49 protein-coding genes and 1 pseudogene (1 of these 50 running past the window's edge) are annotated in these 57,671 nt (G+C 60.7%); 22 read left to right on the forward strand and 28 right to left on the reverse strand.

Features of this window, described 5'->3' with window-relative positions:
- Positions 1 to 328 (forward strand): annotated as a pseudogene (locus EN874_RS34390) (hypothetical protein); the annotation flags it as partial.
- 109 nt (positions 329 to 437) lie between these two features.
- Here EN874_RS34390 and EN874_RS15130 read toward each other — a convergent pair.
- From EN874_RS15130 to EN874_RS15150, 5 genes are read right to left on the reverse strand one after another with little or no spacing between them, the layout of a single operon-like run.
- On the reverse strand, positions 438 to 1,337 hold the full coding sequence (locus EN874_RS15130; RefSeq protein WP_127425464.1) for a 5'-methylthioadenosine phosphorylase: 900 nt from the start codon (positions 1,335 to 1,337) through the stop codon (positions 438 to 440).
- 19 nt (positions 1,338 to 1,356) lie between these two features.
- Entirely contained in the window at positions 1,357 to 2,148 is a 792-nt protein-coding gene (locus EN874_RS15135; protein ID WP_127425465.1) for an ABC transporter permease, read from the reverse strand.
- 3 nt (positions 2,149 to 2,151) lie between these two features.
- Complete coding sequence (locus EN874_RS15140; RefSeq protein ID WP_127425466.1) at positions 2,152 to 3,042, reverse strand: ABC transporter permease; 891 nt, start codon at positions 3,040 to 3,042, stop codon at positions 2,152 to 2,154.
- The gene (locus EN874_RS15145; protein ID WP_127425467.1) at positions 3,039 to 4,079 is read right to left on the reverse strand and encodes an ABC transporter ATP-binding protein; all 1,041 of its coding nucleotides are present in this window, start codon (positions 4,077 to 4,079) and stop codon (positions 3,039 to 3,041) included. The genes EN874_RS15140 and EN874_RS15145 overlap by 4 nt, the downstream gene beginning before the upstream one ends.
- A 28-nt stretch (positions 4,080 to 4,107) precedes the next feature.
- The gene (locus tag EN874_RS15150; RefSeq protein WP_127425468.1) at positions 4,108 to 5,151 is read right to left on the reverse strand and encodes an ABC transporter substrate-binding protein; all 1,044 of its coding nucleotides are present in this window, start codon (positions 5,149 to 5,151) and stop codon (positions 4,108 to 4,110) included.
- 143 nt (positions 5,152 to 5,294) lie between these two features.
- Here EN874_RS15150 and EN874_RS15155 point away from each other — a divergent pair, with 143 nt between their 5' ends.
- Positions 5,295 to 6,446: a LacI family transcriptional regulator gene (locus EN874_RS15155; protein ID WP_245513574.1), complete on the forward strand. Its 1,152-nt coding sequence runs from the start codon at positions 5,295 to 5,297 to the stop codon at positions 6,444 to 6,446.
- A gap of 506 nt (positions 6,447 to 6,952) precedes the next feature.
- Here the strand turns inward: EN874_RS15155 and ggt are convergent.
- The 5 genes from ggt to EN874_RS15180 all read right to left on the reverse strand — a co-directional run bounded on the left by ggt (position 6,953) and on the right by EN874_RS15180 (position 11,643).
- The gene (gene ggt / locus EN874_RS15160; RefSeq protein WP_127425469.1) at positions 6,953 to 8,545 is read right to left on the reverse strand and encodes a gamma-glutamyltransferase; all 1,593 of its coding nucleotides are present in this window, start codon (positions 8,543 to 8,545) and stop codon (positions 6,953 to 6,955) included.
- Between the two features lie 38 nt (positions 8,546 to 8,583).
- Positions 8,584 to 9,276, reverse strand: coding sequence for an ABC transporter permease (locus tag EN874_RS15165; protein ID WP_127425470.1), 693 nt, complete (start codon positions 9,274 to 9,276; stop codon positions 8,584 to 8,586).
- Entirely contained in the window at positions 9,273 to 9,983 is a 711-nt protein-coding gene (locus tag EN874_RS15170) for an ABC transporter permease (protein ID WP_168247493.1), read from the reverse strand. The genes EN874_RS15165 and EN874_RS15170 overlap by 4 nt, the downstream gene beginning before the upstream one ends.
- A 75-nt stretch (positions 9,984 to 10,058) precedes the next feature.
- Positions 10,059 to 10,910, reverse strand: coding sequence for a transporter substrate-binding domain-containing protein (locus tag EN874_RS15175; protein ID WP_127425472.1), 852 nt, complete (start codon positions 10,908 to 10,910; stop codon positions 10,059 to 10,061).
- A 64-nt stretch (positions 10,911 to 10,974) separates the two neighbouring features.
- On the reverse strand, positions 10,975 to 11,643 hold the full coding sequence (locus EN874_RS15180; protein ID WP_127425473.1) for a GntR family transcriptional regulator: 669 nt from the start codon (positions 11,641 to 11,643) through the stop codon (positions 10,975 to 10,977).
- Positions 11,644 to 11,874: 231 nt separating this feature from the next.
- On the opposite strand from EN874_RS15180, the gene EN874_RS15185 reads away from it, so the two are divergent.
- The 4 genes from EN874_RS15185 (at position 11,875) to EN874_RS15200 (ending at position 17,739) form a co-directional block, all read left to right on the forward strand.
- The gene (locus EN874_RS15185) at positions 11,875 to 12,771 is read left to right on the forward strand and encodes a LysR family transcriptional regulator (RefSeq protein ID WP_189394119.1); all 897 of its coding nucleotides are present in this window, start codon (positions 11,875 to 11,877) and stop codon (positions 12,769 to 12,771) included.
- 173 nt (positions 12,772 to 12,944) lie between these two features.
- Positions 12,945 to 15,320, forward strand: coding sequence for an aminotransferase class III-fold pyridoxal phosphate-dependent enzyme (locus EN874_RS15190; protein WP_127425475.1), 2,376 nt, complete (start codon positions 12,945 to 12,947; stop codon positions 15,318 to 15,320).
- A 142-nt stretch (positions 15,321 to 15,462) separates the two neighbouring features.
- Positions 15,463 to 16,560, forward strand: coding sequence for a polyamine ABC transporter substrate-binding protein (locus EN874_RS15195; RefSeq protein WP_127425476.1), 1,098 nt, complete (start codon positions 15,463 to 15,465; stop codon positions 16,558 to 16,560).
- A gap of 207 nt (positions 16,561 to 16,767) precedes the next feature.
- Positions 16,768 to 17,739 carry an acetylxylan esterase gene (locus EN874_RS15200; protein ID WP_127425477.1) on the forward strand — a complete coding sequence of 324 codons (972 nt, stop codon included), beginning with the start codon at positions 16,768 to 16,770 and terminating at the stop codon, positions 17,737 to 17,739.
- A gap of 795 nt (positions 17,740 to 18,534) precedes the next feature.
- Here EN874_RS15200 and EN874_RS15210 read toward each other — a convergent pair.
- Positions 18,535 to 19,524: a LysR family transcriptional regulator gene (locus EN874_RS15210; protein ID WP_127425478.1), complete on the reverse strand. Its 990-nt coding sequence runs from the start codon at positions 19,522 to 19,524 to the stop codon at positions 18,535 to 18,537.
- Between the two features lie 220 nt (positions 19,525 to 19,744).
- Between EN874_RS15210 and EN874_RS15215 the strand changes: the two genes are divergently transcribed.
- From EN874_RS15215 to EN874_RS15245, 7 genes are all read left to right on the forward strand, one after another.
- Positions 19,745 to 20,587, forward strand: a complete 843-nt coding sequence (locus EN874_RS15215; protein WP_210235995.1) for a transporter substrate-binding domain-containing protein — start codon at positions 19,745 to 19,747, stop codon at positions 20,585 to 20,587.
- A gap of 116 nt (positions 20,588 to 20,703) precedes the next feature.
- Positions 20,704 to 21,453: an amino acid ABC transporter permease gene (locus EN874_RS15220; protein ID WP_127425479.1), complete on the forward strand. Its 750-nt coding sequence runs from the start codon at positions 20,704 to 20,706 to the stop codon at positions 21,451 to 21,453.
- A gap of 12 nt (positions 21,454 to 21,465) precedes the next feature.
- A complete protein-coding gene (locus EN874_RS15225; protein WP_127425480.1) occupies positions 21,466 to 22,152 on the forward strand; it encodes an amino acid ABC transporter permease in 687 nt (228 codons plus the stop codon).
- 10 nt (positions 22,153 to 22,162) lie between these two features.
- Complete coding sequence (locus EN874_RS15230; RefSeq protein WP_127425481.1) at positions 22,163 to 22,912, forward strand: amino acid ABC transporter ATP-binding protein; 750 nt, start codon at positions 22,163 to 22,165, stop codon at positions 22,910 to 22,912.
- 27 nt (positions 22,913 to 22,939) lie between these two features.
- A complete protein-coding gene (locus tag EN874_RS15235) occupies positions 22,940 to 24,430 on the forward strand; it encodes an aspartate ammonia-lyase (protein ID WP_245513575.1) in 1,491 nt (496 codons plus the stop codon).
- Between the two features lie 9 nt (positions 24,431 to 24,439).
- Complete coding sequence (locus EN874_RS15240) at positions 24,440 to 25,444, forward strand: asparaginase (RefSeq protein ID WP_127425482.1); 1,005 nt, start codon at positions 24,440 to 24,442, stop codon at positions 25,442 to 25,444.
- Between the two features lie 188 nt (positions 25,445 to 25,632).
- A complete protein-coding gene (locus EN874_RS15245) occupies positions 25,633 to 25,848 on the forward strand; it encodes a hypothetical protein (protein WP_127425483.1) in 216 nt (71 codons plus the stop codon).
- A gap of 315 nt (positions 25,849 to 26,163) precedes the next feature.
- Here EN874_RS15245 and EN874_RS15250 read toward each other — a convergent pair whose 3' ends face one another.
- On the reverse strand, positions 26,164 to 27,033 hold the full coding sequence (locus EN874_RS15250; protein WP_127425484.1) for a LysR family transcriptional regulator: 870 nt from the start codon (positions 27,031 to 27,033) through the stop codon (positions 26,164 to 26,166).
- Positions 27,034 to 27,264: 231 nt separating this feature from the next.
- Here EN874_RS15250 and EN874_RS15255 point away from each other — a divergent pair, with 231 nt between their 5' ends.
- The 3 genes from EN874_RS15255 to EN874_RS15265 all read left to right on the forward strand — a co-directional run bounded on the left by EN874_RS15255 (position 27,265) and on the right by EN874_RS15265 (position 28,782).
- Positions 27,265 to 27,420, forward strand: a complete 156-nt coding sequence (locus EN874_RS15255; protein ID WP_126088268.1) for a DUF1127 domain-containing protein — start codon at positions 27,265 to 27,267, stop codon at positions 27,418 to 27,420.
- Positions 27,421 to 27,436: 16 nt separating this feature from the next.
- Positions 27,437 to 28,417, forward strand: a complete 981-nt coding sequence (locus EN874_RS15260; protein ID WP_127425485.1) for an aldo/keto reductase — start codon at positions 27,437 to 27,439, stop codon at positions 28,415 to 28,417.
- Between the two features lie 152 nt (positions 28,418 to 28,569).
- Positions 28,570 to 28,782 (forward strand): type VI immunity family protein, encoded by a 213-nt coding sequence (locus EN874_RS15265; RefSeq protein ID WP_127425486.1) that lies wholly within the window; start codon positions 28,570 to 28,572, stop codon positions 28,780 to 28,782.
- Between the two features lie 81 nt (positions 28,783 to 28,863).
- Here EN874_RS15265 and EN874_RS15270 read toward each other — a convergent pair whose 3' ends face one another.
- The 9 genes from EN874_RS15270 to EN874_RS15310 form a co-directional block, all read right to left on the reverse strand.
- The gene (locus EN874_RS15270; RefSeq protein ID WP_127425487.1) at positions 28,864 to 29,529 is read right to left on the reverse strand and encodes a hypothetical protein; all 666 of its coding nucleotides are present in this window, start codon (positions 29,527 to 29,529) and stop codon (positions 28,864 to 28,866) included.
- A 29-nt stretch (positions 29,530 to 29,558) separates the two neighbouring features.
- Entirely contained in the window at positions 29,559 to 30,758 is a 1,200-nt protein-coding gene (locus EN874_RS15275; RefSeq protein WP_127425488.1) for a hypothetical protein, read from the reverse strand.
- A 66-nt stretch (positions 30,759 to 30,824) separates the two neighbouring features.
- Positions 30,825 to 31,553 (reverse strand): TfuA-like protein, encoded by a 729-nt coding sequence (locus tag EN874_RS15280; protein ID WP_168247495.1) that lies wholly within the window; start codon positions 31,551 to 31,553, stop codon positions 30,825 to 30,827.
- A 4-nt stretch (positions 31,554 to 31,557) separates the two neighbouring features.
- Positions 31,558 to 32,715 (reverse strand): YcaO-like family protein, encoded by a 1,158-nt coding sequence (locus EN874_RS15285; RefSeq protein ID WP_168247496.1) that lies wholly within the window; start codon positions 32,713 to 32,715, stop codon positions 31,558 to 31,560.
- Between the two features lie 29 nt (positions 32,716 to 32,744).
- Positions 32,745 to 35,906 carry an AAA family ATPase gene (locus tag EN874_RS15290; protein WP_127425491.1) on the reverse strand — a complete coding sequence of 1,054 codons (3,162 nt, stop codon included), beginning with the start codon at positions 35,904 to 35,906 and terminating at the stop codon, positions 32,745 to 32,747.
- A 194-nt stretch (positions 35,907 to 36,100) separates the two neighbouring features.
- A complete protein-coding gene (locus tag EN874_RS15295; protein ID WP_127425492.1) occupies positions 36,101 to 38,029 on the reverse strand; it encodes an adenylate/guanylate cyclase domain-containing protein in 1,929 nt (642 codons plus the stop codon).
- Positions 38,030 to 38,142: 113 nt separating this feature from the next.
- A complete protein-coding gene (locus tag EN874_RS15300) occupies positions 38,143 to 38,856 on the reverse strand; it encodes an alpha/beta hydrolase (protein WP_348631729.1) in 714 nt (237 codons plus the stop codon).
- Positions 38,857 to 38,966: 110 nt separating this feature from the next.
- Positions 38,967 to 40,415: an NAD-dependent succinate-semialdehyde dehydrogenase gene (locus tag EN874_RS15305; RefSeq protein ID WP_245513576.1), complete on the reverse strand. Its 1,449-nt coding sequence runs from the start codon at positions 40,413 to 40,415 to the stop codon at positions 38,967 to 38,969.
- A 58-nt stretch (positions 40,416 to 40,473) separates the two neighbouring features.
- Positions 40,474 to 41,700, reverse strand: coding sequence for an iron-containing alcohol dehydrogenase (locus EN874_RS15310; protein ID WP_127425495.1), 1,227 nt, complete (start codon positions 41,698 to 41,700; stop codon positions 40,474 to 40,476).
- A 236-nt stretch (positions 41,701 to 41,936) separates the two neighbouring features.
- On the opposite strand from EN874_RS15310, the gene EN874_RS15315 reads away from it, so the two are divergent.
- Positions 41,937 to 42,635, forward strand: coding sequence for a GntR family transcriptional regulator (locus EN874_RS15315; protein ID WP_127425496.1), 699 nt, complete (start codon positions 41,937 to 41,939; stop codon positions 42,633 to 42,635).
- A gap of 142 nt (positions 42,636 to 42,777) precedes the next feature.
- A complete protein-coding gene (locus tag EN874_RS15320; RefSeq protein ID WP_127425497.1) occupies positions 42,778 to 43,371 on the forward strand; it encodes a DJ-1/PfpI family protein in 594 nt (197 codons plus the stop codon).
- 81 nt (positions 43,372 to 43,452) lie between these two features.
- Here the strand turns inward: EN874_RS15320 and EN874_RS15325 are convergent, their stop codons facing one another.
- The 6 genes from EN874_RS15325 to EN874_RS15350 all read right to left on the reverse strand — a co-directional run bounded on the left by EN874_RS15325 (position 43,453) and on the right by EN874_RS15350 (position 50,512).
- Positions 43,453 to 43,635 (reverse strand): hypothetical protein, encoded by a 183-nt coding sequence (locus EN874_RS15325; RefSeq protein ID WP_127425498.1) that lies wholly within the window; start codon positions 43,633 to 43,635, stop codon positions 43,453 to 43,455.
- A 174-nt stretch (positions 43,636 to 43,809) separates the two neighbouring features.
- The gene (locus EN874_RS15330; RefSeq protein WP_127425805.1) at positions 43,810 to 45,114 is read right to left on the reverse strand and encodes an O-antigen ligase; all 1,305 of its coding nucleotides are present in this window, start codon (positions 45,112 to 45,114) and stop codon (positions 43,810 to 43,812) included.
- 186 nt (positions 45,115 to 45,300) lie between these two features.
- The gene (gene asnB, locus EN874_RS15335; RefSeq protein ID WP_127425499.1) at positions 45,301 to 47,271 is read right to left on the reverse strand and encodes an asparagine synthase (glutamine-hydrolyzing); all 1,971 of its coding nucleotides are present in this window, start codon (positions 47,269 to 47,271) and stop codon (positions 45,301 to 45,303) included.
- 78 nt (positions 47,272 to 47,349) lie between these two features.
- Positions 47,350 to 48,144 carry a class I SAM-dependent methyltransferase gene (locus EN874_RS15340; RefSeq protein ID WP_127425500.1) on the reverse strand — a complete coding sequence of 265 codons (795 nt, stop codon included), beginning with the start codon at positions 48,142 to 48,144 and terminating at the stop codon, positions 47,350 to 47,352.
- A 34-nt stretch (positions 48,145 to 48,178) separates the two neighbouring features.
- On the reverse strand, positions 48,179 to 49,198 hold the full coding sequence (locus EN874_RS15345) for an NAD-dependent epimerase (RefSeq protein ID WP_127425501.1): 1,020 nt from the start codon (positions 49,196 to 49,198) through the stop codon (positions 48,179 to 48,181).
- A gap of 33 nt (positions 49,199 to 49,231) precedes the next feature.
- A complete protein-coding gene (locus tag EN874_RS15350; protein WP_127425502.1) occupies positions 49,232 to 50,512 on the reverse strand; it encodes a nucleotide sugar dehydrogenase in 1,281 nt (426 codons plus the stop codon).
- Between the two features lie 245 nt (positions 50,513 to 50,757).
- On the opposite strand from EN874_RS15350, the gene EN874_RS15355 reads away from it, so the two are divergent.
- On the forward strand, positions 50,758 to 51,888 hold the full coding sequence (locus tag EN874_RS15355; protein WP_127425503.1) for a glycosyltransferase family 4 protein: 1,131 nt from the start codon (positions 50,758 to 50,760) through the stop codon (positions 51,886 to 51,888).
- 204 nt (positions 51,889 to 52,092) lie between these two features.
- On the opposite strand, the gene EN874_RS15360 is transcribed toward EN874_RS15355, so the two are convergent.
- A complete protein-coding gene (locus EN874_RS15360) occupies positions 52,093 to 53,874 on the reverse strand; it encodes an ABC transporter ATP-binding protein (protein ID WP_245513577.1) in 1,782 nt (593 codons plus the stop codon).
- A gap of 207 nt (positions 53,875 to 54,081) precedes the next feature.
- On the opposite strand from EN874_RS15360, the gene EN874_RS15365 reads away from it, so the two are divergent.
- The 3 genes from EN874_RS15365 to EN874_RS15375 all read left to right on the forward strand — a co-directional run.
- Entirely contained in the window at positions 54,082 to 54,945 is an 864-nt protein-coding gene (locus tag EN874_RS15365) for a hypothetical protein (protein ID WP_127425504.1), read from the forward strand.
- A gap of 72 nt (positions 54,946 to 55,017) precedes the next feature.
- On the forward strand, positions 55,018 to 56,265 hold the full coding sequence (locus EN874_RS15370) for a glycosyltransferase (RefSeq protein ID WP_168247497.1): 1,248 nt from the start codon (positions 55,018 to 55,020) through the stop codon (positions 56,263 to 56,265).
- A gap of 177 nt (positions 56,266 to 56,442) precedes the next feature.
- Positions 56,443 to 57,671, forward strand: the 5' portion of a protein-coding gene (locus tag EN874_RS15375) for an O-antigen ligase family protein (protein WP_168247498.1). The gene runs 265 nt beyond the window's last position; only the first 1,229 of its 1,494 coding nucleotides appear in the window; its start codon is at positions 56,443 to 56,445; its stop codon lies beyond the right edge, outside the window.

A 57,671-nucleotide genomic window follows, 5' to 3' on the forward strand; every position in this document is an offset into this window, starting at 1 on the left:
TTCTCAGGCTCTCTTGACTATTCTGTATTGTTCGACGGATCGCCTCTGTCGTTGTGGCGCTGCCGTGAAGAACCTGGCCCATAGTGCATCCTTCCATTCTTGGGAAAACAATGCACCATCAAATGCCAGGATCAAACAGTTAGGTGATGGAGGTACAGCTGGGAGCGATGGACGACGTCCGATCAACGCGGCGTCCGGCTCAGCGCCGTTTCGCGGGCCATCACTCGGTATCCACGCTGTATATCCGGCCGCCCGCTTCCGTCCGGCCAAGGCGACGCAATTTGAAGGAATGCTCGCCCAAAGCGGCAAGGCCGGTGTCTGCACCTAGTTCCGCCAAACGCATACCACCATGTGGAAATCCGCCAAGCGCCGTCTTAAAACTCATGGAGGTACCTAATTGACTCACTGGGGATAGCCGCAGGTCGTCCTGGCAGGGGCTAGAACCGCGCGTAGCGTTCCGGCGGTTGCGGCGTGAGGAGGGCGTGGCAGGCGCAGGGTTCGCCGATCGGAAGAGCGGCAGCGGTCTCAAGGGCGATCGCCGATGTGACTTGCGACAGCCGTTCGAGCACGCCGGCCTCCAGGAGCGTGCCGCGGTCCCGGCTGAGGTAGTCGTTCACCGTCGCGGTCACAAACGCGCAAGGCGTGAAGCAGGCGCCGATCTCGCGCGACAGGGTCGCCTCGGGCGCGATCGAGTGGTTGATTATGTCGGCGCCTAGCGTGCGGAACATGATGGCCTCGGCCGGCGTGGTCAGGCGCGGACCGTAGACATGGCCGGCGACCAACCCTTGTTCGATGCCGTGGACGCGCCCTTCCGCCGGCCAAAGCCGGGCGGCCTTCTCGGCCAGGATCGCGGCGCAGGTGGCGCAGACGATCTGCTTGCCGCTGGCGTCGAATCTTTGGCGTCCCGGCAGCAGGGAATAGGGCGTTTGGGTCGGTTCGATGATGTCGGCCGCGATGACCAGATCGCCGTTGCGGATCGCCCGGTTGACCGAGCCCACCGTCGAGCAGGTGATCACCCGTTTGACGCCGGCCTCGCGCAACACCCAGAAGGCGCGGCGGTGGCAGGCATGATCGACTTGGTCGCGCAGGTTGCCATGAGAATACATGCACAGCGCCCGACGCGGCCGCCTGTCGCTGGTGATCGAGCCGTCGAACGCGAGCAGCTTCCAGTTTTCCGTGCGTCCATAGGGCGTGTCGAAGGCTATGTCCCGGGCGAGCACCCCGACGCCGGCCACCGGCACGTCCTCGGGAAAGGCAAGCCCCCAGCTCGCCGAGCCGGTGATGAGGGCCAGCTCGACTGATGGGATGGGCTCTGGGGCAGAGCTGTGAATTGTCATCAGAATGTTCCTGTCGGGTCTAGGGCTTCTGGCGCGCGGCGAAGACGAGGACGACCGCGATGACGAACCCGGTCCATAGCGTCGAGATCGCTGCAATGGTCGGGTCGATCTGGTCGCGCAGCGAAATGAACATCAGCTTTGGCAGCGTGGTGTTGGCGCCTCCCGAAACGAAGATCGAAATGACGGCTTCATCGAGCGAACTCAGGAACGCCATCAGCGCCGCCGAAACCAGCGAAATGGTCATCTGCGGTAGCATGATGCCGACAAGCCCGCCGCCCCAGCCAGCACCCAGGCTGCGCGCGGCCTGGAGCTGCACCCAGTCGAACCTGCGCACGGAGGGATAGAGCACGATGACCGCAACCGGTATGGCCAAGACGACATGCCCGAGGAGGACGCCGCCGAGCGTCCCGAGCAGCCGAAGTTTCGCCAGGACGAAGAACAGGCCGATCGCCAGCAGGATGCCAGGGACGACGGAGGGCATCACCGCGAAGGTGTAGATTGCGCGGGCGATCCGCCCACTCAGCCGGTGCATCGCGACACAGGTCAGGAATGCCGCGGGCACCGACACGGCCGCCGTCAGCCCGGCGAGGATCAGGCTCGTGCGCAACGCGGCCATCCAGTCGGCCGAGCCGAAGAAACTCGAATACCAGCGCAGCGAAAAGCTGCGCGGCGGAAATTCCAGCATGTCGGAGGCGGAGAACGAGATCGGCACCACGATCAACGTTGGCAGGATGAGGAATGCCAGCACCAGCGCGCCGAACGACCAGAGCAAAACGCGGGCAAGTCTGCTTTCGGGATACGCGTCCAGCATGGTTCAATCCGCAGTCGGCTTCGACTTGACCAGGCTGGTAGCGCCTAGCGCGGTTGCGCCGAGAATCGCGACGATGATCAGCAGCAAGATGCCGAGCGCCGCCGCGCCACCCCAGTCCTGGAGGGTCGAGAGCGTGCGGTCGATCCGGATCGCGATCGGGTTGACGCGGCCGCCACCGAGGATCGCAGGAGTGATGAAGAATCCAAGTGTGTAGACGAAGACGATGACAGAGCCGGAAACGATGCCGCCGAAGGCCAGCGGCAGGATCACCGTGCGGAAGCAGTGCCAGAAACTTGCGCCCATGCTGGCAGCAGCGCGGATCACGTTGCCGTCGATGTCGCGCATCGCTGCATAGGTCGGCAGCACGAAAATCGGCAGCATGTAGTGCACCATGCCGATCAAGGTGCCGGTGAAGTTGTAGACCAGCGGCACCGGTTCGGACACGAAGCCGCTGCCGACCAGGAGATCGTTGATCAATCCGTCGCGCCGCAACAGCACGAGCCAGCCATAAGTGCGCACCAGGATCGACGTCCAGAGCGGCAGGAGGACGAGCACCATCAGCCGGCTGGCGGTCTTCGGCGGTGTGCTCGCTAGCAGAAAAGCAAGCGGGATGCCGAGCAAAAGGCAACAAAGCAGGGTCCCGCCGGACAGTTCCAGGGTAACCAGCAAGGACCGCCAGGTGAGCCCGTTGGTGAATAGCGCCGCATAGTTCTCAAGAGCGAAATCGCCCCGAACCGTCGTCAGGGATTGTTGCAGGATCCAAAACAACGGCAGGATTGCGCCGATCCCGACGATGACCAGCGATGGCAAAGCGAGCGACAGAAAGAACCTGCGTTCCTTGGCGGAGTCGCGCAGCAGGCCGGTGGCATTAATTGTTGCGGTCGTCGCGGTCATGGTTGGGAGCCGCCGTCGATGCTGTGGATATGCCGGGCCGCAGCATAGGCGGTCAGCTGTTGGCCGGCCTGGATGCCGGTCCCGTCGAGCGACTGTCCGGAGGGAATGCTGAGCAGCAGGTCCCGGTCGCCGCCGACATCGAGGCGCAGGTGCCAGGTCTCGCCTCGGAAGGCATGCGCGGCGACCCGGCCTTTGATCGCGACGCCATCATTCCCCGCCGCTTCGCGTTCCAAAGCGAAGTTCTCGGCACGGATGACCAGGGTGCCCTTAAGAGGCGGAAGGGATCCGAACGGCTCCAGGAGCACTGCCGGAACGATGTTCGATTCACCCATGAAGTCGGCGACGAACCGCGATATTGGGCGTTGATAAATCGGCTGCGGCGCGTCGAGTTGTTCGATCCTGCCGGCATTCATCACCGCGATGCGGTCGGACATGGTCAGAGCTTCGCGCTGGTCGTGCGTCACGTAGACCGTGGTGATTCCCAGATCCTGCTGGAGCTTCCGGATCTCGAATTGCATCTGCTCGCGGAGATTCTTGTCGAGCGCCGAGAGCGGCTCGTCCATCAGCAGCACCCGCGGCTCGAACACCACGGCTCTGGCCAGCGCCACACGCTGGCGCTGGCCGCCGGAAAGTGCCGCGATATCCCGTGCCTCGTAGCCCTCCAGCTGCGCTCGGGCCAGGGCGGCTCGCGCCCGCTCCCGCGCCTCCGCGCGCGGCAGCCGACGCACGAGCAGGGGATATTCGACGTTGCCCAGAACGCTCATATGCGGGAAGAGCGCGTAGCTCTGGAAGACGACGCCGATGTCTCGCTTGTTCACCGCAAGCCGCGTGACATCGACATCGCCGATCCGGATCGCTCCGGCCTCGGGCCTGACAAATCCCGCGATCGCCATCAACAGCGTGGTCTTGCCCGAGCCGGAGGGACCGAGAAGCGTCAGAAACTCCCCTGGTCGGACATCGAGGCTCACATCGTCCAGGGCAACGTGGCTGCCATAGACCTTGCGCACCCGTTCGAGCGCTATGCGTGGCGAGGCCATGGGCAGGTCTCCTTTGGCCAGCACCCGCCTACTGGTTCATCATGGCGTCGAAGGCGGCCTGCGCTTCGTCGCCGTGTTTTGCCCACCAGGCCGCATTCGAATACACCACGCCCACCGCATTGTCCGGGGCGGTGGCGAGCAGCGCCATCTTGTCGGCCGGAACCTTGCCGCCGGTATAGGCGGCTGGGTTCATCGGGCCGTAGGTGATGTAGTCGGTGAGCTTGGCCTCGCGCTCCGGCGACGTCATGGCGGCGATCAGTTTCATCGCGTCTTCCTTGTGTGGCGCGCCTTTCGCCACGGCCAGGCAATCCGTTCCGATGATCGAGCTGTGGAACGTGTAGGCGACCGCGCCGCCGTCATCCTTGGCGCTCTGGGCACGACCATTCCAGGTCTCGACCAGGTCGGCCTCGCCGTCCTTCAGGATCTGCGCGGACTGCGCGCCCGAGGTCCACCAGACCGCGACATTGGGTTTCAGCTCGGCCAGACGGTCGATGGCGCGCTTGATGCCGCCGGGCTCGCTCAAGGCATCGTAGACCTTGCCAGGTTCGACACCTTGGGAGAGCAGCGCCGCCTCGAGCAGGTCCTGCGCATTGGCCCGCAGCGCACGGCGGCCGGGGAACTTCTTCACGTCCCAGAACTCCGCCCAGTCCTTGGGCCCGTTCTGGCCGTAGGTCTTGGTGTTCCAAGCCATCACGGTTCCATAGGAGGAGAACGGATAGCAGAATTTCGAGGCAGATCCGGCGGGTAGCGCCTTCTGATCGACCGCTGCCTCGTCGAGCGGCTCCAGCAGGTTGAGATCGGCCGCCTGCGCACCCTCACCGGAGGCAAGATGAATGATGTCCGTCGTGACGTTCCCGGAGGAGACCTGCAGGCGGAGCGCCGCCATGCCGTCGCTCTGGGTCTCGCCGCGTACATCGAGCCCAAGCGCCTTGCCCGCCGGCGCCCACATTGCTTCCTTCATGCCGGTGCCGTAGTCGCCGCCGGCCGTGGTGATCGTCACGCTCTGTGCCAAGGCCGGAGCAGCGGCCGAGAGCGCCAGTATCAGCGAAGAGATATGGAAAAGCTTCGTCATGTCAGTCCTCCCTGTTGTCGTCAGGCGGCGCGACCATGTTATCCGGTCTTACGCAACCAAAATCGTAACGTTACGATCAAATTCGTAACGTTACGATTGAGCAAGTGCCGCTCCGATGTCAAGCTGGATTCGTACGTATACGAATGATATTTTCCGCAAAGTGCTTCCATGCGGCGGTGCTGGACGGTGGCCCAACCGGCGTCGGCTTCACTTTCCGCCGTTATTTGGCAATCTTGCCGCTTGAACGCGCATTGCAACCGGACCAGACCATGGCGCCGCCAGCCAGACCGAACCTCCGACAGATCGCCGCCAGCCTCGGCCTATCCGTGACCACCGTGTCGCGCGCCCTGAAGGAGGGGCCGGAAGTCCATCCGCGGACCCGGGCGCGGGTGCAGAAGGCGGCGGCGAAGGCAGGCTATGCGCCGAACGTCCACGGTCTGGCGCTCCGGACCGGACGCACCCGCATGATCGCGGCGATCCTGCCGCTGGAAACACGGGCCTATGTGGCCGACCTTGCCAAGGTCCCGCTCATCGAGGGGATGACGCTTGCGGCCTCGGAGAACGGCTATGCGCTCTCGATCTTTTCCACCGGGCCCGAGGAGGACCAGCTCTGGTCGCTGCAGCGCTTGGTGCAGTCGGGGATGAGCGACGGGATCATCATCACGCGCATGATGGCGAAAGATCCGCGGATCGCCTTCCTCAAGGAGCGAAGCATCCCCTTCGTCGCATTCGGGCGCTCGGCGACGAAGCCGGACTACGCCTATATCGACGTCGACAACGAAGCCATGGTGCGGGAAGCCACGACCAAGCTGGTTGCTGAAAAACATCGCCGGATCGCGCTGCACCTCCTGACTCGCGATGACGAGAGCTGCGAACAGCGGTTGCGCGGCTACCGGCAAGCCCTTGCCAAAGCCAAGCTTCCGTTCGATCCGGTGCTGGTCGGGCACGAGGAGTTCACCATGGCGGCGAGCGAGAGTTTCTTTGAATCTGTGCTCGACCTGCCGAAACCGGCAACCGCCTTGATGTGCTCCAGCGAGCTAGGACTGTTGGGCGCGATCAGCGCCCTGCGTAAGCGGGGCCTTGTGCCCGGACGGGATGTGGGGCTCTTTGTCAGGGACAACACGCGTCTTAGCAAGTATCTGGCCGTCCCCTTGCTCGCGCATTTCGTCGATCTTGCCGAAGCCGGACGGCTGGCGGTGGACGCCCTTCTCCGCCAGATCGATGACCCAGGATCGCCCCTGACGCAAATCGTCATGTCGGGACACTTTGAGCGGTACCGCGGATCTGACGTCTAAAGCTTGGCGGCTCTTGGCGCGTCGGACGGCTTCTAGCTAGGTTGGGGACAACCGAAAACGACTGTGGGTTTTCGGCCCATGCCAGATCCATCGCCTCGTCGATGATCATAGACGCTCTACACGCTGAGGCCGATACACTTGCGATCTCTGAAATCAGCGACGAGATAATACGGAACGATGCGGAATGCATTCTGATTTTGGCCCACGAAAAATCCAACAAAATCAGGGTTTCCAGCACATCCGGGCCCACCAAAATACCCATTTTGGCAGTTGATTCTTCTGTATATTTCCGAGGCCGTCCACAATGTGGACTCGAACCCCCTCTTTCTGACAAAGAACTGCCCCCAGCGATTTCCTTGCGATTTCAGCCTACCTCGGAGAACTCGGACGCGATGTCGGGCAGCGGTTGACGACGAACCGATGCAGAGGCACCTCAGGTGCTGCTCCATTTTTCTTGGATGCTAGGCGTCGTGATCCCGGTCACCAAGGTGCGCGGTGCCCAGGCCCTAGATTCCCAAGGCGATCCCGTCTTTCCTCGGCTCCGACGCACCAGTCAGAGTGCCGTTCTCCCAGTCGATGCGGATCGCTTGAGCGCCGCCGATTGGTTCGTCCGCAGGAGTAAAGGTGAAGCCTCGTCGCTCGAGCTCGCCCTTGGTCGAGCCGTCAATCGTGTGCTCTGCCTCCACTGTCGTTCCGTTGGATGTCGGCATCACGCGCGGCAGATCGATCGCCTCCTGGAGGTCCATTCCGTAATCGAGGAGCTTGGATATCAGATGGGCATGCCCGAGCGCCTGATAGTACCCGCCCATGACGCCGAACGGCATTTCAACCCTGCTGTTGCGCGTTACCATGCCGGGGATGATCGTATGAAGCGGCCGTTTGGATGGCCCGATCCGATTGGGATGACCGGGCTTGAGCGAGAAGCTCTGGCCTCGGTTATGCAGGATGACGCCTGAGCGGGGTGAGACGAGGCCGGTGCCGAAACTGTCGAAGATAGAGTTGATGAAGCTTACCGCATTCCGATTTCGGTCGACGACGGAGATGTAAACGGTGTCGCGATGACGCGGCATTTCGAAAGGCGGCAGGTCGGTCAGCGCCTTTCTCAGGTTGATCATTCCCGCAAGCCTATTGGCCAGTTCGTCGGACAAGAGGTGGTCGACCGGGACGTCCGCCATTTCGGGATCGGCGATCCAGGCGTCGCGGGCGGCATAGGCAAGGCGCGTCGCCTCGATCTCGACATGCAGCCGGTCGGGCGACTGCGGGTCCCCCTTGGCGTCGAAGCGGCTCAAGATGTTGAGGATCAGCAGCGCGATGATGCCCTGGCCGTTCGGGGGACATTCATGGACGGTATAGCCGCGGAAATCGGTGGTCACTGGGGTCACATACTCGCCCCGCGCATTCGCGAAATCTTCCAGCGTGTGGAGTCCGCCAAGCACATTTAGATAGGACACCATGTCCTCGGCGACCGGTCCCTCATAGAATGCGCCGCGTCCCTCGGCAGCAATGCGTTTCAGCGTCTGCGCCAGCTCCGGCTGGCGATGAACCTCGCCGATCCTTGGCGCCCGGCCGCCGGGAAGAAAGATTCGCGCAGCTGTGGTGTCGGCCGAGAGCAGCTTTTGTTCGAGGGACCAGTCGCGGTGAACGCGGGGAGTGATCGCGTAACCCTCCTCGGCAAAGCGGATTGCGGGCGCAAGGACGTCGGCAAAGGGGAGTTCGCCGTGATCGGCGTGGAGGCGTGTCCACGCGTCGATCGCGCCAGGAACCGTTACCGCCGCTGGCGACTGGCGCGGGACCTCCGTCAGTCCCCGCTCATCGAACCAGTCGGCAGTGAGGGCCGCCGGCGTGCGGCCGGACCCGTTATAGGCGAGGACCTTGTCGGAACCATTGGGCGCGTAGAGCGCAAAACAGTCGCCGCCGATGCCGGTTGAGCCCGGCTCTACGATGCACTGCACCGCGCAGGCGGCAATGGCGGCATCCATCGCATTACCGCCCGCATCCATGATCTGCAGCGCTGTGAGGGTGGCGGAAGGGTGCGAAGTCGCCGCCATCGCATGTCGCGACACGGCAACGGACCGGGTCGGCTTCTCGAAATTGCGCATTTTCGTTACTTCTCTTTGTGTTTACCGAGAGCCATGTCTCACGCCCGCGCCCGGTAGGGTGTGAGCCAGGTTTCCAGCGCGTTCAGCGCCGAGATGATTGTGAAATTGATGGTGAGATAGATCGCGCCGGCGGCCACGAAGACCTCTACGGCGCGATAGGTCTGCGAGATGAGCCCCTGCGCGATGCCCGTCACCTCCATCAGCGTGATGATCGATGCAAGCGACGTGCCCTTGATCATGAGGATGATCTCGTTGCTGTAGCTGGGGATGGCCTGGCGTAGCGCTAGAGGCAGGACGACGAGGCGCAATATCAGAAATCGCGACATACCGAAGGCGGCGGCGGCCTCCGTCAGGCCGCGCGGCACCCCCTGGATGGCCCCCCGCAGGATTTCGCTGCCATAGGCCGCGGTATTGAGGCTGAGCGCGATGATGGCGCACCAATAGGGCTCGCGGAACAGCCACCAGAGCCCGGCCGCCTGGAGTGACGGACGGAACTGGCCGAGGCCGTAATAGATGAGGAAGATCTGAACGAGCAGCGGCGTGCCGCGAAAGACCGCAACGAAGGAGCGTATGGGCCAGACAAGTATCCGGTGGTTTCCCTGCTGGGCCAGTGCGAGCAGCAGGGCCAAGACAAAGCCGAGTGCGATCGAGGAGCCCGCCAGTTCCAATGTTAGTGGCAAGCCAGAGAGAAGGGTGGGGATGGTCTCTACAAAGAAGGCGAAGTCGATCATGCGTGGACCATGCCTCGCCACGCCCGCGCCTCGCCGTAGCGGAAGACCGAACCGGTCACGGCAGCGATGAGGAAATAAAGCGTCGCGGCCGCTATATAAAAGACGAAGGGCTCCCGCATCGATCCAGCGCCGATCTGAGCTTGCCGCATCAACTCCACCAAGCCGATCACCGAGATCAAAGCGGAATCCTTGAGCACGAGCTGCCAAACATTGCCGAGGCCCGGCAGGGCGTGCCGCATCAGTTGCGGGACAATGACGAGGCGCAGGGATTGGGAGCGAGACAGGCCAAGCGCCTTGCAAGCCTCAAACTGGCCGGGATCGACCGCGAGATACGCGCCGCGATAGACCTCCGCCTGATAGGCACCCGAAATGATGCCGATCGCCAGGACGCCAGTCGCAAATGCCGGAAGTCCGACGAAGCCGGCGCCGCCGAGGAATTTGCCGAGCTGCGTCAGGGCAATGCTGCCGCCGTAGTACAGCAGATAGATTGTCAGCAGATCGGGCACACCCCGAAATACGGTGCCATAGCCTTTGGCGAGCCACGAGGGGAGAGCTTTCGTCGAGAGCCGGCCTCCTGCCGCCACGGCGCCGAAGACGGCGCCGAGCAAGAAGCCGAGGACGGAAAGCGCAACCGTCACGCCCGCTGCCAGCAGCAGGGCGGCGCCCCAGCCGCCCTTTCCCAAGGAAAGAATATGCAGTGCAGCCATCATGTGAACCGAAGCTTTCAGCGCGTCGTCCCGGCGGATCGACCAATGCCGATCCGCCGCACCGTCCGCTAGCGCTTACTTGACCGGCGTCACATCCGTCTTCACCCATTTTTCCGAGATGCGTTTGATGGTCCCATCGGCGATCGCGGCGCTGATCGCGTCGTTCAGCATCTCCTTGAGCTTGGTGTCTTCCTTGCGCAGTCCCGCGCCAGTTCCGGCGCCGAATAGGCCGCCGACGAAGCCCGGACCTGCGAGCGTGAAGCCGGAGAATTCAGGTTTTGCGAGCGTCGCGGCAAGTGCGGTCTTCTGAGCGAATATTGCATCGATACGGCCGGCGGCCAAATCGAGATCATGCTGCTCGGTCGTCTTGTATTCGCGGATTTCCACCGTGTCGCCGAAGTATTTCTTCAGGAATTCGAGCATCATCGTGGCCGCCTGTACGCCGACCACCTTGCCCTTCAGCAGTGGCTTCAGCTTTTCGATCGCGGCCTTAGACGCAGCTTCGTCGTCCAGTTTGAATTTTTCAGTCGAAACACCGAGTTTGCCGAGCTCGCTATCCTTGGCGACTGCAAATCCGCCCGGATCGATTGCATAAGGCTGCGTGAAGTCGATGGTCTCGAGGCGTTTCGGCGTAATGAACATGCCGGCCATGATTACATCGAACTTGCCGACCTTCAGCGATGGAATAAGACCGTCCCAGTCCTGGGCGATGATGGTGCATTTGACCTTTATCCTTGCGCAAAGATCATTTGCGAGCTCGATCTCCAGCCCGTCGAGCTTGCCGTCTGCGTTGGTGAAATTCCAGGGCGCGTAGGCACCTTCGGTCGCGATGGTTATGGCCTTTGGAGCATCCTCAGCGAATGTGGACTGGACAAAGCTGAGCATGCCGAATACGGCCGCGACGGCGGCCAGGCGATGAATTTTCATATACGTTCCCCTTTCTTGTGCTGATCTGGCTGTTCCGGTGGCCGGTTCCGGTCTTTTGCGGGACTTAGGCCCTTTCTCCTGCCGGCGTTGATCCCCGGCTCGGAGTCACGAATTCGGCCAACATTGGTGCTGTGCCGAGAATATGATCCTGCATGACCTGTTCCGCATGCAGAGCGTCGCCCGATCGCAGGGCTGCGATCACGGCAGCATGCTCCTCGCGCGCGGAGAGCGGCTTGTCAGCGTCATCGAACCAGATGCGCATGTAAGGCTCTATCACCACATGCAGTGCCGAAATTTGTTGGATGAGCTTGGGCCTGCGGCTCAGCGCACAGATGCGGCCATGGAATTCCTGATGGCGGGCCACCCAGTCGCTGCTGCCGGTCTGGCCTGCGCGTTCCATGCGATCGAGCAGGCGCTCGAATTCATCGAGTGCCTCGTCGTCGATCCGTGGCATGGCCAGCCTGACGGCCAGTCCTTCCAGCACCGAACGCATCTCGAAAATCTCGTAAAGCTCATCGACCGTGAGTCCGGCGACGACACATCCCCGATTGGGGCGCAGAACCACCAGTCCATCGGCAGCCAGGCGCCGGAAGGCTTCCCGCACCGGCATGCGGCTCATGCCTATTTCGGCCGCGATGTCTTCGGGAATGAGGCGGTCACCCGGTTTGTACCGGCCGAGGCGAAGCGCCAGCTGGAGATGCCGGTATGCCTCCTCCTCTGCAGTAGCGGACATGCGTGGGTCGACGCTGAAGGGTGCTGGCACTTTGGAGCCCCGAAAAGTATTTTTGTATCCACGTATCATCAAATCCGGATTTGGCTGGAGCGTCAATACCCGACAGACGAAGTAGGGAGGGACGGTGGGCGATCTCGGCTGCTTCAAGGGCACGGGGCTTGGTTCCCAGCAGGTCAAATCACGGTCGGCAGCCTCAATTGCCATCCGGTGCATTTGATGCAATCTGCCCCCATGAAGATATCGGGCTCCGATCTCCATCTCTTTCGTGTCTTTGAAAGCGTGGTCCGCAATGGCGGCATGTCTGCGGCACAGATGGAACTGTCGCTCAGCCAACCTACGATCTCCAACCATCTGACGGCGCTTGAACAACGGCTTGGCGTGAAGTTGTGCGAACGGGGGCGGCGCGGGTTCTCGCTCACGGAGGAGGGGCGGCGGGTTTACGAAATCAGCACGGAAATCACCGGGATGCTGGACTCCGGTTCGGCCCGGCTCTCGCGTGTTAGAAGCGCTTTGGCGGGAAAGGTCGGCGTCGGCATTGTCGACTGCTTAACGACCGACCCAAGTTTCCGGCTCGCCGACGCTATTGCCGAGCTTTCCAAAGCTGCGCCGGAAATCGAGCTTGATCTCAAGATCATGTGCCCCAACGACATAACGAAGGCCGTGGCGGAAAACGAAATAGACATTGGGATAGGTGGCTCCGACATCAAGGTCGCGAGCGTGCAATACCAGATCATCTACCAAGAGCAGCACGCTGTATTTTGCGGTTCGGCTCATCCTTTGTTTTGCCGAAATGACGAGACGATTACGAGTGCGGAATGCTACGGCCATCCATGGGTAGAGAGAGGATATTGGTATGGTATTAGGCGTCACCGCTTCGACACCGCCGCGAACCGGGTAGCCTTTGATATTGAGGCGCAGCTTCTGATGGTCCTGTCGGGCGCCTACCTCGGGGTCCTGCCGATACATTTTGCCCGCGTGTTCGAACAGCAGGGGCGTCTTCGCCGGCTTCCAGTAGCCGACGAGGCATATTCCGCCGATATCGAGGTCGCCACGCGAACAGGCGAGCAGGCCGCCAATGTCGCCTATGTCCGCGACGCGATCATCAGGGCGCACCGGATGCATTTGTAAAAACCAATGTATCCGTTCTCTGAATGATATTCTTGCCACGTCGATAGAGGTCTAGCCTCTCTTGCGGCCGGCGATGCGCAGCGCAAAACTGCCACCTGCGGACTTCCCTGCCAAACGTGCAACTGCGACGTGGTCGCCGCGTCGGGTATCGATATTTGGCCTTAAGGTATGGAATGAGCACGGACGCTCTTCTGCTTCGCAACCTTCCTAATTTTTCGCCGGAAGCGACAAGGCGCCTCGTGGCAACCCGGTATGGGATCGACGGGACGTACACGCAACTGGCTTCCGAGCGCGATCTGTCGTGGCGGATCGAGGGCACCGATGGCCGCGACGTCGTCGTCAAGATATCGAATAGGGGCGAACCTGAAGGCGTCGTCGATATGCAGGTCAAAGCCCTGAAGCATATCTGCGAGCGCGATCCGACCCTGCCGGTGCCTCGCGTCGTTCCCTCCCTCGCTGGCGCCCCGTATGAATGGATCGAGGACGAGCACGGCTCCAGGCACATGATGCGTGTGCTTACTTTCCTTCCGGGGAAGATCATGGAGCAGGTTGAGGAAGCCTTTTCCGCCGCCACTCGGTTCAACATAGGCGTGATGGTGGGACGGCTTGCCCATGCGCTGCGGGATTTCTTTCATCCCTACGCAGGCAGCAATGCGCATCTCTGGGACATCTCACGTGCCCTGGCCTTGCGCCCGCACATAGCAAAGATCTCCGACGCCAGGCTTCGGCAATTGTGCGAGGAAATCTTAGAGCGCGCCGACCGCTTTACCCTTCCCCAATTGTCGAAGACGCGTCGCCAGGTCGTGCACCAGGATTCGCATGGCGGCAATATCCTGGTCGATCCCCAAGACAGCACATCGCCGGTGGGTATCATCGATTTTGGCGATATGGGCCACAATTCCATTGTCGCTGACATTGTGGCCGCTTCCGAGACTTTCGCGGACTTCGACGACGATCCGATCGCCTACCTTTGCGATGTGACATCTGGTTTCGATTCGACATACCCGCTTGAAGAGAACGAAATCGATCTCCTTTTCGATGCGCTGCTCCTGCGCCTGGCGATGGCCACCGTCATCGTGGAAGCGAGAGAAGGCTCCGATGAAGCCGGCATCCCGCATATCGAAAACGCCGGCCATTACCCTCGGATGATGGAGTTGCTCAGCCGTCAAGGTCGCCCACAGGCGGTCCGCCGGCTTCGTCAGGCATGCCGGTTCCCGGTTCATGGCGACATCAGCAATGATGGCGAGCATCTCGCAGTTGACTATGACGTGCTCAGGTATGGGCGCGAAGCTCACCTGGGACCGATTTGGCATTTCTACAACAAGCCACTGCACATCACCCGCGCCCGCGGAGCCTGGATGTATGGCGCCGATGGCACCGCTTATCTGGATGTCTACAACAACGTCCCTCAGATCGGTCATTGTCATCCGCACGTGGCGAAGGCGATCTACCGCCAGGCCAGCGCGCTGAATACTAATACGCGGTATATGTGCGACGTGGCCGTCGAGTACGCGGCCCGCCTGACCGCCGACCTGCCTGATCACCTCGACGCCTGCATCTTCGTCAATTCGGGCAGCGAGGCCAACGACCTGGCGATGCAAATCGCCATGTCACTCAGCAGGCAGGACGGGGGTCTGATAATTGACCAAGCCTATCATGGATGCACGGAACTGACGACGGCCCTCTCCAATGAGAGCTGGCGTCATCTTCCCGCCGACGAGCACCCCAAACGCATTGAGACCCTGACGGCCCCGGATATGTATAGGGGCCCTTTTTCCCGCCACCCCCAGGCAGCAGCGAAATATGCTGCCGACGCCGACAGGGCGATAGCCGCCTTGCGCGAAAGAGGCCACAGGCCGGCGGCATTCATGGTCGACACTGCCCTATGTTCGAGCGGGGTGCTGCGGGCGCCTGAAAACTACTTCAACCTTGTCGCGGAAAAGGTCCGATCGGCAGGCGGGTTCGTCATCGCGGACGAGGTGCAGGCCGGCTGTGGCCGCATGGGAACTTTTTGGGGTTTCCGGGCAAACGGGCTCAAGGACGAAAACATCGATTTCATAACAATGGGTAAGCCGGTTGGAAATGGCCACCCTCTTGGCGTCGTCATTCTCAGCTCGGAATTGATGAAGCGGTTCGTCAATGGCACCTACCCGCTGTTGTTCAGCACATTCGGCGGCAATACCGTCGCATGCGCGGCCGGCATGGCCGTGCTGGACGTCCTTGAGCGCGAGGACCTGATCAAGCGGGGCGCTGCCATCGGAGAGTATCTGCGCCAGGAGCTTAGGCGCCTGGCCGAACAGTACCCCGTAATCGGCGACGTGCGCGGGCTTGGAATGATGACTGGCGTGGAACTGGTGACGGATCGCCTGACGAAGGAGCCGGCCATCACACAGACCGAGCGACTGATTGACGACATGCTTGCCCGCAACATCCTCATCGGGAAAAGCACGCCTAACACGCTCAAGCTACGCCCCCCGCTGATTTGGTCGCGCGACGAAGTCGACATCTTCGTCAACGCTTTCGATGACAGCTTGCGAAGGCACCAATGAGCCCGTCAATGCATTTGCTGGAGAACGAGCGACAGGCTGGCCTCGAGCAATCGGGAGGCGAGGTTCAACGCCTTTCTCCTCGCCTTCGAGAATTGAGCGACGTCCTGCCGCCAGAATGGCTGGGCCAAACAGGAGAATCTGCATGAAGAAACAGCTATTCGGACTGGCTATCACGATGACGGCCGCCCTGTTTTCCGCAGGCGTCTCATTGGCGCAGGAAAAGGTCGTCAACGTCTACAACTGGTCTGATTATATCGACAGTTCCATCCTTGATGATTTCACCAAGGAAACCGGCATCAAGGTCGTCTACGACACCTTCGATTCCAATGAAATTCTTGAGACCAAGCTGCTTGCCGGCGGCTCCGGCTATGACGTGGTGGTTACAACCGGACCTTTCCTGGCCAGGCAGATTCAGGCCGGCGTGTTCCAGAAGCTCGACAAGTCCAAGCTGCCGAACTTAAAGAACATGTGGCCCGAGGTGATGGCGCGCTTGGCCCAATATGACCCGGGCAACGAATATGCCGTCAACTACATGTGGGGCACCACCGGCATCGGCTACAATGTCGACAAGGTAAAGGCAGCGCTGGGCAACGTGCCGATCGACAGCTGGGACGTGCTTTTCAAGCCGGAAAATGCGGCCAAACTAAAGGACTGCGGCATCAATATTGTCGATGCGCCGGAGGAGACCTTGGCCGTTGCCATGAACTATCTTGGCAAGGACGGCAACAGCAAGAAGAAAGAAGACCTCGAAGCCGGCGGTGACATCTACACAAAAATCCGGCCCTACGTCCGCACCTTCAACTCCTCTGCCTATATCAACGATCTGGCGAATGGCGATAAATGCATCAGCATCGGCTGGTCGGGTGACGTGCTGCAGGCCAAGAACCGCGCCAAGGAAGCCAACAACGGGGTCAAGGTCGAATACCTGATCCCCAAGGAAGGCACCTATATGTGGTTCGACAACCTTGCGATCCCCGCCGACGCCAAGCATGTCGATGAGGCGCACGCGTTCATCAACTACCTGATGCGGCCGGAAGTCATTGCCAGGTCAACCAACTATGTCCAAACAGCCAACGGCAACCTCGCCTCGCAGAAGTTCATCGACGAAGCGGTGTTGAAGAACCCGTCGGTTTATCCGACGCAGGAGATGCTGAAGAAGCTTTTCACGATTTCTTCATACGGGTCCAAGGAGCAGCGCGTACTCACCCGCCTCTGGACCCAGATCAAGACGGGCAGCTAAACGGGGCGGTCACCGTCCCACTTTTTGCTGGCGGCGCCTCTGGTGAAGGTCTGCCGCCGCCACCTGATGGCCATGCGCGGAAGAATGGCGGGGGAGGCCGGAATCTCTTGGACCGGTAACGCGCAAATCCAAGCTCGCAGGCGGATACGAATGCGGAGCCGTCCATATCAATCGCCGATTTGCTCCTAATTCAAATTGAGAGGAACAATGCCATTCCAAGATCTGATCCAGCCTGAACTAGGCGCCTATGTCAGCAAAGTGGCCGCGCCAGGCGACTTTGCCCAGTTCTGGACGTCGACCATCGCCGAGGCCCGCCATGCCGGCGGCGAGGTCAGCATCGTGCAGGCGCAGACAACACTGAAGGCGGTCCAGTCCTTCGACGTCACCTTTCCGGGGTTTGGCGGCCATCCGATCAAAGGGTGGCTGATCCTGCCTACGCAGCGGCAGGGGCGGCTTCCTCTCGTCGTGCAGTATATCGGCTATGGCGGCGGACGCGGCCTGGCGCATGAGCAACTGCACTGGGCAGCGTCAGGATTTGCTTATTTTCGGATGGATACACGCGGGCAGGGAAGCGACTACAGCGTAGGAGAGACCACCGATCCGGTCGGCTCGACCTCTTCCTTTCCCGGCTTTATGACACGTGGCGTCCTGGATAAGAACGACTACTATTACCGACGCCTCTTCACCGATGGAGTGCGGGCGATAGACGCGCTCGTAGCGTTGGACTTCATCGATCCCGAGCGCATCGCGGTTTGCGGTGACAGTCAGGGCGGCGGCATCTCGCTCGCCGTCGGCGGAATCGATCCCCGCGTCAAGGCCGTAATGGCCGACGTGCCGTTTCTTTGCGACTTTCCGCGCGCTTTGGGGACTGCCGTGCGCGATCCCTATTTGGAAATCGTTCGTTTCTTGGCGCAACATCGCGAGAAGAAGGCGGCGGTCTTTGAAACGCTCAACTATTTCGACTGCGTCAACTTCGCCCGGCAGTCCAAGGCGCCGGCGCTGTTCTCGGTGGCCCTGATGGACGAAGTCTGCCCGCCCTCTACAGTTTTTGGCGCATTCAATGCCTACGCAGGCGAAAGGATCATCGTAGAGTACGAATTCAACAACCACGAAGGCGGGCAGGGCTATCAGGAGCGCGAACAGATGGCGTGGCTCAGCGGGCTGTTCGGTGTCGGCTGATGTTAGCTGCCCAGCACTAGGCGTTTCACCTTCGCAGCGCGTCTCAGCTCGGCCGCGCAATCCAAGGTCCAACGGGCTATCAGCCGCCCCTGTTGCTCTACGTACTTCCATTCCTGCAGCCGCACCCTGCATACGCTTCGAGGGCCTGCCGAACCTAGCCTCTCAACGATGCTGAAGGAGCTTTAACAGCCGCCCTGGCCGAGCCGCGCGGGTTTGGATGGCATCGGCTCCCCTGCTCGGTGTCAGCTTACTCGGTCCTCTGCCCGAGGACCGGGCAGGCAGCAAGCGATCCACATCGGACATCCGCCGATGCACCAAGCAGCGGCAGCTACCGCACCAGTACGCCGCCCGGTCAGGGATGGCTTGGGCGCCATCTGCCAGACACCAGAAGGTTCGTCTGAGAATTGGGTCGAGCGAATGAGCGGCGGAACCATAAGGGACGATACGGGAAAGATCTCGATTTCTGCCCACGAAAAGCTTAACAAAATCAAAGATTTGAGATCGTCCTCCGGGCCTACCATTATCGTTATTTATCAATGATTTATAGGGCGGTTCGCCACGAGGTTCGCCAATAGGTTCGCCAAGCATCGGCTTGCGCGTCACCAAGCGAACGACTCGATCCATCCCCTGCACCGGCAGTCGCACCTGCGATGCTTCGCGTGAATACTCGCCGATCGCATTTATCTTCCATGAAATGGCCGCCGCTTTGCGCCCAATGTCGAGTCGACCTTCGCATCGGCCGAATGTTCGGATCAAATTTCGCGCGCCTAGAGAGACTAAGCTGACCGATTTGGTTCAGGGATTGCCGTCCGGACTTAACATCATCCATTCCATCCTGGGCTCGAGCCAGGGAGCCAGCTTCAAAAACCGTGGCAATGCCTTGAGCCTGACGATATTGCGAGCGAGTTCGGCAACGCGCGGCCCGAGCGTGACGAACTCCTCGCGACGGGTGACGAAGGTCAGCTGGCGCGAAAATCCCGGTCCCGGCAGCGGCATCACCTCGACGCCGTCTACAAAGGCGGCACCTTGCAGCAGGCAGAGCGGGGTCGTGATGGCAACGCCGACGCCGGTCGCCACCATGGCGACCAGCGCGTCGGAAGTGTCGAACTCGAGCATGCGAGGAGGCTCAAGGCCAAGCCGTCGCAAGTGCCGCTCGATTTGCGAGCCGCTATGGGAGCGCGCGCTAAGTCGTATCAGATGGCGGCGGGACAGGATTTCGCGCAGATCCTGGTCCCTGCAATCTGCGCCGAGATTCTTCGGCACCAGCAGCAGATAGGGCTCCCGAAACAACGGATAGCGCATGATGTCGTCGAGGCCTTCCATCGGGTCGGAGGTGACGGCCGCGTCGATTGCGTGGCGCATCAGCGCCTCGGTATGGGAATAGGCGAGGCCCGACCATGCGGTGAGCCGCAGCGCGAGCGCCCCGTCCACCAATTCCTTGACGAGATAGGCGCCGATGGTGCCGGCAAAGGAATCGACCAGGCCGAGCCGCAGATCCAGGCGCTCGGGCATCGCCGCCGCCGAGCGCACCGCGTCGACCGCCCGGCCGACCCGCTGGACGACCTCCTGGACCTGGGCAGCCAGCACGCTCCCCGCATCGGTCGGGGTCAGCGGCCGCCGCTCGCGATGCAGAAGCTTGGCGCCGATCTCCTTCTCGAGACGGCGCACGGCTTGCGAGACCGCCGATTGGGTCAGGCCGAGGCGTGATCCGGCAGCGCTCATGCTGCCGCTTTCAATCGCCACCGCGGCGATTTCAAGCATCCTGAGGTCGATGCCGCCCTTCATTGGAATTTTCGCCAACAATTAATGGAGATCATACTTTTCATTAATCTGAATACATACGCTGGAAAACCGTTGCGGCCAACGGTCTGTGGCGTCAATCATGTCCGTGAGGCCGCAACGGGAAGGGCCTTCGGGAAACAGCCGACAAAAAGAAGAAAAGCGCCCGCGAAGCCATCGCTTCGCGGAGGCGAGGGATATTGAACACTCAATGACGGAGATGACGATGAACGCTTTGAAAACTTTCGCATTCGGGCTGGCCCTCGGACTTGGCGCGGCCGTCGCGCACGCCGAGACGCTCGACTGCGGCGACGATACCTTGTGCAAGATCGAGGCGACCAAGGTACTGAAGGTCGGCACCAAGGACGACTACAAGCCGTGGTCCTACCGGGCGGCGGATGGCAGCTTCGCCGGCATGGAAGTGGACCTCGCCAACGCGCTGGGCCAACTCCTCGCCGCCAAGGTCGAGATCGTCAAGGTCAACTCGGCCAACCGCTTCGAATTCCTCGCCCAAGGGCAGATCGACCTGATGATTGCGTCGGCGACCGACACGGCCGAACGCCGCCAGGTCGTCGGTTTCGTTCATCCGAACTACTATTCGTCGGGCTATAACATCCTGCTGCCGAAGAAAGTGAAGGCGACGAAGTGGGATGAAATGGCCGGCCAGACCATCTGCGCCATCCAGGGCGCCTGGTACAACAAGCCGGCGCAGGAGAAGTTCAAGCTCGAATTGCTGGCCTTTGCCGGCACTGCCGAGGTCGACAGCGCCCTGCAGCAGGGCCGCTGCATCGGCGTGCTGTCCGACGACAATATGATCAACGTGCAACTCGCCGATCCGAAATGGGCGGACTATTACATGCCGCTGCCGACCCAGGACGATGCGCCCTGGGGCATTGCCGTCCGCAAGGCCGATCTCGACAAGCCGTGGGGTGTGCTGGTCGCCGGCGCGATCGCCAACTGGCACCGCTCCGGCAAGCTGCTTGAGTTGGAGAAGGCCAATGGCATCGCCGAATCCGCCTATCTGCGCAAGATGCACGAGGCGTTGAAGGATCACCTCGCCACGCAGTGAGCGAAAGGGTTTTCAGGCTAGGAATGACGTGCCGCCAAGCCACGTCACTCTCGTCAGCCATGCTCTGATCACGCCGGTTCCTCCGGGAGCCGGCCACCTCTTCACGGGAGCGGGCAATGCTCGAACTCTTTCGTCAATTCGCGCTCGAGCTGAAAGCGTCCGGCATCAACCTGACGATACTCTACGACGCCTTCGATTTCGAGCGCTTCGTGTTGGGGCTCGCCACCACCTGCGCGCTGGTCGTCCTCTGCACGTTCTTCAGCATCCTGATCGGCGCCGCCGGTGCCGCCACACTGGGTCTGACCAGGGGACCGGCGGCGATGCTGGTGCGCGCCTACGTGGCGCTCATCCGCAACACCCCGCTTCTTGTGCAGATGTATTTCTTCTATTTCGCGGTCGGCAGCCTGATGCCGGTCGGACAGAACGCAATCGGCCTGCCGGTGCCGATGATTGGAAACTTCACCTGGGCGGTGATAGCCCTCTCGCTCTACGCCGGCGCCTTCAACGTCGAAACCTTCCGCTCCGGCATCGGTGCCGTGCACGGCTCATACGAAGAAGCGGCGCTGGCGCTCGGCTATTCGCGCTTCAAGGCGTTCCGCTATGTCGTGGCGCCGCTGGGACTGCGCTTCTCCTTCGCCTCTTTGGCCAACAATCTGGTCGATCTCACAAAGTCGACGACGGTCGCCTATGCGATCGGCGTCGCGGAACTGCTTTACGTGTCGAACCAGATCTGGTCGGACGCCCTCAACACCTTCGAGATGATGAACGTGATGCTGGCCATCTATCTGGTGCTGACCGGGATCGTGGTTTGGATCATCGGCCGCGTGCAGGCGGCGATGCGCCTACCCGGCTTCGGTGCGAACTGAACGGAGCGCGCGATGTCGGAAACCTCGATCTTCGCCGATGTTCTTCGCTGGCTGCCTTTCGTGCTCTGGGGCTTCGGGCTCAACGTGCTGATGAGCGTGCTGGCAATCGTGCTCGGCACCAGCGCGGGCGTGTTCCTGGGGCTTGGCCAGGTCTCGCATGCCCGCCTGGTCGGCGGCGCCTCGCGCCTTGCCACGCAGCTCTTCCGCAACGCACCCTGGCTGGTGCTTTTGTTCTACTGCATCTTCCTGATGCCCTACTCGATCGTGATCTCCGGCGCGGCCTACAACGTGCCGAGCTGGCTGCGCGCGACGCTCGGTTTCAGTGTGCCGGTGGCGGCGAATTTCTCGGAGATCGTGCGCGGCGCGATCGGCTCCATCCCGAAGGGCCAGTGGGAAGCAGCCGAGGCGCTTGGCTATTCCAGATCGGTCACGCTGTTCCGCATCATCCTGCCTCAGTGCATCACGCGCATGCTGCCGCCATGGATGAACCTTTACGCACTGCTCATCACGGCGACGCCGCTCGCCTCTATCGTCGGTGTCGAGGAAGCGCTGGCCCGCACCCAGGCGGCGGTGCAGTCGGAGGCGCAGGCCAGCTTCCTGATACCGATGTATGCCACGCTGCTCGTGGTGTTCTTTCTCTACACCTATCCGATTTCCCGCATCAGCAACGCGCTCGAGCGCCGCTTCCGAACCGTTTGAGGAGTTTCTCATGCGAACCGAAATTGAAGGTCGTCCCCTGGTCTCGCTGCAAGGCGTGCGCAAGGCGTTCGGAAGCTTTGAGGTGTTGCGCGGCGTCGAGCTCGGCGTTGCCAAGGGCGAGGTTGCGGCCATCATCGGCCCGTCGGGTTCCGGCAAGTCGACGATCCTCAGGACCATCAACGGCCTGACCTCGGTCGACCACGGCGTCATCCAGGTCGGCGACATCACGGTCACCGATCCGAAGGTCGATAAGGTGGCGCTGAGGCATCGCGTTGGCATGGTGTTCCAGCAATACAATTTGTTCCCGCACAAGACCGTGCTGGAAAACGTCGCGATGGCGCCGATCCAGGTGCTCAAGGAAGCGCGCAAGGAGGTCGAGGAACGCGCACGCGACCTTCTTGCGGGGATGCGGCTCCCGGAGAAGACACTCTCCTATCCGGGCGAGTTGTCGGGCGGGCAGCAGCAACGCGTGGCGATCGCGCGCGCGCTCTGCATGCAGCCTGAAGTGATCCTCTTCGACGAGGTGACGGCGGCGCTCGACCCGGAAATGGTCAAGGAAGTGCTCAGCGCAGTGAGGAAGGTCGCCGAAGACGGCATGACCTGCATCCTGGTGACCCATGAGATGCGCTTTGCGCGCGAGGCAGCCAACCGGATCTATTTCACCGACAAGGGCGTGATCGTCGAACAGGGCGAGCCAAAGGCCTTCTTCTCCAACCCTCAGGATCCGCGGACCAGAGAGTTCCTTGACAAAGTCCTCTGATCGCCCATCCAAACCAGGGAATCCGACATGAACGAGATCATGCCAGGCTCGCCAGCCAGCGATGGCGAGCGCACCGAGACGGACGCGCTTGGCAGCCGTCGCATTGACAATGCCCATTACTACGGCATCCAGACGGTTCGCGCGCACGAGAATTTCTCCATCTCCGGCAAGACGATCGCCGATGTCCCGGGTTTTGTCGAAAGCGTCATCCGCATCAAGCAGGCTGCGGCGCTGGCCAATTTGACGGCTGGAGGCCTGTCCAAGGAAATCGCCGAGGCGATTGTCGCGGCCGGCAAGTATTGTCTGGAAAACTTCGAGCCGTCGCAGTTCTGCGTCGACATCTACCACGGCGGCGGCGGCACCGCCGCCAATATGAATGTCAACGAGGTTGTGGCGAACCGCGCCAACGAAGCGCTGACCGGCCATAAGGGCTACGACCGCGTCCATCCCAATACCCATGTGAACATGGCGCAGTCGACCAACGACGTCATTCCGTCGGCGATGAAGCTTGCCGTGCATGGGTTGCTGGCGCGGCTTCAAGGCTCTGTGTCGACGCTGGTCGAGACCTTGGCCGCCAGGGAGACCGAATTCGCCGGCGTGATAAAGCTCTCGCGCACCTGCTTCCAGGATGCGCTGCCGATCACGCTCAGCCAGCAAATGTCGGGCTACAGGCATGGCTTCGAGCGCAACTTGCGCGAGCTCGCCGCCGCGAAGGACAAATGCCTGCACCTGCCGCTCGGCGCTACCGCGGTCGGCACCGAATTCGGTGCGCTGGCCGGCTACAAGGCCGAGATCTATGCCGAGCTTGGCCGCATCACCGGGCTTGCGCTGGAACCGGACGAGAATTTCTTCGACGGGCTGCAGAATGCCGATCAGTGGATATCGATCTCCGGCGTGCTGAAGGCGCTGGCGCTGTCGGTGGCCAAGATGTGCGCCGACCTCAGGTTCATGTCGTCGGGTCCGCGCGCCGGCCTTTCAGAGATCACGCTGCCGGCGGTACAGCCAGGCTCCTCGATCATGCCCGGCAAGATCAATCCGGTCATTCCGGAGATGGCCATCCAGGTCTATTTTCGCGTCCTCGGCAATGATGCCACCGTCACCCGCGCCTGCGAGGGCGAGCTCGACCTCAATGTCTGGGAATCGATCATCCTCAACGCCGTGACTGAATCGATCATTCTGCTCGACCGTGCGATCCCTTTGCTCGTTTCGAAATGCATCGCCGGGCTTACGGCCAACGAGGCGACCTGCCGCAAGGCGGCGGAGGGGTCGCTGGCATTGTCCACGGCAATTGCGGCGGTCTTCGACTATCCGAAAGCCGGATCGGTGGCGCGTTTCGCCGCCGAGCGGGGCCTGCTGGTCAAGGATGCGGCCGTCGAGATGTCGCTCTTGTCGCGGCGGGAGGCAGAAGAGCTCTTCGAGGTCTCGCTTTTCGCCGATCCTTTGCGCTATCAAACGGTGATTCAGAAATTTCGCCTGCTGGCGCAGCAAGGTTTGCTCGGCGGCGTTGTGACGGAATGACCGCACCATATGACAAAAGCAGTGCCTGAAGTGGCGTTCATCGGAACCGGCGGCACGATCGCCTCGATCGGCAAGGATGCGTTCGATGTCCTGGATTACGGAAACGCCGACAACAGACTTCACGCTGAAGACATCATCGCGAAGCTGCCGCCACTGGACTGTCTGGCGCGCGTGACGCCCGTCCGTTTCAACAATATCGAAAGCACCGCGGTCACCGCCGACGACTGGCGGGATCTGGCGCTGCTTTGCACCAGGCTTGCCGCGGACAACCCGGGGCTCGCGGGCATCGTCATCGGTCACGGCACCGCCACGCTGGAGGAGACAGCCTACTGCCTCTCGCTGACGCTGAAACTCACGATTCCCGTGGTTGTCGTGGGGTCGCAGCGGCCATTGAACGGCATTTCGTCGGACGCGCAGGCGAACCTGGTCGCCGCGATCAGGGTTGCGGTGTCGCCCGATTCAATCGGTCGTGGCGTGCTAGTCGTCCTGAACGACGAAGTCCATGCGGCGCGTGACGTGAGCAAACGCTCGACGTTCCGGCTGCATGCCTTCCAGTCGCCGGATTTCGGCATGCTCGGCCAGGTCGACGGCGAAGCCGTCCGCTACTATCGCCGGACCGAGCGGCGACACACCCTGGACAGCGAATTTTCGATCGCCGACATCGCGGCCATGCCGCGCGTCGATGTCGCCTATAGCTATGCGGGCTCCGACGGGACGGCGATACGCGCTTTCGCGGCGGCTGGAGCAAAGGGCATCGTGCTTGCCGGCTTTGCACCTGGCATGGGCACCCCAGCGGAAGTCGCCGCGCTTGAAGAGGCGATCGGGAAAGGCGTCGTGGCCCTCCAGTCATCACGCGTCGGAAGCGGCGGAGCGTTGGATAGCGCCAGGCATCGCTCAGTCGGAATACTGGCGGCGGACAACCTCACGCCACAGAAGGCACGGATCCTACTTTGCCTCGCGCTGTCAAAGACGAATGATCGAGGCGAACTCGAGAGAATACTCGAGACCTATTGAATGACGCGCAGAGAGGAGCGCCCGCCATGGCGGTCGGGATTGGCTCGATGCCAAGGGTCGGCTTAACCAATCGTCCCAAACCGGCCTTCCGCTCTCGGCATAAACCAGCCGCGCTCACGTCCTTGCTCTGTGTTCATCGACCCTTTTTGTGGGATAAGGCAGAGACACCGCGTGCATGGAAAACTGGTGTGAGCAAGTTCGGCGGCATCAAGGTGGGCATGCCGGCAATCGTCAAGCCTAACGAACCGATCACTGGCACCTATGAGGGGACCGTCAAGGTCGTGGATTCGGTGTTCGATGCCGCCTCCAGCACGTTCGGTGTGCGTGTGGAGCTTTCCAATACCGGACAAAAGCTCCCCGCCGGCCATCGCTGCAGGGTTTCCTTCGACAGCACGACGGATTGAATGCCGACTTCAGCCGAGAACTGGTGCTGGATTGATCCCCCTTGCGGGTTTCAGAAAAACTTGGCCGAGCGCAGCGCTACCAGGGCTGAGTCTGCGTTGGAGAGCTGCGACGCCATGCTTGGTGCTTTCAAAGCTACGCCTGCTCCAAGGGAAGCAGGTGCAATGATACCTACCTCGCCAGCAGCTACTTCCGTTGAGAATATTGCTAGGTTAGGAAAGTTGATGTAGGCCGCCGTAGCAGCTTCCGGACCAACAAATGGTGCTGCAAGCCCAAGCGTAATCCCTCCAACAGCATAGAGAGTGCCAGCGGGCGGCTCATCGGTTCGGCGTCTCGCCGCGAAACAGCGGCTGGTGCGCCCGCATCAAGGCGGCAATCCGGTCGGCGATTTTTCGTACCGGCGGAGAGTGGCGTTCCTCGTGATGGGTAACGACCCATTGGTCGGTTTCGAGTTCGGGGATAGGCCGAGCGACGCGAACCAGCCGCGGATCGCTATCACCGACAAAACACGGAAAGATCGAAAGGCCGGCGCCGGCGGCCACCAGTTCGCGCACCGAATGGATGTTGTTGCCACGCACGGCGATGCGGTCGCCGTGATGGGCTTGCAGCCAGCGTGCCGAGGCAATGTTTGCCCCTTCGCCGGTGACGCCGACGAACAAGCCGGCGGCGATGCCGTTGATCAGGTTGCGTCCGGAATAGATGGCGTAGGCGACCTTGCCGCTCTGACGGGCGGCCAGCCACTGCTCGGTCGGACGCTCGCTGCGGATGCCGATGTCGGCGGCACGGCGACCGATGTCTACCCGGTCGGTGGTGGTGACGAGCTCCACCCTTATGCCGTCATCGACCGTCCAGATCTCGCCGATGTGGGTGGAAACGAATGCCGAGGTCCATGGCCCGGCCGAGACGCGGACAATGCGGTCGGGCAAGCTTCCTTCGCGCCAGCGGGTCAGCGACTGCATTGCCGCCTCGACGTCTTCGGCGCGCCGCAGCAATTCTTCACCGACCGGCGTCAGCCCGTAGCCGGTCTGCCGACGCACGAACAGCGGTTCGCCGATCTGCTTTTCGAGCGCGGTGACGTGTCGTCCAAGGGTGGCTGCGCTGAGGCCTGTGGTTTTCGTCGCCGCGCTCAAACCACCCAGCCGCGCGACATCGAGAAACAGCTTCAGATCGTCCCAGCCGATATCCATTTTTCAGAAATGAAAAGCTCCTTGCGACCGTGGGTATAGCGCCAAGGGGGGTCATGCGCAACTATGCAGGCATTGGAAGCGTTGGACAATCCTGCTTGCCGCGATAGCGACAAGCGCCCAGGCTGGCCAAGAAGCCGGCACAATCTTTTCGGTCGCGGGTGCGCTTGCGCGGATGCTTTGCGCGTTCGACCAACCCAGGCGCGAGCACTCTGCGTGCCAAAGGAGACGATCATGCTGCATGAACTTCGACACCGTTTCGCCCGCTGGGTTGCCTATCGCCAGACGCTTGCGAGCTTGAGGCGGGTCTCGGACAGCACATTGGCGGATGCCGGCATTTCTCGCGAAGAGATCCGCGAGCGTGCCCGCCACGCCAGCCTGCGTCGTTGAGATCACGGAGGCGGGCATGCAGATGAAGCTTTGGGACGGTCGCTCGGTACCGCGCATCGGGATCGGCACCTGGGCGGCGGGTGGCGCCGCACGCTGGCGTGACACGGCGACCTTTTATGGCGAGGTCGACGACATCAGGTCGCAAGCTGCGCTGGCCATGGCCTATGACATCGGCGCGCGGGTGTTCGACACGGCTGCCGCCTATGGCGCCGGCAATGCCGAGCTGATCCTCGGGCGGGCGTTGAAGGGCAAGCACGAAGCCGTCATCATCACCAAGGTCGGCTATTTCGGCGATCCCGAAACGCGCAAGATCGCTCCCGAGGATGCCTCGGCTGCCGCGATCCGGGCATCGATCGACAATTCGCGGCAGCGCCTACAGCGCGATTGCATCGACGTCGCGCTGCTGCATATCAACGAGTATCCGATCGAGCGAGCCGGCGAGGTGTTCGATACGCTCGGCCTGCTGCAGCAGGAGGGCAAGGTCGGCGGCTTCGGCTGGAGCACCGATCATCCCGAACGGCTCGCCGCCTATGCGCCGCGCGTGGGTTTCATCGCCGTGGAGAACGACTTCAATGTGTTTACCCCGGCCAACGAGCTGATGGCCGTTGCGGCGCGCGAGAACCTCGTCTCGTTCAGCCGGTTGCCACTTGCAATGGGGCTGCTCACCGGCAAATACACGCCGGCCATGAAGGTGCCGGCAAATGACGTGCGCGGTGGGAATGCCGAATGGATGGTTTTCTTCAGGGATGGCGCCGCCAACCCGCACTATCTGTCAAGGCTCGAGGCAATCCGCGACCTGCTCACCTCGGGCGGACGCACGCTTGCGCAAGGCGCGCTCGGCTGGATCCTCGCCAAGTCGGCGATCGCCTTGCCGATCCCCGGCTTTACGCGGCCCGAGCAGGTCGAGGACAATCTCGGTGGGCTGGAAAAAGGGCCGCTGCCGGCAGCGGTGATGGCTGAGATCGACGGCGTGCTGAATATTGCCGAGACCGCCTAATGTGGCGAATCCGAAATCCGCATCACGTCGGCAGCAGAACCATAAACGCAATCCCGTTTCGTTCGAACTGGCTGTCCGTGCTCTCGACCGATTTCGTGAACCGGCTGGGCGGTGCTGCGTAACTGTCGCAAGCGCTCGGCAAGCGCTGCTCCATGCACGAATATCCCGGAGGCGTCATCCTGCAGGCAGGTGATGGGCCTCAACTCGGCGACGTCAACCGGGGCATCGTGCTGGATGAATACCGGCTTGTTGCATCCGCCGTGAAGCGGCTTCGCTTTGAGGATTACGCGATCGGCCTTTTCCCGGTGCCCCAGCCCCTGGATGCCCGGGACGAAACCATGAAGTGGATACGGCGGTTCGATTAGCCCCAAGCTGCGCGAGGTTATCGTTTCCAACTGCCTCTGACGCTATGCCTTGACGGGCCGCGAAGCCGCAGGGATCCATCACTATTCAGTCAGCCTGCCACTGCGGTGCCCAAGCGCCTGCCTGGCCGCGTACATGGTCGGCGAGCGCTTGCCGGGAAGGTTAGCCTCAAGAACAAGCTGTTCGACAAAGCCCTGGTTCATTTCGAACTCGACGCATTGGTCGAGTTTATCAACGATCCAGACCCTGTAGTAGTCCTTCTTAAGATCATATCCGGAATCATCGCCGGGTATCTCTTGCGGAGGCGCGGGTATCAACATAATTTTGGGTTTTGGCAGATCGTATGTGTGCCCCTCATACGCGTATCCAAATATTATTCCAGAGCTAAATTTCTTCGTATCTTTCTTATTCGGCTCGATGTCGATCGCACTTAACAATAGCATATAATTATCCAATACTGACTTAATAAAAACATAAGTGCTGTCTTGCTTTTTATCGCCTTGACTGTAAAACATCTTTTTCATCAACTGAAGTAACTCGTCATAATTATTGTCAGGAGTGCTTTCTGCCAATTTGGAAAAAGTTATGGCGTACTGACCGTCTTTTACAATAGTGCTTATGTCTCCAAATGCATTTTTGTCTTCTGGCTTTGGCAGTCCAGGTATCCCGTAGAGCCGCACCTGCGTTGCATTGAATGCTCTGTGCACATCGGTCGACGTATATGTCGGACGGTGATAGTCGTCGCTCATGATGCTCCTCCTCGCTTTGACAGTTCAGTTCATGAAATTTCTCGCCACCTGAAGTTTTCTTCGAACTTAGCACCCAGCGCCGGCGCGATGCGGCTGGCGGCTTCGGCAACGGCGATCGCGGCATTTTCAAATGTCAGATCGTCCGCTTCGAGGCTTGACCAGGTCCGGGCCAGGGTCAGCGCCACATCGTCACGCGCCCGGGTCAGCGCGCTCTTGAACAGGAACGGTCTGGCACGGAAGGCCAGTGCCGTGAAATCCGAGATGCGGTGCAGCGCGGCCTCGTTGATATCCCTGATGTCGATAGCGAGAAGCCGCTCGTCGGCCAGTCCATCACCCACGAGATTCGCGTGATAGGCGTCGACGATCGTGTCGAACACGGCGCCAGTAAAGGGCCGCGACCTGTCATGGATTTCGTCGGTGACGTCAGACATGCGGCGCGAATTGCTGGCGAGGCGAATCTGCCGATCACCGATCAGTTCGGCGATGCGGTTGAGTTCGTTCAGGATGAGCAGATTGCCATCGCAGTGGCGAAGCAGCCGGTCGAGACCGCTGTCGAAATGCAGGAAGGACAGAAGCGACGTTATGTCGGCGCTTGCTTCATGGAACGACGCGAAGTCGCCGGTCCTCAAGCCGTTTGCCGGCACCCCAAAAAGGGAAAACAGAATCGCATGGCCGACCTCATGCGCAATCGTATCGAAGTTGAGGGCATAGGGATAAGTTCGACCGTCGGGCGCCCTGTCCACGCCGAGTTCCAGGTAGCCGTAGCCGGACTGGGCGTTGTTCCAGTCGACCCACGGAATGATCTCCAGCCGCTCATAGGTTTCGGCGAAGTACCAGGTAATCGGCCGCCCAAGGTAGCTTTCCCAGATGTCCAGGACCCGGCTGACTGCCCCAAAGGCGTGAGCCGCCAGGAACTGACGTGAATTCAATGAAATCTGGTCGAAGTGACCGTCGTAGGCGGGTTCCGCCGGCGGGAAGACCTCGCCAACGAAGGGCGGCAGATAGGGATACTCGTAAGGTTCCTTGTCGAGGAGCGGATCGCGGACATAGATGCGATGGTCCTCTGGACCGGGGCCTAATCGGCTCGGCGGGGTCGATATCCAGACGGTCTCGGGTGTGCCGTAATCAGCAAGGTGGGGCACCTGGGGAAATAGCAGGAAGCGCGTGCCGACGGAGCGACCTTGGTCGCTGGATCGATCGAGCGTCCCCAGTAGCTCAGCCCCTCTCATTTTAATACATTAGCAAAATGGCATACGTATTGTAAATTGAGATTGAGAACTCTCGCCCTGATGCTTTCAAACCTCTAACCCGGCGTCGTCGAGATCCTTGAAGAAAGCCGCCGTCAATTGGAAATCCGGCAGGGGTGCGGGCTCCTTGAATAAACCGTGATGCAACAGCCGGAGCGCATCACGCGCATCCTGCTTCTTTTGCTGAACGAAAGCTGCCGCGAGGATCTCCTGATATTTCTCGACAACGAGATCACCTTCACATGACAGGGCGTCACCGATCATGCGGGCGAGCGTGCGCTCGCGAAAGTTGAGAGCTTGCGCGGCTCGCTCCAGCCTGGTCCTGTATTCATCCGAAACGATGCCTCGACGGCTGGCCCTGCGAACCGTCATGCGAAGATCGATCAGCGCGTGGGTTATGGGCGCATAATTTACCTGCCATGGTCCGTGCAGCACGGCCACTGCATCGTCAGGCGCGAGCGCGAAACGACGATACCACCGGTAGATCAGCCCCACTCCCTGCATGTATGGAAAAAGGTCCGCGGCGCGAAGAGCCCCCATGCTCGCTGCGCCTATTACCGGAACACCTTTCGCTATTGCCCAAAGGATTTCCTTGTGCCTGACCGCCGGCTCAGACTGAAAGCCGCCGTCGATGATGACTATCGCACTCGGATCAAATTGCTGCACAGCCGCGATGATCGAACCCTGCACAGCCGGCGGAAGGCAGATCGCCTCCGCCACTTCCTGAACTTCGCCCTGTGACAGGGTGGGACCGGCAAAGACCAGCTTGGGACGCATTTGCCTAGCCATGCAACAGCGGCGTCAGGGCCGGTATGACGATCCTGACGACCGACAGGTCGCCGAGCGGTGTTGTATCGAGCTGAACCCTGTACACTGTATCGATCCCTGCGCCCTCGATCTGTGCGAGAAGAGCGGACATCCTATTTTCCGCGCTGGTGCAATTCTGCCCGGCAATCGCATGGAAATGTACGTCGCGAGGGCCGTCGGACAGGAGGCGTCGGTGCGCCGCAATTTTTTGCCAATCCGGATATTTAGGATAGAACGCGCGTGTCAGGTCATCACGGGCGCCGGAGATCGCCGTCAGTCGCGACTGCGCCGCCTCGTAGATTGCGTGAACGATCGCGGACGCGGCATCGAAACCTGCTGCCGAGCCCTCTGCCGGATGGTGAAGAATTGCCGTTTCCGGGGGCCGATCCTCCATGAGATGGCACCAGATCACCGGCAGTCCCAGCGGTGAGGGGGCGTGCCAAAGCCCCACCAGCAGGCCTTTGGCTTCCAGGCTTTCGAGAAGGCTCGCCACTGTCGGATCGTCGATCGTTCTCGGGTCAATTCGACGGCGCTGGAAAAAGCCGTGGATTCGCTCCGACCGCGTGAGTGCGTCGCGCTCGATGCATTCCATTATCCCGTGCAGGATAGAGTCCGTTTCCTCGAAGGAGGCCGCCAGGCCGGACGTCGATGAAGCGAAGATTTGCTCATGGGGCAATGGCGGGAACAGGTAGGCAGTGTGTACAAGCTCGAATGGGACCCAATCCTGCAGACCACCCTTGAGAATATTCTCGGCATGGATCCAAGCTATCTCCCTGCTGCGCCAGCCTGGGTCGACACCAGGCTGGAGATGAGCTTCGAATCTTTCAGGAGGAATATTCAGGGAGTCTGCGGAAGCCGCGATGGGGTCGTAGTGCGCCAAGCGCTCGGCAAAGTAGGACTCCGCGGTCTCAAGAATGGCCGACACCGCAGCTTCGGTTCTCGTCGGCCCCTTGCCTTGCGAAACGGAATTCAAAAGGGAGAAAGGCCTGACCGCCTGAACAACGGGTATGTCGAGCACGTCGAGACCTGTGATGTCCGCAATCCGCGTGATGCCCAAGAGCTCGCGCATCGTCATTAGCCGCATGAGCGCTTCGTGCGGCGGAGGACCCGAGCGCTCGTATCGTTCCAGCATGGAGGCTTCCTGATCTCCCGTCGCGCGGACTAGGGACGCAGGCTCGGTTCTCGATTGACGAACAACGCCGCGCCTTGCTCGATGGTTGATTTCGCCAGGCCGACGCGCTTGCGGTACTGCCGGGATAGATCCTCTGATACGCCCCATGTCCTGAGCATCTCGTACGCATTGAGCAGGATTGGAACCGCGTTCTGCTCATCGGCGATGGCCAGGCTTTTGGAGAGCGCGGCAACAACATCCATGGCTGAGGAGCCGCTAAGCAGAAGGAGATGGGCCTTTCGCCGATAAAGTTCGGCGAGCCAAGAAAGACTGCCGCCAGCTTCGGCTTCCGCAGCCGCGGAAGAGATGAGCGTAAGGGCCTCCTCAATCTCGCCTGTCTGGGCCAGAAGCTCCGCCAGCATGCCGTAGTAGACAGGATAGTCTTCCGGCGTCTGGAGTTCGCCGTGGATGGCGAGACCCTCCTTGATCTGGTCCCTGCCTTGCTCTACCCGAGCCGCATTTCCTTCGCACCAGCCTTCGAGAATTTGCGCCAAGGCGGCCAGGGAGGGCAGATGGTGGCGTTTCGTCAATTCGCGGATATCGGCGATGACGCCCCGGAGCGCCGAGAAATCGCGGCGATAGCAATCAAGCATCGCTTCGTTGATGTAGACATGGGCGATACTGCCAACATGCGCCGTTTGCATTGCCCAGCGCCTGGCTTCAGCCAATGACCGAACTGCGCTTGCGGCCCGGCCGGTAAACCATTGAGAGAGCCCCCTGTGCGACAGGCCGCAAACCCTGGCGTCATGACCGCCGAACAGAGTGGCATTCCCTGGCCTTTGGCCCGTACCATAAAGCGCAAGTCCTTCGTCGACCGCCGTTATGCAGTTCTTGTGATGCCCAAGATTGAATTCGATTGCCCAAACACAATGTCTGGCCTGAAACTGGACTTCGGGGTCGTCGACTTCCCTCAGGTCGGCGAGGACGGTCCGAGCGCGTTCCCCGTCGATGGTGGGGCCGGTGAACCACCAACCCCAGTAGATCGGAAACCACTTCGCGCGCTCGGCGAGTGGCCGCCGCCTGGCGATCTCTACCCCGTCCTCGTAAAGTTTGCGTGCCGGCAGCGAGTTTGGACCTTCCGCGGCTGTAAGTATCGGCCCGAGCGGCATCATCGTGGCGAGGCGCAAAACATCCTGCTTGTCCGGCCTTCTCACGTGCTGGCAAAGGGTCATGGCATGGTCGAGAATCTGTCTCGCCTCGGCCATTGCAGAGCGGGCGTAACTTTCCCGACCGGCTGCGATGTACTGATCGATCGCTTCCTCGATAAGGCCGGCGCGTTCAGCATGTTCCGCCAGTTCAGCCGTACCTATCCACGGGCCTAGATTTCGGTCGCGGCCGACCGCGGAGAAAAGCGACTGATGGAGGGCCTGTCGTCTCCTCCGCAGCAATGCATTGTAGATTGTCTCCCGGATCAGGGCATGACGAAATCCATAGTCGGGCTCGCCGGAAGGCCTGATCCGGATCAGGAATCCCGCCTCGCTGAGGGTGTCCAGTGCATTCCCGAGGGTCTCGTCGCTGTATTCCGGCAACAGCTTCCGGAGCAATTCCAGATTGAAACGATTGCCGGCGACGGCGGCCGCTCGTGCCACATCCTTTGCAGGGCCCAAGGCTTCCAACCTAGCTTCAAGGATGCCTTCAAACACCGATATTCGGCTTGATGAGCCGGCTGGCGCAAGGCGATCCGTTATGGAGGCTGCATTCTCGGCGATCCATTGGCAGATTTCCTCGATGAAAAGAGGCACGCCCCCGGTTACCTCCTCCACCATGGTAATGAGTTCCGAACGCGCGGTTGACCCGATTTCCGGCCGCATGGCCATGACTGCCTGTCGCGTTTCCTCGCGATCGAGCGGCTTCAGAGTAATATGCGGCAAGTCCAGGAACCCTGAATAAGTCTCAGATCCAGGTCGTGCAGTCATTATGAGAAGCACGGGCATCCGATGAATGAAGAGTGCAAGCTCCGCCAGCAATTGTCTCGACGTCAGGTCGATCCAATGTATGTCTTCGACCACGAGGATGAGTGGTCCGCGTTCGCATATGGCTTCGATGCTTCTGCGAGCTGCCCAGATCGCTTTCTCCCGGATGACCTTGAGATCAGCCTCCTTCAGAGCGGGATTCGATCCTTCAGCCCCAAGCAGAAACGAGAAGATGTCGACCACTTCGTTATCGTGCACGCTTTGATTTGCGAAGACCTCCGCTACGTCTGAAGTCTCCAGCCGACCGTCTTTGCCAGCCAGGTCACCCCGAACATTTTGCAGCAGGGGATAAAGAGCCGAGTGGGAGCCGCCGGGCTGACATTGAAAAAGCAGCAATTTTGCCCGCTGAAAGCGTGTCCTCTTGCGGACTTCATAAAGCAGGCGGGACTTGCCGATACCGGCCTCGCCTTGAACTAAAATGGCGCTGCCCTTGCCGGCGACGGCATCATGCCAACATGCGGCGATGGTGGCCAGTTCGTCCCCGCGGCCTATAAACGTGTTGTTCAAGCGCCCAAAGGCAAAGAAGCGGTCAACGTCCCGCTTGTGGCTGATGGCACGCCAAGTCCGCTCCGGCTCCGCGAAACCTTTAACAACGTGAATGCCGCCAAAACTGAAAACGTGGGACCGCCGCGCCAGATTTCGGGTCTCGTCGGACACCAATACTGCATCCGGCTGGGCCATAGCCTGGAGGCGCGTCGCCATGGCCAAAGCAGGGCCGGTGACGCTGGCATCCGCCAGGTTAGCGCCATCCCCGTGAACGAGGATCATGGATGTAGCAATCCCGACCCGAACATGCAGGTCCGTATGGTCTTTCTCCAGCCCGACCCGCTTGCACGCTTCAATGATTTCGAGTCCTGCCCGGATCGCTTGCGAAGCCGCGTCCTTTGCCTCCATCTCTGTTGGAAAAAGTGCGACACCGCCGTCGCCGGCCTCGCTCACGATAACGCCCGAGTACAATGAGATTGCCTGTCTTGCCTCACGCCGAAAGGCCGACATCAGTTCTTCATGGTCCTCGATATCCAGAACTGCGAGCAGGTCGGTTGATCCGACCAGATCATAACAGAGAGCTGTCATAACGCGCCGCTCGCTGCGAACTTCGGACACACCACTGTCGTCCTTGCTCGGAACGCCCTTGGCAAGGGCCACGATTGGAGGCTGTACCCGAGGCTCTTCCGACATGCTGCAGTGCCTTGGCTGGCGGGGTGGGAACGATACTATCAAATGCGCTAATATTCACCAGAGCGCTCGGACGACCCCGCATCTGATCATAAGCGATACTTCGGACGATGTGCGTCACGGAAGGACGTCTGACCTGTGCCCACGAAAAAGGCAATTAAATCAATTATTTTACGACGCCCTCCGGGCCCAGGGCTCTAGGCTCCGGAAGGCCGTCCGTCGGTTCCGCTTCCTGATTGGCCTCCTGCGTTCGCCAAACCGACCTCCAGGCGCTCCATCAGCGCCCGATAGCGCGGATGATCGCGCAGAGGGTTCATATCCACGTCCTGCGCCATCCAGTGCACTTGCTGCAATCCAAGCTGCGGCACGCAGTGCTCCAGCGTGTCGATCGCCTTTTCGAGGGCGCCGATCGCCGCCAGGAAACACGCGACATTGTAGTGGCTGTTATAGTCCTCCGGGTCGATGGTGATCGCGCGCCCGGCCCACTGGAGGGCGCGTTCCTCGAGGCCGAGATTGTGGAGGATGTAACAACCATAGGCATAGGCTGCCCCATCGTCCGGATAGAGCTGCATGGCTTTCTCGATGCGGGTCAGCACCTCCCTTGAAAGCCTGTGGGCTTCCTCCTCGTCGCCCAGCGTCTTGCGGCAATCCCACAGCATGCACATCGCACCATAGCTGTTGCGATCAACCTCCGCCGCCTTCTCATAGGCGGCCGCGGCCTCTGCAAACTTGCGCTCCATGCGCAGCACGTCGCCCAAGGTCCTGTGCGCCTCGTAGAGATCGGGATCGAGCGCGATTGCTCGCCGGCAGGAGGCGCTTGCGAGTTCGATTTGCTCCTTCTGGAAATGCGCCATCGCGTCGGCCACGTGAGCTTCCGCCAGTGTCGCGTCCAAGGCCAGCGCGCGCTGCGCCTCGGCGCTCAAGGTGACAAGGTCTGCGCTGGGATCTCCGGATCTCAGTAACATGCCTTCAGCCAGCGCCAGCCCGGCCCGGGCCAGCGCGTATTCGGGATCGATCTCGAGCGCCCGCTGGTAGAGGCGTCGGGCGGAAAGGTGATTGCGACGGCCCAGGCGCAGGAAATGCTGCCGCCCCATCAGGTAATATTGATAGGCTTCGACGTTCTCGGTCGTGCGCTTGCCGATGGCAGCATGCTCGGCCGGCATCAGCCGGATCTTCAGGGCATCGACGATGGCCCGCGCGATCTCGTCCTGGAGCGCAAATATGTCGTTGAGATCACGGTCGTAGCGCTCGGCCCAAACATGATGCCCACTCATCCCGTCGATCAGCTGCGCGGTGATGCGAACGCGACTACCCGCCTTGCGCACGCTGCCTTCCAGCACATGCGAAACGCGCAATTGCCGCGCCGCTTCGCTGACGTCCATCGACTTGCCTTTGAGGGCAAAGGTCGTGTTGCGTGCGGTGACTGCCAGCGCCCCGACCTTGCTGAGGTCCGTAATGATGTCCTCGGTGATGCCGTCAGAGAAGTATTCCTGCTCAGGGTCGCCGCTCATGTTGGTGAAAGGCAGCACGGCGATCGATGGTCGGTTGCGAAACGGGAGCGCATCCTTGGCCGACGGCACGGCCGAGCTGGCGGGGGACTGCTCAATGGACACGACACGGTAAGCGCGTATCGGCTCCGCAATGTTGTGGACCCGTTGCTCGCCGATATCCGCATAGCCGTATTCAAGCTTGCCTTTTACTTGATCGTAGATGGCGCGCCCGATGCAAACGCCGCCAGGCTCCGCGAGCTTTTCAAGCCGGGCCGCGATGTTCACACCGTCTCCGTATATCGTGTCGTCTTCGACGATCACGTCGCCGAGGTTTACGCCCATACGGAACGCCATACGCCGGCTTTCGGGGAGCCCGGCGTTCTCGCCTCCCAGCTCGCGCTGCAGCTCGACCGCACACTGCACGGCGTTAACCGCGCTCCCAAACTCGACCAGCAGGCTGTCCCCGGCCGAGCCGACGATGCGTCCACGGAACCGAGCGATTTTGGGCTCGAACACCTCAGCGCGGAGCCGTCTCAGCCGGCGCAGCGTTCCCGACTCGTCGGCTGTCATCAGCCGCGAGTAACCTGCCACGTCGGCAGCCAAGATCGCCGCAAGCCTGCGGTGCTCTTCTCGCAAGGGACGGACCTCCCGCCAGTTGCAACAATCTTAGCCTAAGAAACGGCGCGAGCGAGCCCCTGTTCGGATGCTTGAAAGCCGAAATTGGCGTTGAGGAGCATATCCTAGCCTTTTCACACGGCCAGCAGTCGAGCCAATGATGCTGCCGCTTGCGTGCCGGCCAGGCCGAGGTCACGGACGCTGCTCATGTGATTGGCCGCTGCAAGGCTCGTGCACGAGACGGTCAGTCCCTGCTTTTCGAGATTTTCAGCGAATGTCGCGGCCTGGTCGTGGAAGGGCCGCGTTTCACGGGCTCCGACGGAGAGCTCAACCTCCACCGATGGATCGAAGCGATGGTCGATCGGGGAAAATTGCTCGACTTCTTCGTCGGTGATCGCGATCTCGGCGGCGAGAAACGAGTCCTGCAACGGCTTCAGATCGTAAATTCCCCCAAGCAGGAAAGCGCCTTTGATGCCCGATGGTCGGCTGCCGTCGTTGAAAAGCATCGTCGCGAGATGGGCGCCGGCAGAATGGCCGCTAATGGTCAGCTGGCCGGGATCGCCGCCGTGGTTTGCGATGTGGTCATGCACCCATTGCCTGGCGCGGCGCACCTCATCGACGATCGTAGCCAGCCTCACCGCGGGCATCAGCGCGTAGCCGACGATTATCGCGATCGCTCCTGCATTCGTGACGGTCTCGGCGATATAGGAATAATCGTTCTTCGAAAACATGCGCCAATAGCCGCCGTGAATGAACATGTGCACCGGCAGGCGGTCCCGTTTGCCTTCCGGGAAGAACAGGTCGACGGTTTCGGTGCTGTCCGGCCCATAGGCGACATCGGCGACCATCGGGACTTTTGCCTGGGTTTCCGCGCTTCTGCGGCGGATCTCGGCAACGATGTCGTCGAACTCGACGACATGATCACGGGTGCGGAACGGATCTTTCGCCATCTGTCTGCTCAGATCGTCACGGCGATGTACTTCGCCTCCATGAATTCGGCTATGCCATGTTTCTGGCCGCCTTCGCGACCCAGCCCGCTTTGCTTGACGCCGCCGAAGGGCGCCGCCGGATCCGACATCAGGCCGCGATTGAGCGCGATCATGCCGGACTCTATCATCGACGCCACACGCATGCCCTTCGCCAGGTCGCGTGTGTAGATATAGGCGGCCAGGCCGTATTCGGTATCGTTCGCCCTTGCGATTGCTTCCGCCTCGTTTTCGAAGCGGCCGATAGGAGCCACGGGGCCGAATATCTCCTCATGCGCCATTGCCGCGTCAGCCGGCACGTCGCGAAGCACAGTCGGCGGATAGAAGTAGCCTCTGCCTTCAGGGGCAGCTCCGCCGCACAGAAGCTTCGCACCGCGGGCGACTGCGTCCTGGACGAGCCGATCGATCTTGTCGACAGCCTTCCTGGTGATCATCGGCCCGCAATCGGTTTCTGAGTCCGTGCCCGGGCCGATATTGAGCGCCGCCATGCGTTTGCGCAGTCCCTCCGCGAAAGCGTCATGGATGCCCGCCTGGACGTAGAGCCGATTGGCGGCCGTGCAGGCCTCGCCGGCATTGCGCATCTTGGCGATCATGGCGCCATCGAGGGCGGCCTCCAGATCGGCGTCGTCGAAGACGATGAACGGCGCATTGCCGCCAAGCTCCATCGAACAGGAGATGACGTGTTTTGCCGCTTCGGCAAGAAGCACCCGGCCAACGCCGGTCGAGCCGGTGAACGAAAGCTTCCGCACCCGCGCATCAGCCAGCATAGCCGCAGTCAGCGGCCCTGGTTTCGAGGTGGTGATGACGTTGACGACGCCAGGCGGCACGCCGGCCTCTTCGTAGAGAGCGGCAAGCGCGTAGGCTGTCAGCGGCGTCTCGCTGGCGGGCTTCAGGATCACCGTGCAGCCGGCTGCGAGCGCCGGCGCGATCTTGCGTGTCGCCATTGCCGCCGGGAAGTTCCACGGCGTTATCAGAACGCAGACGCCAATAGGCTGGTAGTCGACCACGATGCGGTTTGCGCCCGACGGCGCAAGGCCGAACTCGCCGCCGATACGAACCGCTTCCTCGGCGTTCCAGCGGAAGAACTCAGCCGCATAGGCGACTTCGCCGCGCGCATCGCGCAGGGCCTTGCCGTTCTCCAGGGAAATCAACGCAGCCAAGATCTCCGCACGTTCGGTCATCAGCTCGAAGCAGCGCCTCAGGATCTCGGATCGCCTGCGCGGCGGGGCCTCGCGCCAGCTCGTCGCTGCCTCGGCCGCCGCCTCGACCGCGGCTGCGGCGTCGGCGAGCGTGGCGTCGGGAACCGCCGCGATCACGGCCTCGGTCGAAGGATCGACCACTTCGATGACAGAGCCGTCGGATGAGGGTCGCCATATCCCGCCGATGTAGAGCCCATGCGAAAACGCAGCGTATTCAGACATGTCAGAATCCTGGTCGATCAGGTCTATCGAAATGTTCATGGGGTTCAGGCTCCATCCCTCACATCGTCGCGGCGGCCATGTCGCCGTCATAAGCAGCCCTGACCAGGCGCCGCATCGCGGCCAGGTCGAACGGGCGGGGATTGTTCTTGATCAGTCGGTCGATGCCGAACGCCTGCTCGGCCGTCCAGTCGATCTTGTCCTCGGGAAGGCCGAGGTCGGCCAGCGTGGGTGTAATGCCGATGGCATTGAAGAGTCGCGCAACTTCCTTGATCGTGGCATCCGCCAGCTGAACGGCGTTGCGATCCTGGCGAGGCACGCCGAGGGCGCCGCCAAGTTCGGCAATCTCTTGCGTTGCGGCCGCAAGATTGTAGCTCATCACATACGGAAGCATCGTGGCGACGCCCAGCCCGTGCGGCGTGTGGGTGAGCGCGCCGACCGGATACTGCACGGCGTGGGCAGCGGCGGTCCCCGCGGTGCCGAAGGCGCAGCCCGCGGCCAACGCCCCCATCATGACATCTGCGCGCGCGTTCTCGTTCGACCCGTCACGATAGGCCGCCTCGAGGCTGCGGCCCAAAAGCCTGATCGCCAGCAGGGCGAAATGATCGCTCAGCGCGTTCTTTCCAATGAAGACATGTCGCTGCGGCAGATCGGCATCGGCACCGCGTTTTGCCGCAGTGAACGCTTCGATCGCATGCGTCAGCGCGTCGGCACCAGCGATGGCTGTCAGGGAGGGCGGGCAGCTCGCCGTCAGGTCCGGATCGCAAAGCGCAACCGCAGCAATGAGATGCGGGCTGGAGATGCCGACCTTGAGCGTCCGCTCCGGGTCCGAGATCACGGCGACCGGGGTCACTTCGGAGCCGGTGCCGGCCGTGGTCGGCACCGCTATCAACGGTAGGGTAGGGCCCGGCACCTTGAATTCACCATAGTAGTCCTGGAGCTTGCCGCCATGGCTGAGCAAAAGCGCGGCGCATTTGGCCATGTCGAGGCAACTGCCGCCCCCAATGCCGATCACCACATCCGGCTTGAAGCTCCTCGCCTCCGCGATGCAGGCGCCGACGCTGTCGCGCGGCACGTCGGGCAAGGTTCGATCGTAGACGAGCGTGGCGACCCGGGCAGCTTCCAATCCGGCGAGGATTTCGGTGAACTCGGACGTCCTGGCCAGGCGTTCGTCGGTGCAGATGAGTGCGCGCCGGCCATAGCGGCCGGCAACGGCGGGCAGGGCGTGGCGCTGGCCTTTGCCGAAGAGAATTTCGCGCGGCAGCCGCGCGGCTGCAAACAAGGTCATGGACTGGGCCTTTCGAAAAGGTGGCTGGCTGAGCTTTCGTTCGTTGCAGAGCCTCATCCAGCCGAGAGAGGCCCGGTTTCCCAGAACTTCGCTTTCGTGCCGATCTGAGCCGGTAAGGCGCAGCTGGCGTTACAAGGTGTTAGCTCATCCCATATCCTCTATAAAATCGTATAGGATATAGTATTGTATCGGCCGAACCATCGTGTTAAGGCTTGCTCCTGTCAAGAGGCAAAACGATGCAAGACACCGGTCTGACCGTTGACAACGCAGCCCGTCCGGGCGGCCGCATCCAGCGGGCCAACAGTCTGGCCGGGGATGTCTATGAGGCGATCTTCGCGCAGTTGATGTCGCTGAGGATTCCCCCGGGATCGCGGATCACCGTCGACAATCTGGTCAGGGAATTCGACGTCTCCCACACGCCTATCCGCGAAGCCCTCGGCAGGCTGGAAGGTGAAGGGCTGGTGGTGAAGACGCATCTGATCGGCTACCGCGCCGCCCCGCAGATCACCCGACGCCGGTTCGACGAGCTCTACGAGTTGCGCCTTCTGTTGGAACCCGCCGCTGCGGCCAAGGCCACGGCAACGCTGGATGAGGAGCGCCTCGCGATCCTGCGGGAAGCGGCCGGCGTCATGGCGCGGGGGGTAGGAAGAGATGAGCGCCTGCGCTATTCCAACTTCGCGCGGCAGGATGCGATCTTTCACGACAAGATCATGGAGTTCGCTCAGAATGAACTCATCCGCGAGACGCTGAGCCACCAGCACACCCACTTCCACATCTTCCGCCTGATGTACCACTCGCGGGTCACCGAAGAGGCGCTGGATGAGCACGAGGCAATTCTCGCTGCCTTCGCGGCGGGCGATGCGGGCGCCGCCGGGAAGGCGATGCGCGTGCATATCGAGAATTCGCGGGACCGGCTCCTGCCGGCCTTCGAGTGACCTTCATGCCCATCTCCGCTCGCCTTGAAAGGGACCGCGCTGTTGCGCCGGCCCGCCGGTTGCGCCCGTGCGGCGCGCCGAAGGCGTTTCCAGGCAGTGCGGAGGCGGCGCCTTGGCATCTCCAAAATCGAAAGGAAAAGTCATGCCAGCCAAGAAGATACTGATGCTGACCGGTGAGTTCACCGAGGAATACGAGATCTTCGTATACCAGCAGGCGATGGAGGCAGTAGGCCACACCGTCCACGTCGTCTGCCCGGACAAGAATGCCGGCGACCTGATCAAGACCTCGCTCCACGACTTTGAGGGCGACCAGACCTACACCGAGAAGCTCGGTCATTACGCGCTGATCAACAAGACGTTCTCCGACGCGGAGAAGCAGCTCGACCAGTACGACGCCGTCTATTGCGCCGGCGGCCGCGGACCGGAGTACATCCGCACCGACAAGCGCGTTCAGGCGATGGTGCGCCATTTCCACGAAACCAGGAAGCCGATCTTCACGATCTGCCACGGCGTGCAGATCCTGATCGCGGTCGACGGCGTCGTACGCGGAAAAAAGGTCGGCGCGCTCGCGGCCTGCGAGCCGGAAGTGACGCTCGCCGGCGGCACCTACATCGACTTGTCGCCAACCGAGGCGTATGTCGACGGCACAATGGTTTCGGCCAAAGGCTGGACCGCTCTTGCAGCCTTCATCCGGGAATGCCTGAAGGTGCTCGGCACGGAAATCCAGCACGGCTAGAAAAGAGGTCGTGAGTGCTTGGAGCGGGTCTCATTCCTGGAACCCATCAATCCAAGCACGGCACCCCGGTCGAGACGCTCTTCACGTCAGATCCGGATCGACAGGTGAAGAGTGTCTTAGATGGCTGGAAATGGTGGCCAGCTCCAGCCTTGATGCCGTCACGGCCTTGTCGAGCGCCGGCGCCAGGAAATATCCCGGGGAAGGGGACGCCGGCGTCTTCGACTGGGCAATCCTTCCTTCGCTACGCCACGCGAACCACTTCACCGGCCGAAGCTCCTGAAGCACGTCGACGCAGCGGATTCAGGCGACGCGCTTTAAGCCATTGATTTCAAGCATGTCGTTATCCCGAAACCGGCCCCACTTCGGGAGACATGCTCTAAATATTTGTTTTTACGCATTCCGGACGGAAAACCGTTACACACTTTTCCTGGAATTGCTCTAGGTCTTTGTGAGTTCCAATTCGCGAACCGGACCATGGTCACAAGAGCTTTTTCCGATTGGCGGCACGGTGCGCCCGCAAGCCAGGTAAGTTCCAGAAATCAGGAACACCATCAGCGTTGAATCGAGAATGTCGTGGCCGACAAGGATGCCGCTCAGCCCGCCAACAAGGTACACTATGACGGTGACGACGATCATCGTCGCCCCGAACCGCTCCAGCGGATCGGCACTGAAACGCAGCACTCTTGTCGCGTTCCAGATCGCGACGACGAAGATCGCCGCCAGTGCAGTTGCGCCTACAAGTCCAGCCTGCACCAACGCAGTCAGAAAGCCGTTGTGAAAATGGTTGAAACCTTGGCTCAGCCCAAAGTGCTTCTTGAATCCCTGCCTTGAAAGCCCTCGACTCGCGGAAATGCCGTGGCCGAAAAGCGGGGCCTCGCGATATGCCTCGAGCCCTATGTCCCAGAGCCCAACGCGCAGTCCGAGCGGGGTGGAATGATCGCCTTTGGTGACAAGGGCATCCCAGTCGTCAAAAAGGACATGAGTGCGATCCACGATGATCGGGGACGTCATTGCGGCGGTCAGCAGGCTCGCGGCTCCGGCCACCACCAGAAACCGCCTCATATTCGCCCGAGCGAACCTTTGGCGATTGATTGCGAGCACGGCAACAACCGCGATCAACAGGGCCACCCAAACCATGCGCGAGCCCGAATAGAGGGTCGCCACGACGCCGGCGAGCGCGGCGACGATGAGTGGTTCCCAGGCCTTCTCCAACCCCGACAGGGCGCCTGCAAGGCATATCACCACGGCAAGACAGGTGACCGTCGCAAACACGATCGGATTTCCGGCTCCGCCTTCGGCCCGGAGCATGCCGATCCAGTAATATTGGACGACGGCCAGGACCAGCGCGCCCGCACAGGCCGCCGCGCTGGCGAGCACGGCAAGGCGGGCAAGGGCCGCCTTATCGGTGATGCTCCAGGTCGAATAAGAGATCGGGAACAACAACAAGGTGATCAGCGGCAGGAAATACGCAACGTCGACCCGCAGCGTACCATTGACGATCGATGCCAAAACCATCGCCGCGCAATAGGCATAGATTGCAATGGTCATGGCAACCATCGGCCGGTCGATGTTCAAGCGGCGTCGCCCGGCGGCCAGCAGCACCACCGACCAGAGGGCGCCACCATGAAAAACGAAGCTCACCACCGATCCGAGCACCGGCGGCGAAAAGAAACAGACCATCGAGAAGTAGAGGTTGATCTTTTCGGCCGTGAGGTGGCGCCGGAGCGATGTAAGCGGATTCAATGCCTTGCTTTGCAATCTCTTAGGTTGCGTGCAGATCTACTCAATGATCCCCGCTTACCCTGGCCCCTGTCCCGGAGCCGGTATAGCCCCTAGTTCCGGCATCCGATAGTGCGATTCCATTGTGCTCGCCATCCGGCCGCAACGGGCGGACAGTGCAAAAATGAAACCGTTTGAGCTTGCGCTTGCTCAAGCCGCGGCAGCAGCCGAGGCTCCCTGGTGCGCTTCCCGCCATGATTGGAACATCAGCACGTCCCAAAGCAGATACTGGTTGTTGCGATGTCCGGAAAGATGCTCGGACCAGGCGCGCCGGATCGGCTTCGACCGGAAAAAGCCATCCTCCTGCAATCGGCGCTCGTCCAGCAGCGCCTCCGCCCAGTCGCGGAGGGCACCGCGCAACCAGGCATCTATAGGCACGCCGAAGCCCATCTTTGGACGTTCGACAAGCGCCTGAGGAACATGTCTGTAGAGCAGTTGCCTGAGCGGCCACTTGGTTTGCCCGCCGGTCCGCAGAACGGAAAGCGGCAACGAAAGCGCAAAGCTTACAAGGCGATGGTCGAGAAGCGGCACGCGGGTTTCAAGGCCGATGGCCATTGCCGCACGGTCGACCTTTACCAGAATGTCATCCGGCAGATAGCTCATCGTGTCGAGATACATCATCCGCTCGACGTTGCCCGGCAAATCCGGAAGGGGTTCAAGCCCCGTCAGCATCGTCGGCGGCTCAGCCGCACCGAGAACGATATCCGCGGGCTCCCAGTGCGAGCAGAGGCGACGATAAACATCGTCTAAGCTTCGCAGCGAAAGGACCGAGGCGGCCTTGTGGATCTTGTCGCCCACACGCTGGCGGCGCATGCGCCGCGGCAGGAGCGGCATGATCCCGCCTGCGACATTGTCATAGAGACCCGCGGACGGCAGCGTGGCCAAGCTCGCCGACACAAGGCGCAACCCGATCGGGATCCGGGAAAGCCTGTTCCAGAAAGCATCGGCAAGCGCGTAACGCGTGTAGCCCGAAAACAGCTCGTCTCCGCCGTCGCCCGACAGCGCGACCTTGACACTGCCACGCGCCAACTTGGACACCAGGAACGTCGGGATCTGCGAGGAGTCCGAGAAAGGCTCGCAATAGATGCCGGGCAGCTGCGGCACGACGTCGAGCGCGTCGCGCTCGCTAAGATAAAGTTCGGTATGATCGGTGCCGAGCCGGCGCGCCACCTGCTGGGCGTGGTGCGCCTCGTTGTAGCCTGCTTCGTTGAATCCGATCGTGAACGTCCGCACCGGCCGCGAGCTGATCGACTGCATGACCGCCACGATCGCGGAGGAATCGATGCCGCCCGAAAGAAAGGCGCCGAGCGGCACGTCGGCGATCATCTGCCCTTCGAGCGCCTGGCGAAGATGACGCTCGAGGCCGTCGACCGCCTCTTCGGGACTCCCTTGAAAAGGATCACGCCGGCCCCGTTCGGCGACTTCCCTGGCGCTCCAATAGCTCTCGACGCGCGGCTCGCGCATAGGGTCGGAAAGGACGAGAAACTCGCCGGGCCTTAGTTTGCGGATGCCCTGATAGATGCTGTAAGGCGCGGGGATGTAGTTGTGGCGCATCAACAACGCCAGCGCATTGCGGTCGATCTCCGGGCGCCAGTTGGGAAGCGGGCTGAATGCCTTGATTTCGGAGGCGAAAGCGAACGCCTTGCCGACACGCCCGTAGTACAAGGGTTTTTCCCCCAGGCGATCGCGGCCGAGGACGAGCGTTCTCTCCAGCCGGTCCCACAAGCCGAAAGCGAACATGCCGACGGCCAGTTCGAGGGCCTTTTTCAGACCCAGCTCTTCGATCGCAGCCAGCAAGACCTCGGTGTCGGAATGCCCGCGCCAGGCATGAAGGCCATGCTTGCGATCGAGGAGCGTGCGCATCTCGGCGTGGTTGTAAATTTCTCCGTTGAAGACAATGACGTAGCGACCACCATGCGAGGTCATCGGCTGCGCGCCTGCCGACGACAGATCGATAATCGCCAGTCGGCGCTGACTGAGAGCGACGCCGGCCTCGGCATCGGTCCAGACGCCGTCCCCATCCGGACCGCGATGCCGGATCATGTCGGCCATGCGGCGCACGGTGGAGGCGCCGCTGACCGTCGCGGCCGCTCCTCCTACAATGCCGACGATACCGCACATACGGCGTCACTGCTCCATGATGGCCAGCCCGAGATTTGCTCTCTATGCCGCGAGATCAGATAGAGGAAAACCAAGTATCTATAAATCGATTCGCTCGAAACACCATTCACCGCAGCCGGTGCCGAAAAGACCAATTCCAGGCGTTACATTGAAGCGCTGCTTCGTGCGAAACCCAAGCTTTTCGACGGTCGTCTCCAACTCGTTGGCCGAAGTGGATTGATAGGGATATCCACCGAGCCAATCGTCGACATCTGCCAGGAACTCCATGCCGCGGCGCGCGCGATAGTTCTTTACAAAAGAGATCGGGTCCCCGTGACGCAACGTTCTCGCCAGGATGTAGGCGGGAACAAAGAGTGCCTTTACGGGAGCGCGCAGCCACCGATGGGAGGAGTACAGCCGTTTTTCGACGGTCCACAGTCCGCAAAGAGGTGTCTTCAGGTAGATCGCAAGGCCAAAACGTCCCCCGCGGCCGACGAGACCGGTCGCGTTGCGCATCGCTGCCCACATGTCCCCGGTGTGATGCAGGACGCCCCAGGAATAGACGATGTCGAATGTCCCCGATGGAAGCGATCCCTTGTCGAGGATATCGGCTCGCTCCACGCTCCATTCGGCTACCGGCGCGAACCGAGAAAGGACGGCTTTTGTCGTTTCGACGCAGTCGGTGTCGTAGTCCAGCGCCAGGACCTTCGCCGCTCCAAGTCGAAGGGCGGCCGCCGAGTGCAAACCCGACCCGCAGCCGATATCCAGAAAGGTCTTGTCCTTCACATCGCCGACGAGGCGGCGAAGGTCCTGGCAGGCGCGGTCCAGGTGCTCCTGCTCGAAACGCGCGGCGAGCTCGGACCAGTTGCGGCCGAAATCATAGCGTGCGTTCATGGACCTTCACCTGCCGTGCCGCCGAAGCTGCCGATCATACCCGATAGAATTCCCGATACCATTTCACGAAGCGCGGGACCCCGATCTCGATCGGGATCTTCGGTTTGAATCCAGTCGCCTCCTCGAGCGAGCTGACATCGGCGGACGTCGACGGAACGTCGCCCGGCTGGATCGGCATCAGGTTGCGGTTTGCCTTGCGCCCGAGCGCGTCTTCCAGCACCTCGATCAGCCGGTTCAGTTGAACGGGCGAATTGCCGCCGATGTTGTGGATCCTGAACGGAGCGTTGCTGGTTGCCGGATCCGGCGCGGCGCTTTTCCAATCCGGGTTGGGCGTCGCGGGCTGCCGCATGACGCGGACAATGCCTTCAACAATGTCGTCGATATAAGTGAAATCCCGCTGCATGTTGCCATAGTTGAAGACGTCGATCGGCTCGCCGGCGAGGATGGCCCTGGCGAAGATGAACAGAGCCATGTCCGGCCGTCCCCAGGGACCATAGACGGTGAAGAAGCGCAGTCCCGTCGTCGGCAGTGCGAACAGATGGCTATAGGTGTGCGCCATAAGCTCGTTGGCCTTCTTGCTTGCCGCATAGAGGCTGAGCGGATGGTCAGCCGAATCGTGAACGGAGAACGGCATTCGTGTACTGCCGCCATAGATCGAACTGGAGGAGGCATAGACCAGATGGCCAACCGAGGCGTGCCGGCATCCTTCGAGGACATTGAGAAAGCCGCCGAGATTGCTTTCCGCATAGGCGTGCGGATTGGTCAGCGAATAGCGCACGCCGGCTTGAGCCGCGAGATTGACGACGATCCCCGGCGCGGCCGACAGAAACAGCGCCGCAATACGGTCGCGCTCCGTGAGATCGACATGCTCGAACCGAAAGTTCGGGAACCTGTTCAGCCGGTCGAGCCGCGCCCGCTTCAGGGTGACGTCGTAGTACTCATTCATGGAATCCAATCCAACGACCTGCCGGCCGTCGGAGAGCAGTCTCTCGCAGAGATGAAAACCGATGAAACCGGCCGCGCCGGTGATCAGAATTGGCCTGCTTGATGTCACGGCTTATCCCCAGCGTCGATTTCTGGCCGAGCCTCACAGGCTCCAATATTTTATCGTGCCAGGAATTTCATTCGGCTTGAAGGCAGACTTGATGTCGAACAGCGTTCCACCTGGTCTGATCATCTCAAAAATGCGGGACTTCCCACCCTCGAGATAATGCTTGTGAGGAACCGCCAGAACAAGCGCCTGCAGATCTTTTATTTCCTCGATCGGCAGGATTGTTTCGCCATGGTCGCGTCGAGCGGTTTCGGCATCGGCAAGCGGGTCGTGGACTTTGGGGACAATGCCGAATTGCCGCAGTTCCCTGACCATGTCGAAGACGCGGCTGTTGCGCAAATCCGGCACGTCCTCCTTGAAGGTCAGCCCGAGAACGCCGATGGAAGCTCCCTTGACGGGCATGTCCGAGCGGATCAGCTGCTTGACGACCTGTTGGGCAACGAAGGCTCCCATGCCGTCGTTGATGCGACGGCCGGCTAGGATGATCTGCGGGTGGTATCCCTCAGCCTCTGCCTTGGCGGTCAGATAGTATGGATCGACGCTGATGCAGTGGCCACCCACGAAACCCGGCTTGAAGGGAAGAAAGTTCCACTTTGTCGACGCGGCATCGAGAACATCCTGGGTCCGGATGTCGAGCCGCTCGAAGATCATTGCCAATTCATTCATCAGCGCGATGTTGAGATCGCGCTGGGTGTTCTCGATCACTTTCGCTGCCTCGGCCACCTTGATCGAGGGGGCGCGGTAGACACCGGCATCGATGATGCGACCATAGGTATCCGCCACGCGCTCCAGCGTCTCGGTGTTCTCGCCGGAGACGACTTTGACGATCCGTTGCAGCGAGTGTTCCCGATCGCCAGGGTTGGCTCGTTCGGGCGAATAGCCAAGCGTGAAGTCATCAGGGTGCCTAAGGCCCGAAATCCGCTCGATGATCGGCCCGCAGAAATCTTCCGTCACGCCTGGATAGACCGTCGATTCGAAAACGACGACCGCGCCCTTCTCAACCGCTTCGCCGACAAGTTCGGAGGCCAACTTCAGGGGCGCGAGATCGGGGGCGCGGTTGTTGTCGATAGGGGTCGGCACGGCGACAATGAAGAACGTCGCGCCTTTCAACATCTGTCGGTCGGCGGTGAGGACGATCGACGTTTCCTTGAGCGACGTTGCGTCGACCTCTCCCGTGCGATCGATGCCGTCGCGCAGTTCGGTGATGCGACGTTCGCTGATATCAAACGCAATCGTTCCCGGGAAAACCTTTCCAAAGGCGACAGCTACCGGCAAGCCGACATAGCCTAATCCGATTACAGCAATGCGTTCGGACATCCGCGGATTTCCTCAGGTCATCGATCAGTCGAGGCGCTTTTATGGCAGGCGGTGTTTCAATTCAACGATGCGCCGTTGCGAAGGCAGAAGTCTCCACTCAAAAATGGTCCGCGACCATGCTTGCGCCGCTCATGCGCTCTCATGCCGATCGATGTTGTGGATAACATGCGTCAGGATTGGGTTTCGGGCGTCGAAAACCTACAAGGGGCGAATGGCCTGAAGCGATCAGCCCAAGAATTGAACGCATGAACCGTATCGTCGTTGTCGTCAGCGAACCAAGGTCCCTTGCAACCACGCGGGGGCATTTTCTTCTTGCGCTGCGCCTTGCAGGATACGAAGTTCACGCCCTGGCCCCATTCGATGCGATGACCGTTCGTTGGCTGACAGAAAACGGCATCCGGTTCCATCCATTGCCGATGGAGCGCGCCGCTGTTGCGCCGCTCGGCGACACGCTTTTGGCCTTTCGGCTCTACAGGAAGATACGAAAACTCAAGCCTCGGATCGTGCTGGCCTGCGCGATCAAGCCAATCGTCTACGGCGTACCCGCGGCATTGATCGCACGGGTGCCGCGCCGGCACGCGCTTGTCACCGGTCTCGGCTATGCGTTCACGGACCGGCACAAATCGCTGCGCTGGCGGGCCGTCAACGCCGTGGCTCGGCTGCTTTATGCCGCCAGCCTGCGTGCGGCCACCACGGCCACCTTCCAGAATGACGACGACCGCGATGATTTCCGTCGACTGGGGCTTCTCGGACGGACACCAGCCAACGTCGTCAACGGTTCAGGGGTCGACCTGGAGCGCTTCCAGGTGGCGCCTCTCCCGCACAAGCCGCGATTTCTGATGATCGCGCGCCTGCTTCGCGACAAAGGCCTCGCGGAATATCTGGCCGCGGCGAGACTGGTGAAGGCGGTCCGGCCGGAGGCTTGTTTCGACCTGGTCGGTGACACGGATCCCAACCCCGCGGGATTTCCGGTTTCGGAGGTTGAAGCAGCCGTGGCGGACGGAACGATTCACTATCACGGGGCCGTCGAAGACGTTCGCGGGGTGATCGCCGATTCGCGTGTTTACGTGCTTCCGTCCTACCGTGAGGGCACCTCGCGCTCGGTTCTGGAGGCGATGGCGATGGGCCGCCCGGTGATCACGACGGATGCGCCGGGTTGCCGCGCGCCGATTGTTCCCGGGGTGAACGGCCTGCTGGTGCCGGTCGGCGCCACGGCCCCCCTGGCGGAGGCGATGATCCGCCTGATCGACAATCCGGATGAGGCCGAAAGCATGGCCAGGAACAGCCGGAGGATCGCCGAACAGCGCTACGATATTCAGAAGGTGACCGCTCATATGATGGAAATCATCGAAGCCGGGCAGCGGGCCGCAGAATGACGGTTCAAGGCAATTCAGCGGCCGACCGATACGAGTTCGGAGCCAATTGGGCTGCGTTCATCGACAGGCACTGAGGGTGGTCGTGGAATTTGCCATCAATCAGCGAACGTATTCGGAAGGTCTGATTACTAGCCCGTGACGGTATCCACTGGTGAAGCTTTACGCGCAGTAATTTTCAGATTCGAAGAGCAGCAGCCAAAGGAACTAGGCGATATGATCGCCGGTTTTTGTCCATATATGCGGCCGGCCGTTTTCAACCGTCACGATCTCATCGCAATTTTCAACCGTCGTAAAGCGATGAGCAATGATCAGCACCGTCAGGTCGGCCGGCAGTTCCCAGACTGCCTCCATAACAGCGGCCTCAGTGTCCGTATCAAGCGCGCTCGTGGCTTCGTCAAAAACAAGCAGGGACGCCTGTCTGTACAACGCTCGAGCAATGCCGATCCGCTGGCGCTGGCCGCCCGACAGACGGACGCCACGCTCGCCAACCCGTGTCTCATACCCCTGAGGAAGACTCTCGATGAACTCAGCCAAAGCGGCCTGCTGCGCCGCGTTGCGAACGCGATCATGGTTGATGTCGGCGGGGTCGAGGCCAAAGGCAATATTCTCGGCGATCGAGGCGTCGGTCAGGAAGATACTTTGCGGCACATGGGCGATCTGTCTTTGCCAGGCACGCCGCGTGGTTCCATCCAATAGTTGTCCATCGATCTCGATTGCTCCGCTGGTCGGCTCGAGCAGGCCCATCACTAGATCGACTGTCGTGCTCTTTCCGCTGCCCGTCTTGCCGACAAAGCCGACTTTTGTACCCTTGACGATCGTGAGGCTGAAGTGTTCGATCACGGGACGCTCGTCAGGCCCGTATTGGAACGATAGATTCTTCAATACTATTGCCCTATCGAACGGCAAACGCTTCGGTGGAGATTGGTGCGCATCTACCGGGAGGGGTGCCTCGATGGCCTTGAGAACTACCTCAACACCAGCGATATTGCCGAGTATAAGCGCCCAATTCGCATAGATCAGTTGCATCACGGGAACCAGGCGCTGTGCACCAAGAACAAATGTTCCAAGCATTGGCAACACCTGACCAGCGTTGTTGGTTCGGCTGATCAGAATATAAGCAAGCGTCGCGATGATAACCATACCGATGGCTTCGATCGCGAAGCGCGGCGTGGCAGCAGCTAGTGCGTTGGTCGAGTAAGCGTGCTGCAAGTGCCTGTCGAGTTCTTCGAAGCGGGAGAGAAAGTAGGGCTGTGTGTCGTTGATGATGACATCGCGAATGCCGCCCAACCCCTCTTGTACCGCACGAATATCTTCTGCTTGCATTCGTTCGATGGTTCGCGCATTCGTCTTTAGATGCTTGCGAATGAAGAGAGACATACCGAGGTAGGCTGTTCCTATCCCGGCAAAAATCACAAATGTGATAAAGGAACTCAAGACAAACATCGCAGCGACGACGAAAACACTGATGATCGACCCACTTACTGCCTGAAGAAATGGAAGGAGCACATTCATGTTTATGATGTGGACCTGCCGAAGTGTCGCCAACACAGAACTTGAGCTATTCGAAAGGTGATAGCTATAAGATTGATAAAGTGCGCGCTTATAAACTCTGACTGCTAGTTCGTGTCCAAGCGAAAATACAAAAGAGTGGATTGCCCGGGCGAGAAGAATGCGTACTGCGCCAGCAATCACCGCCACCGCCGAAAAAAGAAGCAGCAATGGCAGGAAGTTGTCGCTGGACCCCGCCAGACCCAATCCCTGCAACTGACGCGAAACTAATGATTGATCGCCGACGGCATTGGGATCCGCAATCCGAGCGAGAAACGGTAAGAGGGCGCCGAGCGTCGCGGCCTCGGCGATCGCGCCGAAGAACATCAGGACGAGAAGGCGGAAAAACTGACGCCGTTGGCGTCTCGACATTTGTACCCACAAGCGCCGAAGCGCGTCGGTCGTAATGCCCAGGTTCCAAGAGCCGTTCAATGCCAAGCTTAATATCCACATTGTTGGCGTGCTCAATGCGCATGTACGGGGGCGGGAGACAAGTCGCAACTGGGGCCAATTGACAATTTGTCATATCTGATCGAGCCAACCGCCATTCGCAAGCTGGACCATTTAGACGCGCTAGCGAACGTGCCAATATGATATGCTGCTTAGTTACTTGAGGAGGAAACGATTCTCAGCCGGAGCCTTGTTTTGGCCATCGATCGGTTTAGGCAGCCCCTAGGTCTCTGGCTGGTTGGAGCTGGAGCAGCATTTCTGCTTTTTGTCGCCGCTTATCCCCTCGGCCTGGTCAGCGCCTATCCGGCACCGCCTATGACGGCAATCGAGGGGCCGCTCGGTTTTGCGCAGAAAATTGGCGACTTGGAGGACCTTTACCGTGACCCGAATGAGCCGATGCAGATCTATCTTGATCGGCTGACCAAGGCTGTCGCAGGGGGAATGGTGCACTATTGGACAGAAGGGGATAGTTGGGCGGCAACCGATGCCCGCTACACGCGGATCAGTGCTTTTGACAACTATTTGATCTGGATACTTGGTCTGGTTCCTGAATATCGTGAAGGGTTTCAAAATTACGAGTTTCTGACTCCTCGAAAGGCCTTGGACCGTGGCTACGGCTTCTGCTCTCAAGTCTCGAAGATTGTCTATTCGATCCTCACCGAACAAGGAATCGACGCGACGATATACAGTGCGGAACAGCATACCATTGTGGAGGCCAACGGTAATGTTCTCGATTCCGATTATGGTGTCTTTATTCCCTATTCTCTTGCTGCCGTAGAAAAGTATCCCTCGCTAATTGACTCCTACTATGCCGACTACGGATCCGCGCTGCCCCTTCTGCATAAAGCGTATAGTCAGCCTTGGCATCCGCTTGGGACCACGGAAGGTTTCCGAAACGTGCTTGCCTATGAGGCGATGTTCGAGCGGCTGAAATGGCTTCCGCCGTTCATGTTGCTGGCTATAGGCCTGCTGTCTGTCGGCAGGTCACGTGCTCGGCGGCAGTTTGTCTTAGTTCCGAAACTTTTTACTTTTAATCGGTCGTCCGATCATGGCGCGTAGGACGCTTCATGCTTGCCTGAATCTGAAGACTATGGCAAGCGACGGTCCTGTGAGATGCCGGCGGCGCGGCGGATGACGCTGCGAGAAGAAGTTTCGATGACCGGTCCTGAACGACGGGAACCTGCAGCCGAGCCCTCTGCAGCACTCGCTGGAGGGCGTCGTCGTGGCGTGCTCTTTGTCATCGGCTCGCTTAGCCTTGGCGGCACGGAGAGCCAACTCGTATTGCTCGCCAAGGAATTGGCGAGACGAGGCTGGAGAGTCGAAGTTTTCGCTCTCACCCGAGCAGCGAATGTACTTGCCGATCCACTGAGCCGTGCCGGCGTAACGGTGTTTTACGGCCGTCACCGACCGAATGCAGCGAGCACTATTTCAAAGACCAAGCCTGGCCTAAAAGAGATGCTGGCTCTCGTGGCGGCGGTCATGTGGCTCTTTAGGCGGGTTGCCCTCGAAAGACCGAGCGTCATCCATGCTTTTCTGCCGCTGGCGAACTTCATGAGCGCTCTGGCCGGACAGGCTGCCTTCGCACGACTCGTTATTACAAGCCGACGCGGTGCCGGCACCCATCAAGAACGGTGGCCATGGCTGAAATGGATGGATCGATTTGCCAATCGGTTCTCCCATGTGGTGGTCGCGAACTCGCATGCCGTCGCGGCTGATACCGCAATGCGCGACGGCTATGATATCAACAAAATAGAGGTGATTCCGAACGGTCTCGATCTCGGCCGCTTCGATGATATCGGCCGCAGCCGGGACGAAACCCGGCACCGGCTTGGCCTTGATCCGAGTGAAATTGGGATCGTCATAGTTGCTAATTTGATTCCGTATAAGGGCCACAAGGACCTGATCGAGGCATTCGCTCGTGCAAGCGAGAAGCGGCCTAACCTGCGGCTGTTCATGGCGGGAGAGGACCGCGGCATCGGACCGCGCCTGGCGGAAGAGGCACAGCGTTTCGGCGTCAGCTCGAAGGTGCATGCGTTGGGAACGCAAAGCGATGTGCCGGGCTTGCTCGCCGGCATGGATGTCGGCGTGATCGCTTCCCATGAGGAAGGCTTTTGCAACGCCTTGATGGAAAAACTTGCAGCAGGGCTGCCTGTCGTCGCTACCAATGTCGGTGGAAATCCGGAGGCGCTCTCCGGCATGTCAGGATGTGTGTTGGTGAAGGCTCACGACCCGGCCGACCTAGCTCGCGGGCTTCTCGCAGTTATCGAGCAATTGCCTGAGCCTGCGGCCGATCGGGAGTTTCGGCGACGGGCGATGCGTGAGCGCTACTCGACGAGAGCTATGGTCGACGCCTACGAACGCATCTACCTTACAGGTTGACGGATGAGCGGGGTTGCCCAGACACGCTCGGATTGCTTGGTGAATTCGGCTAGTTCGCTAAACGCTTTCCTGGTGAATATCTCTGCCGGGTTCTGCGCGTTTACCATTGTAGTATATCAAACTTGGTTCATGCCGTTCTCCTTGCCCTTGTTCGCAGGGCGAGATGAGTATGTGAGGATGGCACTGTACGCTGTCTATTGCGTTGTCTTGGCGGTCTCGATCACCGTTATAGTGGTGCGCCGCGACGTGCGTAAATTTATCTGGCCGCTTGCATTCAGTGCCGCGATGGCAGTCGTACCCATTGCACTGCATCCGATAGGGCTCGTTAACAGGAGCTATCTGATCACTCTTGCACTCGGCGGCTCCACCATCGTCCTGATGCTTGCTTCCGCTCCTTCGATCGCACTGCGGCTCTCTGCGTCGGTCACAGCTCTCAATGCTATTGTTTGTTTCCTAGACATATTTTTCGTCCATGGCTTTACTGGCACCCTGGGCCGCGCGGCTGGTTTAGCAATCAACCCGAATGTTGCCGCAGCCGGACTACTGCTGGGTGCGGCGGCTAGCTACCGTGGTGTAGCCAAGAAATGGCGGGCGAGTTTTCTCGTTCTTGTCGCAGGGGCGCTGGTGGTCACTTTGTCCCGATCGACCCTTCTTGCTGCTGCCGCCACTTTGGCGGCGCCAATTGCTATCAGGATATGGCAACGATATCGAACTGGCTGGCGATTCCAGATCAACAATGCCAGTTGGGCGCGGGCGCTCGCTGTGGCGTGCCTGCTGGTCGGCGTCACTAGCGTTGCATCGATGACGAATCGCTACTTCAGGATAGCTATCGGCGAGTCCTTTGCCGGGGCATTGTCGGTAAGCAGGGCGCTCGACGAAGCAACGAAGGCTGTCGACACACTCGATCGGCGCACATCTGGCGCTGAAATCCCATCTCAGTCGCCTGAGGAAAGTTCATCTGCGGGGATTGCCGCAGCAAAATCCGGGACCGGTTCAGCCCCGCCCGGGGTCGACACAGCTGCCTTATCTCGTCCGCCATCCAACCCCGCGCCACCGTCCGCGGTAAACCAATCCAAGATGCAGGCGTTGGACAAACGTCTAACGGATGAGGGCAAGAGAAATTCGATCTCGGCAAGAGCTCTCTTTCTCGAGCGCGGCCTGCTCGCCTATCGAGAGGGTGGCTTCTTCGGCCGCGGACTTGAGGAGGCGCAAGCGCTTGCCCCTCACAACACATTCGTCCTGTTCGCAGTCGCTTTTGGTCACTTGGGCTGGCTGATCCCGATCGGCCTCGCGGCCTTCGCCTTCTACTTCGTGAGAGAGGCTAGGGACCTTGCCGTCGGCATTGCCGTTATAGGGGTGATGATGACTTCCCATGACCTCTTGCTTACGCCGAGTCTCTTTATTCC

The sequence above is a fragment of the Mesorhizobium sp. M1D.F.Ca.ET.231.01.1.1 genome, assembly GCF_003999155.2.
Classification (GTDB): domain Bacteria; phylum Pseudomonadota; class Alphaproteobacteria; order Rhizobiales; family Rhizobiaceae; genus Mesorhizobium.

Excerpts from the sequence above, each read along its gene's own strand:
- EN874_RS15130 (WP_127425464.1), bottom strand. The coding sequence starts at position 1,337 with ATGACAATTCACAGCTCTGCCCCAGAGCCCATCCCATCAGTCGAGCTG.
- EN874_RS15135 (WP_127425465.1), bottom strand. The coding sequence starts at position 2,148 with ATGCTGGACGCGTATCCCGAAAGCAGACTTGCCCGCGTTTTGCTCTGG.
- EN874_RS15140 (WP_127425466.1), bottom strand. The coding sequence starts at position 3,042 with ATGACCGCGACGACCGCAACAATTAATGCCACCGGCCTGCTGCGCGAC.
- EN874_RS15145 (WP_127425467.1), bottom strand. The coding sequence starts at position 4,079 with ATGGCCTCGCCACGCATAGCGCTCGAACGGGTGCGCAAGGTCTATGGC.
- EN874_RS15150 (WP_127425468.1), bottom strand. The coding sequence starts at position 5,151 with ATGACGAAGCTTTTCCATATCTCTTCGCTGATACTGGCGCTCTCGGCC.
- EN874_RS15155 (WP_245513574.1), top strand. The coding sequence starts at position 5,295 with ATGATATTTTCCGCAAAGTGCTTCCATGCGGCGGTGCTGGACGGTGGC.
- ggt (WP_127425469.1), bottom strand. The coding sequence starts at position 8,545 with ATGCGCAATTTCGAGAAGCCGACCCGGTCCGTTGCCGTGTCGCGACAT.
- EN874_RS15165 (WP_127425470.1), bottom strand. The coding sequence starts at position 9,276 with ATGATCGACTTCGCCTTCTTTGTAGAGACCATCCCCACCCTTCTCTCT.
- EN874_RS15170 (WP_168247493.1), bottom strand. The coding sequence starts at position 9,983 with ATGGCTGCACTGCATATTCTTTCCTTGGGAAAGGGCGGCTGGGGCGCC.
- EN874_RS15175 (WP_127425472.1), bottom strand. The coding sequence starts at position 10,910 with ATGAAAATTCATCGCCTGGCCGCCGTCGCGGCCGTATTCGGCATGCTC.
- EN874_RS15180 (WP_127425473.1), bottom strand. The coding sequence starts at position 11,643 with ATGTCCGCTACTGCAGAGGAGGAGGCATACCGGCATCTCCAGCTGGCG.
- EN874_RS15185 (WP_189394119.1), top strand. The coding sequence starts at position 11,875 with ATGAAGATATCGGGCTCCGATCTCCATCTCTTTCGTGTCTTTGAAAGC.
- EN874_RS15190 (WP_127425475.1), top strand. The coding sequence starts at position 12,945 with ATGAGCACGGACGCTCTTCTGCTTCGCAACCTTCCTAATTTTTCGCCG.
- EN874_RS15195 (WP_127425476.1), top strand. The coding sequence starts at position 15,463 with ATGAAGAAACAGCTATTCGGACTGGCTATCACGATGACGGCCGCCCTG.
- EN874_RS15200 (WP_127425477.1), top strand. The coding sequence starts at position 16,768 with ATGCCATTCCAAGATCTGATCCAGCCTGAACTAGGCGCCTATGTCAGC.
- EN874_RS15210 (WP_127425478.1), bottom strand. The coding sequence starts at position 19,524 with ATGAAGGGCGGCATCGACCTCAGGATGCTTGAAATCGCCGCGGTGGCG.
- EN874_RS15215 (WP_210235995.1), top strand. The coding sequence starts at position 19,745 with ATGAACGCTTTGAAAACTTTCGCATTCGGGCTGGCCCTCGGACTTGGC.
- EN874_RS15220 (WP_127425479.1), top strand. The coding sequence starts at position 20,704 with ATGCTCGAACTCTTTCGTCAATTCGCGCTCGAGCTGAAAGCGTCCGGC.
- EN874_RS15225 (WP_127425480.1), top strand. The coding sequence starts at position 21,466 with ATGTCGGAAACCTCGATCTTCGCCGATGTTCTTCGCTGGCTGCCTTTC.
- EN874_RS15230 (WP_127425481.1), top strand. The coding sequence starts at position 22,163 with ATGCGAACCGAAATTGAAGGTCGTCCCCTGGTCTCGCTGCAAGGCGTG.
- EN874_RS15235 (WP_245513575.1), top strand. The coding sequence starts at position 22,940 with ATGAACGAGATCATGCCAGGCTCGCCAGCCAGCGATGGCGAGCGCACC.
- EN874_RS15240 (WP_127425482.1), top strand. The coding sequence starts at position 24,440 with ATGACAAAAGCAGTGCCTGAAGTGGCGTTCATCGGAACCGGCGGCACG.
- EN874_RS15250 (WP_127425484.1), bottom strand. The coding sequence starts at position 27,033 with ATGGATATCGGCTGGGACGATCTGAAGCTGTTTCTCGATGTCGCGCGG.
- EN874_RS15255 (WP_126088268.1), top strand. The coding sequence starts at position 27,265 with ATGCTGCATGAACTTCGACACCGTTTCGCCCGCTGGGTTGCCTATCGC.
- EN874_RS15260 (WP_127425485.1), top strand. The coding sequence starts at position 27,437 with ATGCAGATGAAGCTTTGGGACGGTCGCTCGGTACCGCGCATCGGGATC.
- EN874_RS15265 (WP_127425486.1), top strand. The coding sequence starts at position 28,570 with ATGCACGAATATCCCGGAGGCGTCATCCTGCAGGCAGGTGATGGGCCT.
- EN874_RS15270 (WP_127425487.1), bottom strand. The coding sequence starts at position 29,529 with ATGAGCGACGACTATCACCGTCCGACATATACGTCGACCGATGTGCAC.
- EN874_RS15275 (WP_127425488.1), bottom strand. The coding sequence starts at position 30,758 with ATGAGAGGGGCTGAGCTACTGGGGACGCTCGATCGATCCAGCGACCAA.
- EN874_RS15280 (WP_168247495.1), bottom strand. The coding sequence starts at position 31,553 with ATGCGTCCCAAGCTGGTCTTTGCCGGTCCCACCCTGTCACAGGGCGAA.
- EN874_RS15285 (WP_168247496.1), bottom strand. The coding sequence starts at position 32,715 with ATGCTGGAACGATACGAGCGCTCGGGTCCTCCGCCGCACGAAGCGCTC.
- EN874_RS15290 (WP_127425491.1), bottom strand. The coding sequence starts at position 35,906 with ATGTCGGAAGAGCCTCGGGTACAGCCTCCAATCGTGGCCCTTGCCAAG.
- EN874_RS15300 (WP_348631729.1), bottom strand. The coding sequence starts at position 38,856 with ATGGTCGCCGATGTCGCCTATGGGCCGGACAGCACCGAAACCGTCGAC.
- EN874_RS15305 (WP_245513576.1), bottom strand. The coding sequence starts at position 40,415 with ATGTCTGAATACGCTGCGTTTTCGCATGGGCTCTACATCGGCGGGATA.
- EN874_RS15310 (WP_127425495.1), bottom strand. The coding sequence starts at position 41,700 with ATGACCTTGTTTGCAGCCGCGCGGCTGCCGCGCGAAATTCTCTTCGGC.
- EN874_RS15315 (WP_127425496.1), top strand. The coding sequence starts at position 41,937 with ATGCAAGACACCGGTCTGACCGTTGACAACGCAGCCCGTCCGGGCGGC.
- EN874_RS15320 (WP_127425497.1), top strand. The coding sequence starts at position 42,778 with ATGCCAGCCAAGAAGATACTGATGCTGACCGGTGAGTTCACCGAGGAA.
- asnB (WP_127425499.1), bottom strand. The coding sequence starts at position 47,271 with ATGTGCGGTATCGTCGGCATTGTAGGAGGAGCGGCCGCGACGGTCAGC.
- EN874_RS15340 (WP_127425500.1), bottom strand. The coding sequence starts at position 48,144 with ATGAACGCACGCTATGATTTCGGCCGCAACTGGTCCGAGCTCGCCGCG.
- EN874_RS15350 (WP_127425502.1), bottom strand. The coding sequence starts at position 50,512 with ATGTCCGAACGCATTGCTGTAATCGGATTAGGCTATGTCGGCTTGCCG.
- EN874_RS15355 (WP_127425503.1), top strand. The coding sequence starts at position 50,758 with ATGAACCGTATCGTCGTTGTCGTCAGCGAACCAAGGTCCCTTGCAACC.
- EN874_RS15370 (WP_168247497.1), top strand. The coding sequence starts at position 55,018 with ATGACGCTGCGAGAAGAAGTTTCGATGACCGGTCCTGAACGACGGGAA.